Annotated in this window: 44 protein-coding genes (2 of these 44 only partly in view); 23 read left to right on the top strand and 21 right to left on the bottom strand. The window is 50.2% G+C overall.

The window, feature by feature from the left end:
- Together HGH92_RS00865 and HGH92_RS00860 are read right to left on the bottom strand one after the other, a co-directional pair.
- A protein-coding gene (locus HGH92_RS00865) for an SGNH/GDSL hydrolase family protein (protein ID WP_168868886.1) crosses the window boundary here: on the bottom strand, nt 1-384 show its start. Its footprint begins 702 nt before the window's first position; only the first 384 of its 1,086 coding nucleotides appear in the window; it begins with the start codon at nt 382-384; the stop codon falls past the left edge of the window.
- Between the two features lie 259 nt (nt 385-643).
- Complete coding sequence (locus HGH92_RS00860; protein ID WP_168868885.1) at nt 644-1,669, bottom strand: LacI family DNA-binding transcriptional regulator; 1,026 nt, start codon at nt 1,667-1,669, stop codon at nt 644-646.
- Nucleotides 1,670-1,954: 285 nt separating this feature from the next.
- Between HGH92_RS00860 and HGH92_RS00855 the strand changes: the two genes are divergently transcribed.
- The gene (locus HGH92_RS00855) at nt 1,955-2,818 is read left to right on the top strand and encodes a flagellar motor protein MotB (protein WP_168868884.1); all 864 of its coding nucleotides are present in this window, start codon (nt 1,955-1,957) and stop codon (nt 2,816-2,818) included.
- Between the two features lie 94 nt (nt 2,819-2,912).
- The gene (locus HGH92_RS00850) at nt 2,913-3,815 is read left to right on the top strand and encodes a DsbA family protein (RefSeq protein WP_168868883.1); all 903 of its coding nucleotides are present in this window, start codon (nt 2,913-2,915) and stop codon (nt 3,813-3,815) included.
- 4 nt (nt 3,816-3,819) lie between these two features.
- Here the strand turns inward: HGH92_RS00850 and HGH92_RS00845 are convergent, their stop codons facing one another.
- Complete coding sequence (locus HGH92_RS00845; RefSeq protein ID WP_168868882.1) at nt 3,820-6,477, bottom strand: carboxypeptidase-like regulatory domain-containing protein; 2,658 nt, start codon at nt 6,475-6,477, stop codon at nt 3,820-3,822.
- 315 nt (nt 6,478-6,792) lie between these two features.
- Here HGH92_RS00845 and HGH92_RS00840 point away from each other — a divergent pair, with 315 nt between their 5' ends.
- The gene (locus tag HGH92_RS00840; RefSeq protein ID WP_168868881.1) at nt 6,793-7,224 is read left to right on the top strand and encodes a DUF2867 domain-containing protein; all 432 of its coding nucleotides are present in this window, start codon (nt 6,793-6,795) and stop codon (nt 7,222-7,224) included.
- Nucleotides 7,225-7,235: 11 nt separating this feature from the next.
- Nucleotides 7,236-7,712, top strand: coding sequence for a DinB family protein (locus HGH92_RS00835; protein WP_168868880.1), 477 nt, complete (start codon nt 7,236-7,238; stop codon nt 7,710-7,712).
- A 6-nt stretch (nt 7,713-7,718) separates the two neighbouring features.
- Here HGH92_RS00835 and HGH92_RS00830 read toward each other — a convergent pair whose 3' ends face one another.
- The 5 genes from HGH92_RS00830 to HGH92_RS00810 are packed head-to-tail and all read right to left on the bottom strand — an operon-like array spanning nt 7,719 to nt 13,839.
- Nucleotides 7,719-8,714 (bottom strand): L-histidine N(alpha)-methyltransferase, encoded by a 996-nt coding sequence (locus tag HGH92_RS00830; RefSeq protein WP_168868879.1) that lies wholly within the window; start codon nt 8,712-8,714, stop codon nt 7,719-7,721.
- 23 nt (nt 8,715-8,737) lie between these two features.
- On the bottom strand, nt 8,738-9,886 hold the full coding sequence (gene egtB, locus HGH92_RS00825) for an ergothioneine biosynthesis protein EgtB (RefSeq protein WP_168868878.1): 1,149 nt from the start codon (nt 9,884-9,886) through the stop codon (nt 8,738-8,740).
- 12 nt (nt 9,887-9,898) lie between these two features.
- Nucleotides 9,899-11,467, bottom strand: a complete 1,569-nt coding sequence (locus HGH92_RS00820; protein WP_168868877.1) for an ABC transporter permease/substrate-binding protein — start codon at nt 11,465-11,467, stop codon at nt 9,899-9,901.
- Entirely contained in the window at nt 11,454-12,416 is a 963-nt protein-coding gene (locus tag HGH92_RS00815; protein WP_168868876.1) for an ABC transporter ATP-binding protein, read from the bottom strand. The genes HGH92_RS00820 and HGH92_RS00815 overlap by 14 nt, the downstream gene beginning before the upstream one ends.
- A gap of 43 nt (nt 12,417-12,459) precedes the next feature.
- Nucleotides 12,460-13,839 (bottom strand): mercuric reductase, encoded by a 1,380-nt coding sequence (locus HGH92_RS00810; RefSeq protein ID WP_168868875.1) that lies wholly within the window; start codon nt 13,837-13,839, stop codon nt 12,460-12,462.
- 411 nt (nt 13,840-14,250) lie between these two features.
- Between HGH92_RS00810 and dusB the strand changes: the two genes are divergently transcribed.
- Nucleotides 14,251-15,288, top strand: a complete 1,038-nt coding sequence (dusB, locus tag HGH92_RS00805; protein WP_168868874.1) for a tRNA dihydrouridine synthase DusB — start codon at nt 14,251-14,253, stop codon at nt 15,286-15,288.
- Nucleotides 15,289-15,354: 66 nt separating this feature from the next.
- Here dusB and fusA read toward each other — a convergent pair whose 3' ends face one another.
- Nucleotides 15,355-17,406, bottom strand: a complete 2,052-nt coding sequence (fusA, locus tag HGH92_RS00800) for an elongation factor G (RefSeq protein ID WP_168868873.1) — start codon at nt 17,404-17,406, stop codon at nt 15,355-15,357.
- Nucleotides 17,407-17,961: 555 nt separating this feature from the next.
- Here fusA and HGH92_RS00795 point away from each other — a divergent pair.
- From HGH92_RS00795 to HGH92_RS00780, 4 genes are all read left to right on the top strand, one after another.
- Complete coding sequence (locus tag HGH92_RS00795; RefSeq protein ID WP_168868872.1) at nt 17,962-18,795, top strand: aldo/keto reductase; 834 nt, start codon at nt 17,962-17,964, stop codon at nt 18,793-18,795.
- Between the two features lie 131 nt (nt 18,796-18,926).
- Nucleotides 18,927-19,580: a FadR/GntR family transcriptional regulator gene (locus tag HGH92_RS00790; protein ID WP_168868871.1), complete on the top strand. Its 654-nt coding sequence runs from the start codon at nt 18,927-18,929 to the stop codon at nt 19,578-19,580.
- 12 nt (nt 19,581-19,592) lie between these two features.
- The gene (locus HGH92_RS00785; RefSeq protein WP_168868870.1) at nt 19,593-20,426 is read left to right on the top strand and encodes a sulfite exporter TauE/SafE family protein; all 834 of its coding nucleotides are present in this window, start codon (nt 19,593-19,595) and stop codon (nt 20,424-20,426) included.
- Between the two features lie 9 nt (nt 20,427-20,435).
- Nucleotides 20,436-20,831 (top strand): DUF1634 domain-containing protein, encoded by a 396-nt coding sequence (locus HGH92_RS00780; RefSeq protein ID WP_168868869.1) that lies wholly within the window; start codon nt 20,436-20,438, stop codon nt 20,829-20,831.
- A 1-nt stretch (nt 20,832) separates the two neighbouring features.
- Here the strand turns inward: HGH92_RS00780 and HGH92_RS00775 are convergent, their stop codons facing one another.
- On the bottom strand, nt 20,833-21,960 hold the full coding sequence (locus HGH92_RS00775) for an aminotransferase class V-fold PLP-dependent enzyme (RefSeq protein WP_168868868.1): 1,128 nt from the start codon (nt 21,958-21,960) through the stop codon (nt 20,833-20,835).
- 132 nt (nt 21,961-22,092) lie between these two features.
- Between HGH92_RS00775 and HGH92_RS00770 the strand changes: the two genes are divergently transcribed.
- Both HGH92_RS00770 and HGH92_RS00765 read left to right on the top strand, forming a co-directional pair.
- Nucleotides 22,093-24,249 carry a glycoside hydrolase family 3 N-terminal domain-containing protein gene (locus HGH92_RS00770; RefSeq protein WP_247654801.1) on the top strand — a complete coding sequence of 719 codons (2,157 nt, stop codon included), beginning with the start codon at nt 22,093-22,095 and terminating at the stop codon, nt 24,247-24,249.
- Between the two features lie 184 nt (nt 24,250-24,433).
- Entirely contained in the window at nt 24,434-25,510 is a 1,077-nt protein-coding gene (locus HGH92_RS00765) for a hypothetical protein (protein WP_168868867.1), read from the top strand.
- An 89-nt stretch (nt 25,511-25,599) separates the two neighbouring features.
- On the opposite strand, the gene HGH92_RS00760 is transcribed toward HGH92_RS00765, so the two are convergent.
- The 5 genes from HGH92_RS00760 to HGH92_RS00740 all read right to left on the bottom strand — a co-directional run bounded on the left by HGH92_RS00760 (nt 25,600) and on the right by HGH92_RS00740 (nt 31,144).
- On the bottom strand, nt 25,600-26,835 hold the full coding sequence (locus HGH92_RS00760) for a cation:proton antiporter (protein WP_168868866.1): 1,236 nt from the start codon (nt 26,833-26,835) through the stop codon (nt 25,600-25,602).
- A 117-nt stretch (nt 26,836-26,952) separates the two neighbouring features.
- Complete coding sequence (locus HGH92_RS00755) at nt 26,953-27,339, bottom strand: TfoX/Sxy family protein (protein ID WP_211092503.1); 387 nt, start codon at nt 27,337-27,339, stop codon at nt 26,953-26,955.
- 32 nt (nt 27,340-27,371) lie between these two features.
- The gene (locus tag HGH92_RS00750; protein WP_168868865.1) at nt 27,372-28,439 is read right to left on the bottom strand and encodes a serine hydrolase domain-containing protein; all 1,068 of its coding nucleotides are present in this window, start codon (nt 28,437-28,439) and stop codon (nt 27,372-27,374) included.
- Nucleotides 28,440-28,535: 96 nt separating this feature from the next.
- Nucleotides 28,536-29,543 (bottom strand): helix-turn-helix transcriptional regulator, encoded by a 1,008-nt coding sequence (locus HGH92_RS00745; protein WP_168868864.1) that lies wholly within the window; start codon nt 29,541-29,543, stop codon nt 28,536-28,538.
- A gap of 362 nt (nt 29,544-29,905) precedes the next feature.
- Nucleotides 29,906-31,144 (bottom strand): multidrug effflux MFS transporter, encoded by a 1,239-nt coding sequence (locus tag HGH92_RS00740; protein WP_317166358.1) that lies wholly within the window; start codon nt 31,142-31,144, stop codon nt 29,906-29,908.
- Between the two features lie 156 nt (nt 31,145-31,300).
- On the opposite strand from HGH92_RS00740, the gene HGH92_RS00735 reads away from it, so the two are divergent.
- Nucleotides 31,301-34,918: a gliding motility-associated C-terminal domain-containing protein gene (locus HGH92_RS00735; protein WP_168868862.1), complete on the top strand. Its 3,618-nt coding sequence runs from the start codon at nt 31,301-31,303 to the stop codon at nt 34,916-34,918.
- 72 nt (nt 34,919-34,990) lie between these two features.
- Here HGH92_RS00735 and HGH92_RS00730 read toward each other — a convergent pair whose 3' ends face one another.
- On the bottom strand, nt 34,991-36,493 hold the full coding sequence (locus tag HGH92_RS00730) for a succinate CoA transferase (RefSeq protein WP_168868861.1): 1,503 nt from the start codon (nt 36,491-36,493) through the stop codon (nt 34,991-34,993).
- Nucleotides 36,494-36,686: 193 nt separating this feature from the next.
- Between HGH92_RS00730 and HGH92_RS00725 the strand changes: the two genes are divergently transcribed.
- The 3 genes from HGH92_RS00725 (at nt 36,687) to HGH92_RS00715 (ending at nt 40,087) form a co-directional block, all read left to right on the top strand.
- The gene (locus tag HGH92_RS00725) at nt 36,687-37,103 is read left to right on the top strand and encodes a hypothetical protein (RefSeq protein WP_168868860.1); all 417 of its coding nucleotides are present in this window, start codon (nt 36,687-36,689) and stop codon (nt 37,101-37,103) included.
- 253 nt (nt 37,104-37,356) lie between these two features.
- Complete coding sequence (locus HGH92_RS00720; protein ID WP_168868859.1) at nt 37,357-38,790, top strand: DNA/RNA non-specific endonuclease; 1,434 nt, start codon at nt 37,357-37,359, stop codon at nt 38,788-38,790.
- Nucleotides 38,791-39,292: 502 nt separating this feature from the next.
- Complete coding sequence (locus HGH92_RS00715; protein ID WP_211092502.1) at nt 39,293-40,087, top strand: glycosyltransferase family 2 protein; 795 nt, start codon at nt 39,293-39,295, stop codon at nt 40,085-40,087.
- A 183-nt stretch (nt 40,088-40,270) separates the two neighbouring features.
- Here the strand turns inward: HGH92_RS00715 and HGH92_RS00710 are convergent, their stop codons facing one another.
- Nucleotides 40,271-42,112 carry an ABC transporter ATP-binding protein gene (locus HGH92_RS00710; RefSeq protein WP_168868858.1) on the bottom strand — a complete coding sequence of 614 codons (1,842 nt, stop codon included), beginning with the start codon at nt 42,110-42,112 and terminating at the stop codon, nt 40,271-40,273.
- A gap of 161 nt (nt 42,113-42,273) precedes the next feature.
- On the opposite strand from HGH92_RS00710, the gene HGH92_RS00705 reads away from it, so the two are divergent.
- Nucleotides 42,274-42,678 carry an Hpt domain-containing protein gene (locus HGH92_RS00705; protein WP_168868857.1) on the top strand — a complete coding sequence of 135 codons (405 nt, stop codon included), beginning with the start codon at nt 42,274-42,276 and terminating at the stop codon, nt 42,676-42,678.
- Here the strand turns inward: HGH92_RS00705 and HGH92_RS00700 are convergent.
- The 3 genes from HGH92_RS00700 to HGH92_RS00690 form a co-directional block, all read right to left on the bottom strand.
- On the bottom strand, nt 42,675-43,958 hold the full coding sequence (locus HGH92_RS00700; RefSeq protein ID WP_168868856.1) for a hypothetical protein: 1,284 nt from the start codon (nt 43,956-43,958) through the stop codon (nt 42,675-42,677). The two genes, HGH92_RS00705 and HGH92_RS00700, sit on opposite strands and share 4 nt — an antisense overlap.
- Nucleotides 43,959-44,033: 75 nt before the next feature.
- A complete protein-coding gene (locus tag HGH92_RS00695) occupies nt 44,034-45,566 on the bottom strand; it encodes a sulfatase (RefSeq protein ID WP_168868855.1) in 1,533 nt (510 codons plus the stop codon).
- A gap of 78 nt (nt 45,567-45,644) precedes the next feature.
- Nucleotides 45,645-46,121 carry a group II truncated hemoglobin gene (locus HGH92_RS00690; protein WP_168868854.1) on the bottom strand — a complete coding sequence of 159 codons (477 nt, stop codon included), beginning with the start codon at nt 46,119-46,121 and terminating at the stop codon, nt 45,645-45,647.
- Between the two features lie 81 nt (nt 46,122-46,202).
- Here HGH92_RS00690 and HGH92_RS00685 point away from each other — a divergent pair, with 81 nt between their 5' ends.
- Complete coding sequence (locus HGH92_RS00685; protein WP_168868853.1) at nt 46,203-46,568, top strand: winged helix-turn-helix transcriptional regulator; 366 nt, start codon at nt 46,203-46,205, stop codon at nt 46,566-46,568.
- Between the two features lie 5 nt (nt 46,569-46,573).
- On the opposite strand, the gene HGH92_RS00680 is transcribed toward HGH92_RS00685, so the two are convergent.
- Nucleotides 46,574-47,179: a hypothetical protein gene (locus HGH92_RS00680; RefSeq protein ID WP_168868852.1), complete on the bottom strand. Its 606-nt coding sequence runs from the start codon at nt 47,177-47,179 to the stop codon at nt 46,574-46,576.
- A 322-nt stretch (nt 47,180-47,501) separates the two neighbouring features.
- Here HGH92_RS00680 and HGH92_RS00675 point away from each other — a divergent pair, with 322 nt between their 5' ends.
- The 6 genes from HGH92_RS00675 to HGH92_RS00650 form a co-directional block, all read left to right on the top strand.
- Nucleotides 47,502-50,630: a SusC/RagA family TonB-linked outer membrane protein gene (locus HGH92_RS00675; protein WP_168868851.1), complete on the top strand. Its 3,129-nt coding sequence runs from the start codon at nt 47,502-47,504 to the stop codon at nt 50,628-50,630.
- An 18-nt stretch (nt 50,631-50,648) separates the two neighbouring features.
- Nucleotides 50,649-52,154: a RagB/SusD family nutrient uptake outer membrane protein gene (locus HGH92_RS00670; RefSeq protein WP_168868850.1), complete on the top strand. Its 1,506-nt coding sequence runs from the start codon at nt 50,649-50,651 to the stop codon at nt 52,152-52,154.
- Nucleotides 52,155-52,172: 18 nt separating this feature from the next.
- Nucleotides 52,173-54,932 (top strand): alpha-L-rhamnosidase, encoded by a 2,760-nt coding sequence (locus HGH92_RS00665; RefSeq protein ID WP_211092501.1) that lies wholly within the window; start codon nt 52,173-52,175, stop codon nt 54,930-54,932.
- Nucleotides 54,933-56,023: 1,091 nt separating this feature from the next.
- Nucleotides 56,024-56,353 (top strand): ArsR/SmtB family transcription factor, encoded by a 330-nt coding sequence (locus HGH92_RS00660; protein WP_168868849.1) that lies wholly within the window; start codon nt 56,024-56,026, stop codon nt 56,351-56,353.
- A 24-nt stretch (nt 56,354-56,377) separates the two neighbouring features.
- Nucleotides 56,378-56,839: an SRPBCC domain-containing protein gene (locus HGH92_RS00655; protein WP_168868848.1), complete on the top strand. Its 462-nt coding sequence runs from the start codon at nt 56,378-56,380 to the stop codon at nt 56,837-56,839.
- Nucleotides 56,840-57,201: 362 nt separating this feature from the next.
- Nucleotides 57,202-57,671, top strand: the 5' portion of a protein-coding gene (locus tag HGH92_RS00650) for a TlpA family protein disulfide reductase (RefSeq protein ID WP_168868847.1). 109 nt of this gene lie beyond the right edge of the window; the window shows 470 of its 579 coding nt (coding positions 1-470); the start codon lies at nt 57,202-57,204; the stop codon falls past the right edge of the window.

Below are 57,671 nucleotides of genomic sequence, written 5' to 3'. Positions count from 1 at the left end.
ATTAAAGCCGTTTTCCGGGATGGCGCTGTTAACGAACTGCCATTTATTGTTCACCAGCGCGTAGAGGTCGAGCCCTCTGATACCGGTAGCGGTCATATGGTTCATGGAATTATTGTTGAGCACTTTCCAGCGGGCACCGATGGTAGTTGCATTGGTGCGGAAGCGGACAGCGATGCCGGCGGAATTGCGGCTCAACGACCATACGGCCGGTCTGACCGTTTTCTCATATTTGGCTGGCAGCCGGTTGTAGTTGTGTTCCTGGTGGTATTTACCGATGACGGGAAAGTCCATTGCGTCCTGGTAAACAAGGGCGGGTGATTGTGCAAAGAGGCTGCTGCAGCAGACAAGCAGTAGCATCAGGGATAGCATTGTTTTGTTCTCCATACGTGATTATTGGTTAGCACCGGACAAGATACAGGAAAAGAGAGAGAAAAGCACGTTTCAGGGGCTTTACGCAAACGCTTGCGCGGATAACGCAAGCGTTTGCGTACACGGAATGTCGAAAGAATTCTCTAAAATAGTGGAGCAATTACAGAAAATAGATTTCAGCTCTAAGCAGCAATTACAGAACAGCGAACAATGAGGTCGATGCCTGTGCCACGGTATTTTACTGTGGCAAGGTTATCGCCAGCCCCCCTTAATTTTACCGGTCATGTATCACCAGCCGCGACTCCATAATGGTGTTGGTATAGTCGTTGAGCGGATGTTCTCCATTTAGCAGCGATAGTAACATATTGGTGGCCGCCTGTCCCTGTTCGTAGGGAAACTGTTCTACCGAGGCAGCCGGCGGAAAGGCCGTATATCCGCTGACCGGCGTGTTGGCGTAAGATACAAAAGTAATGTCTTTGTTTATTTCCAGTTTTCTTTTGAGCGCATATTGCACAGCGTCCATGGCTACATAGTCATTGAAGGTGACCACAGCGGTCACTTTTCTTTTCAGTGCCAGCAGGTATTCCATGGCGGCGTCTGTGCCGGCGGCGGTAAGGTCGGCGTTAACGATCAGTTCCGGGTCGTATTTGAGACGGTGCTTGCGCAGCGCCTTGATGTAGCCGGTGGCCCTTTCCTTGCTGGCCACCAGTTGTTCCGGGCCGTTGATCATGCCAATTACGCGGTGTCCTTTTTTCAGCAGGAAATCCACCGCCTGAATGGTGCCGGATTCGAGGTTACAGGAAACGGCGTGTATATCATGGAGGTCAGGCACACGGTCGAAGAATACTACCGGAATACGCGCCTGGCGCAGCATTTCAAAGTGATCGTAGTTACGGGTGTTTTTACCGATAGATACAATACAGCCATCTACCCGGTGTTGTTTCATGCTTTGGATGATCTGTTTTTCCCGGGCCTCGTCATCGTGTGATTGCCCCAGCAGTACAGTGTAATTGTTACTATAGGCGGTATCTTCTATGCCGCTGATGGCACTGGAAAAAAAAGCTTCAGACAGTTCGGGCAACAGGATACCGATAGTAAAGGTTTTACCCTGTTGAAAATAAACCGCCGTTTGGTTACGCTCGTAATTGAGCTCTTCTGCCAGTGCTTTTACCCGGGCTTTGGTCCTCAGTCCTATACTGTGATGGTCATGTAATGCCCTTGATACAGTAGATACAGAGATATTCAGCCTTTTTGCAATTTCCTTTATTGTTGGTTGACCCGAAGAAACCACCTTTCTCATACATTTTACAGCAATTAATGGAAAATAGATTCAGCAATATGCCCAGGTTGCCAAGTTACTTAGTTATTGAATAATATTAACTTTTTTTTATGGGTTCGTTTAACGAATTGAATTTAGAGGGATTAACTGAAGATATAAAAAACTAGTTTAATGTAAATGGATTAGAATTCCTTAATGTTTGTACTCTTCGGCTTGTTATTTGTTACTTTCGTGCATCCTCCATTGTACCTCTGCCATTTTTTATATATTTTATTTGTTAGATTAGTTTTATTTAAAATCTATTTTATGAGGATAGGATACTTAGCCTTACCTGTGGCACTTGTTACCATTATGGCCTCCTGCTCTGCACCCAGGAAACTGAGAGAGTCTGAAGCAAGGTATGCACGACTGGACAGTCTCTACAGGGCTACCGAGAACCAGCGGAAAAAATGTGAAGAAGACGCCGCAAGGGCAGCAGCTGCCTACAAAGACAAGATGGACAACCTGCAGGAACAACAGACCCAGTTGAAAAGCAACAACTCCCAGATGCTGGAACACCTGAAAGAGCTGTCTGTCATATCCAATTCCCAGGCGGAAAGCATTAAGAAGTCACTTGACAACATTGGTGCGAAAGACGCCTACATCAAAGACCTGCAGTCTGCCATTGCGCGTAAAGACTCTCTGAACATGCAGCTGGTGATGAACCTGAAAGGAGCGATCGGCAATATGGATGACAAAGACATCAACATTAAGGTAGAAAAAGGAGTAGTGTATATCGATATTTCCGATAAACTGCTGTTTAAGAGCGGTAGCTATGATGTGACTGAACGCGCGAAGGAAGTATTGGGCAAAGTGGCCAAAGTGCTCATCAACCAGCCTGATATCGAGTTCATGGTAGAAGGTCATACCGACAACGTGCCTTACCGTCCGAACGTACTGCTTGACAACTGGGACCTGAGCGTGAAGAGAGCTACTTCTGTGGTACGTATTCTGCAGAACCAGTACCAGATACCGGCAGCCCGTATGACAGCAGCCGGCCGCAGCGAATACCAACCGGTAGCTTCCAACGATACACCGGAAGGACGCGGCGCTAACCGCAGAACAAGGATCGTTATCCTGCCGCAACTGGACCAGTTCTTCAAATTACTGGAAAAACCGGCTGGCAACTAATCATTTCCCGTTTACAATAAAACCGGAAGGTCTGCATATAACGAATGCAGGCCTTCTTTTTTTATTGTACCTTCCGCTTTTTACGTTTTATATCATGCGAGAACCTTTATTCTGTGATCCGGCGACCGGCGTTTGTGAGATTCCCGGCGCCACGGCAGCAGCCGGCGGAGCGCATACTACTTTGCCAACAGACAAGCCGCTGCAGCTCATTTATTTTACCGATCCGATCTGCTCTACCTGTTGGGGCATTGAACCACAATGGCGCCGCTTAAAGCTCGAATACGGCCATGTACTGGATATCCGTTATCATATGGGAGGGCTGCTGCCTTCCTGGGACGTGTACAATTCCGGCGGCATCAGCGGCCCTTCCGACGTGGCCCATCACTGGGAAGAAGTAAGCGGCCATTACCAGATGCCGATAGACGGCAACGTGTGGCTGGAAGATCCTTTGCCATCCTCTTATCCGCCTTCCATCTGGTTTAAGGCGGCGCAACTGCAGGATGAACATAAAAGCGTGATTTTCCTGCGCCGCCTGCGTGAAATGCTTTTCCTGCAAAAAAAGAATATCTGCCGCCCTGAGCCTGTGTTGGCTGCCGCTACCTACGCACAGCTTGACATTACACAACTGCAACGTGATTTTGAAACTACCGCTCCGACGCTTTTTGAGCAGGACCTGCAACTGCGCGCACAAATGGGCGTACGAGGGTTCCCTTCGGTATTTATGATCAATGCGGCAGGAAATAAAGAGCTGGTGTACGGAGCCAAACCCTATTCAGTGTTTACTACTACGCTGCATAAACTTTTCCCCGAGGCACAGGCGCGCACTTATCTTCGCGGACTGGACACTTTTTCCTATTTCCCGACGCTGACGACCAAAGAATATGCGGTGCTGAACGACCTCGCGATAGAAGCAGCCTATGCTCAGCTGGACGCTTTTCACCGGGAAGGCCACTTACGGGTGACCATCGCCGGCGGCGGAGCGTTATGGGAGCGTTGATATGTCAGGGGACTTTGGATGCCGGTGCTTTTAGCCCTTTGCGGCCATAGGCATATGTAAGACTGAACATAAAATACTGGGAGAGGTTGGTGGTTTCCAGCCTTTCCCGGTAAGTAGAGGCATAATAGGCCACGACAGTTTTGTTTTGCCGCAGCAGGTCGAAAGCGTAGAATTTGGCAGACAGTGATTTGTTGTGCAGGAACGTTTTACCGATCCACCCGTTGAGCAGTGTAAAATGTGTGGCGGCATCGGTATTATTGGTGTACTGCACATTGGAGCCTGCGTTGAAATCCAGCGGTAGCCAGGCATTGGCCGTGAAGGCAAGCGTATACTGGATAAAGTCGGTGTAATGGTCGTCTTGCAACGAAAGCATATTACCCCTGTAGTCTACGCCCACTTTGGCCGTGAATTCCATTCTTTTTTTCCAGTTGATGGACGCTGCCAGCAGCTGAAGAAACGAGTATCTTTTTACAATGTTGTCAAGATGGTTGATTTGTGAAATAGTTCTGTTGTATTCAAATGCATTGCTGTAATTGACGGTTATGCCGGGATGTTTGATCCGGAAGCCCAGCATGGTATTGTCGGTAATGCCCCAGTTGCCGGACACGTTGATCGGCATGCTCACCTGCCTGCCCAGCGTATCGGTGAATACAGCCGTGGAAAACGCATGTTGCGTATATCTTCCTTCCATCGTATGTGCAAACGCCACTCCTTTAATACTGTTGGAAAAATAACTGAATGCCAGGTTATTGGCAAATGCATTGATCAGGCCTGGATTACCCAGTTGTATATATAGCGGATTGCTGTTGTTGTTGACGGGCCATAACAGCTGCGCGTCCAAAGGAAGCGTAATGCCATTGAGCGTGATATTAATAGTTTTAAACGGGTCCAGTTTGATGATGGCATTGAGTGCGCGGTCCACATAGGTGGTGTGCCGCACGTCTTTATTGTGTGTAGTATAATTGTTGCTGGTCAGCGTGCTGAGTGAAAGCCCGGCAGCGCCGATGAGCATGAGTTTACCCCGGTTGTAGGTAAGCGACGGTTTCACCGTATGATTGATGATCCTGCTGTCGAACCGGTATGTCAGCGAGTCGTTTGGTATATAATCGTGTTTGAAAATATTAAAATCGGCGGTGTTTTGCCGGTTTTTGGTGAGGGCGTTCTGAAACGAGTAGTAAAGCGCCACTGACCAGTATTTTCCGATTGGTTCGTTATAGGTTGCAGAGGTGGAGGTACTGGATACTTCATTTTTCGGTGATACGAACTGATTGATGGTATCAGCACTGTAAAACGGGAGGAAAACATCGTTCTGACTGATGTTGAACTGATAGCTGTATTGCCAGGATTTTCTCAGGGATGTTTGCAGTGATAGTATTCTTCCTGTTTTACCGAATTTATGGGAGTAACTGACCGTGGCGTCCAGTGTTTTATTGACCGCGCTGTCATTGTTGTTGAGCATACCGTTGTTGAGCGTGTCCATGCGGCTGTCTGTGGTATTGTACAGGCGGTTGTTGTGTACTTCTTTATGTTCTCTTTCCATCATCGCCGCCACAATAATTTTGTTGTTGATATCGGGTTGTATGTCCATAAAGAGGATGCCCCCGTTTTTTTTGCTGATCAGGTGTTTTTGGGTATTGCTGTGATAGAAGGTGCTGCTGTCTGCGAAGATGTTTTCCCGCTCCTGTCCCTCGCTGCTGGTCATGTCCTGCTCCTGGTGCCTCAGGTTTACATTGAGTTTGATCTTTTTGTTGATTTCCATGGTGTAGTAGGTGCCAATATTGAACAGCTTATTGGTCCCCTGTGGATTGTTGCCCATGAAGCTGCCCTGATAGTTGGTGCTGGCATCGCTTTGCGTATTGTTATTGTTGGCGAGTATATCGCCCAGCGCCGTCAGTTTTTTGCGGAACATATTGAGCGTGGTACCGGCGTTGTAGCGGTCATGCGTGCCGTATCCGCCGGTGACGGTGCCACGGATGCCTTTTTTCATTTCATCTTTTACGATGATGTTAAGTACTTTTTCATTTTTACCGGGCTCGGTGATACCGGAGATATTTTTTTTGTCTGATATCTGAATTTTGTCAGCGAGATCGGCTTTCAGTATTTCCATGACCCTTTTAACGTTGCTCATGTTCTGCAACAGCGAGCGACCGTCAATGAACAGTTCTTTGATGGGCGCGCCCAGGTAATAAAGGTTACCGTTGTCGTCCATTGTGAGCCCCGGGATTTTTTCAATGAGTTCATGCATATTGGCATTGGGCAGGGTGGGCAGTTCACCGGCGTTGAACTCGATGGTATCCTTTCGGATAGACATCAGTGGCCTGTCTGCTTTTACTTCCACTCTGCTCAGGCTGATGGCGGGTGATAGCTGGATATAATTGAATGTGACGGTCTTTAGCCTGGCGTTGACTTCCACGGGGATCATTTCGGTGCGGTTGCCCATAAAGCTGACCAGTAGCCGGTAGAAGCCTACCTGTACGTTTTCGATGGTAAAGTTGCCATGTTCATCTGACTGTGTCTGGGCTTTTATGCGTGCTTTTTCATCGTAGAGCAATACTGCTGCGCCGGGAAGCGTTTTTCTGGTGTCTTTCTGATAGACGGTCCCTTTAATGGTATGTTGTGCGTATATCTTTGACAGCGCACAACAACCCAGCAAAAGGAGCATCAGTTGCCGTTTAATTTGGTTGAATCCGGTTGTAGTGGCCTGCATTAGTTTTTCCAGTGCATGAGTAGGTGAATAGATTAATGGGTTGTAATTGTTTTTTCGGTTATTTACCGCATCAGACGGCGGTTCCATAATGGTCAATGTGGCTAAGTTCGTATTTGCAGGGGGGATTGCAGAAATTCAATTTCGTAAACAGTTGTTAAGCGATTGTTATCGAACATCGGTTAACAAAGCGGAATTTGGGTTTTACAAGTCGTTTTGTGCTGTACATTCGCGTGGCCGAAGTCTGGCAAAGGTGATAAAATATTTTATAAAATGATAGAGTATTTTGACAGAAGAACTGGAAAAATAACAGACAGGAAGACTACGTTGGAGCGGATATGGGCCATAGGCGGGCAACGTGGGTGGTATTACGGCAACTGGATGTGGAAGTTACGCGGTTATATGGACGAGATAGCGGGAGGGCCCGGGTTAAGGCGGGGCCGCAGGCATCCGTCAGATTTACGGGCGGGGGATTACCTGGACGTGTGGCGGGTGCAGGTAGCAGACCGCGAAGCGGGCAGGCTGCTCTTATACGCAGAAATGAAATTGCCGGGTGAAGCCTGGCTGGAGTTTAGGATTGTGGATGGCCATCTGGTGCAGACAGCCTCTTTCAGGGCGAAAGGTTTAGCAGGAAAATTGTATTGGTATACTATGTTGCCCTTTCACGGGTTTATATTTCCGGGAATGATCCGTAAACTAATTTAAACTGTGTTGCTATGAACATCAAAAAGGAGATCATTAAGACACTGAAAGACCTGTTGTTGAAAGCCCACGCGCATGTAAGTTTTGCTGAAGCTGTCAAAGGTCTGCCGGCCGAACTGCGGGGCGTGGTGCCCGACGGGCTGCCTTACAGTATCTGGCAGCTGGTGGAGCACATCAGGATAACACAGGCAGATATTCTCGAATTCAGCCGCGATGCCGATTACAAGTCACCCCGCTGGCCGGAAGGCTACTGGCCTAAAACGGCGGTGCCGGCCAATGATCATGTATGGCAGAAGAGCCTCGACCAGATCAAGGCCGACACGCATGCTTTTATAGAACTGCTGGAGGCGCCTGAGGCAGACCTCTTCCAGCCCTTTCCTTATGGCGACGGGCAGCACCTGTTCCGGGAAGCGGTGCTGATAGCAGACCACACCAGTTATCATACCGGCGAAATTATAGCCATACGCCGGTTATTGAACGCCTGGAAATAAACTTATCTACACTCTTTTCCAGAGGGTGTCCACAAACCATTTTTTATTGTCGAAGAAGCGGGCAACCGGCTGAAACCCTGTTTCCAGCGCCAGTTGTTCTGTTTCTTCGAGCGCGTATTTCTGTGATATCTCCATGTACAGCGGTTCGTTGGCTTCAAAATCAATGCGGACGTCATGGCCTATTTGAACCTGTTGTTTTTCCAGGCTGATCAGATAACTTTTGCAGGCGCCGGTGCCCGGATCGTAAGTGGGGTAGTGCTCAAACTTCGTAATGTCAAAGTTAGCCCCCAGTTCACGATTGATACGGGTGAGCAGGTTGAAGTTGAACGCCCGGGTGATACCGGCTTTATCATTGTACGCCTGTAGTATCACGTGTGGATTTTTTTTGAGATCGAAGCCTGTCAGCAACAGGTCACCGGGCAACAGATAATCGCTGAGCTCCATGCAGAAATCATGTGCCGCAGTGCTGTTGAAATTACCGATGTTGCCGCCCATAAACAGGACGACTTTCTTTTTATGGCTGTAGGTGTTTGCCTGTTCCAGCATATCGAAATATTCACCGTTCAGTCCTTTCATCCGCAGGTCGGGGAGCATGGCGGGCAGCTGTTGTTCCAGCTGGCCGATCACGTTGGCCGAAATGTCGATGGGGAAATAGGTGAAATCAGTTCCGTTGGAGAGCAGCTGCCGCAGCAGATGAATGGACTTGGTGGCGTCGCCGGCGCCCAGTTCCACCACATCGAAAGTGCTGGCATGTTGTGCCAGGGCACTCGCTATTTCAGCTGAGCGGGAGGCCAGGATTTCCATTTCGCAGCCGGTCAGGTAATACTCTTCGCATTGCATGATCTCCTGAAACAGCCGGTCACCTTCTGCATCATAAAAATATTTGGAGTCCAGATATTTCTGCGGTGCGCTGAGTCCTTTAACTACTTCCTGATAAAAAGTGCCTGTCACCGGTTTTCTTTTACAAAGGACCGTGCGGCCTGGAATTACAGTGGTTTGCATACGCAGTCTTTTTAGATGAAAGCCTATTTTGCCAGCCTGATACCGGTAAACTGCCATCGCAGCGAGGGATGGAAGAAGTTGCGGTAAGTGATGCGGCTATGATGTGGGGGCGTGACTTCTGAGGCGCCCCTGAGTACCATTTGGTTTATCATGAATTTCCCGTTGTATTCGCCGATGGCGCCGGGTGCTTTGGTGAAGCCAGGATAGGGGAGATAGGCGCTTTCCGTCCATTCCCAGCGCGTGCCCCACGACAGTTGTGGGGCAGCAGCTTCCCATTCAAATTCCGTGGGCAGGCGCATACCTTTCCAGGCTGCGAAGGCGGCGGCCTCGTAGTAGCTGATATGGCAGAGCGGAGCATCCGGCAGCAGGGGTTGCAGTCCCTGCCAGTTGTAATGCATCCATTGCCCGTTGATATTGTACCAGTACATCGGCATTTCCACCTGGTTTTTCTTTACCCAGTCCCATCCTTCCGCGTGCCAGTAGCGGAAATCATGGTAGCCGCCGGCCTGTATGAAATCAAGGTACTCAGCATTGGTGACCAGCGCCTCACTGAGACTGTAGTCGCCCAGGTATACCTTATGACGGCCCAGTTCATTATCAAAGCAGAACCCGCCACCGGAAAACCCGATCTCATATATGCCTGCCTTCATCTCTAACCAGGAACCGGTTGTTTTTGTTGCGACAGGAGATGTTTTAGCCGGGTTATAGGCGGGGAAAAGCGGATTGTGACCAAGGATGTATTTGATATCGGTGTACAGCAGTTCCTGGTGTTGTTCTTCATGGTTAAGCCCCAGTGTAATGAGTGCCTGTAGTTCCGGTGCGTGTTCCTTGTCCAGGAAGGCTTCCATGGCCTCGTCCACATGGCGGCGGTACCGCATGATGTCCTCTACCGCAGGCCGGCTCAGATTGCCGCGGTCCGTACGGATCACGCGGGCCCCAACCGATTCGTAGTAACTGTTAAAGACAAAGTTATATTGCGGGTCAAACTCCGTATAGTCTTTCGCGTTAGGTATCAAAATAAAAGTCTCAAAAAACCAGGTGGTGTGTCCGAGGTGCCATTTGGGCGGACTGACATCCACCACCGGTTGCACTACATAGTCTTCTGTTTTGAGCGGTGCGCAAATATCTTCTGTCCGGTTACGTACGGTGAAATAATCTTTTTTCAATTGCATGACTACTGGTGGTTAGTGATGATGCACGTATGTCGCTAAGTCGGATATACTGCTGATATGCAGCCTGGAAGCCTGTTCCCGGCGCATCATCAGCGCGTAGGTATTGTTAAAGCCGATGGGTTGCAGCCATCTGAGCTGGTATTGTTCTGCAAATCCTTTCTTTACATAGTCGTATACTTTTTTGCTGTCTGCGATAATACTGTCTACTGTTTGCTGCGGCGCCTGCAGGATGACCAGCAGGCCGGTGCCGGTATATTCCGGGTACATGTCTATCTGGTCATTGACCAATGCATCGAAGACGATTTTTGTGCCGCCGAGCCCTGTTTTGGTAGTGGCGTTCAGATCGGTATAGCCTTCGATCAGCATTTTGTACATATTGGCCAGAATGTAACCGTCGCCGAAAATTTTGGCACCAATGCGGATGGTGCCTTTGGTGCCGTTCCTGGCCGGTTTCCAGAGCCGGGCCGACACGAGGAAATCTTTGGCCACCTGTTGTGGGTTCTGTTTGAGATAATCCACCCGGTAGTTAAGCTCCGTCATGATGCTATCATTAATTGTACCAGAGAGCTGGTCAAGTGCCGGGGCCAGTTCAGGATATTTTTCCAGCACTGCCTGACGAACAACGGGGGCGGCATAATAAGGCGGAAAAATATGTTTATCATCTTTCAAAACCACCAGGTCAAAAGCTTTTACGCGACCATCGGTACTGCTGCCGCTGATGACGTCCAGCTTTTTCTCGTAGGCAGCTTTATACATGATCATGTCACTGATCACCAGGGTGCGCAGATGAAGGCCGTAGACGTTGCCCAATCCTATAGCGCCGTCTTTGCGGCCCATGAACTCAGGCGTGAAGCCTGCTTTGATGCGGGTGCTGTAGGTTTCGGGCAACAGGTAAAAGGATGACAGCAGGAGCAGTACCGCGGGCAGTACCAGCACTGTTTTCCGAGCCTTGCGCATATTGAGGCGCTGCAGGCGTGACAGTCCCCAGTCGAACAGAATGGCCAGCAACGCCGCGGGAATAGCACCGGCGAGCATCATACGCGTATTGTTGAGTGCGATACCGCCGAAAATAAATTCACCCAGGCCTCCCGCGGCGATATATGCCGCCAGCGTGGCCACGCCCACATTGATGACCGTAGCGGTACGGATGCCGGCCAGGATAACGGGCATCGCCAGTGGCAGTTGTACTTTGAGCAACAGCTGCCGGGGGCTCATACCCATGCCGGTGGCTGCTTCGGTAATGTTGGGGTCTACGCCCAGGATGCCGGTATAGGTATTGCGTACCACCGGTAACAAGGCATACAGAAACAGCGCTACTATCGCCGGTTTGGGACCGATGCCCAGCAATGGTATCATAAATCCCAGCAAAGCGATGCTGGGGATGGTTTGCAGCACGCCGGTAACGCCCAGCACAGGGCCGGCCAGTTTCTTACGGCGGGAGATCAGGATACCGGCGGGCACGCCAATGCAGACGGCTATCAGCACAGAGATAAACGTAAGGCCGGTATGGGTAAGTGTTTGCTCCAGCAGCTTACCGGACTGCTGCCGGACAAAATCAAAAAACGTTTCAGGCGTCTCCATGCTGACTGACAGTTTTTTTATAAGCGGTGATAGCGTTCATCAGCGTGTTTCCGTCGAGGTGTTTCTCTTCACCTCTGAAAGTACTGCTGGCTTTGTCCTGCGTGAGGTTTTCGAGGGTGTCCCAGCAGTTGGTGTCGGCAGACAGCAGGATGCCGTTCATGCTGCCGGCGCCATCGAGGTAGGGCCATATGTCACGAAGCCGGAGGGATTTTAATTCCAGCTCCAGCCGTTGTTTGTCCAGGAAATGCCGCACGAAATCATTGGCCGGTTTAAACAGCAGTTCGGCAGCGGTGCCCATTTGCTGAATACGCCCTTCATTCATGATGCAGATACGGCTGCCCAGTTCAAATGCTTCCTCCACATCATGCGTAACAAGAATAATGGTCTTGCTGTTCAGTTCATCGAGCAGTTTAAATTCTTTTCTTACGCTGATGCGGGTAAGCGGATCGAGTGCGCCGAATGGTTCGTCCATCAGCAGAATGGGCGGATCGGCGGCCAGGGCGCGTGCCAGCCCTACCCGTTGCTGCTGGCCGCCACTGAGTTGCTGCGGATATACGTGGGCGTAGGAGAAGGGCGACAGGCGTAGCTTTTCCATCAGCGCCAGCGCCCGCGAACGGATACGTGCTTTGTCCCATTGCAGCAGCTGTGGCACCACGCTGATATTTTCAAGAACGGTATAATGTGGAAACAGGCCGGTGTTCTGTAATACATAGCCGATATTGCGGCGCAGTGTTTCCGGTGTTTCGTTATTGACAGATTTGCCCTGGATAAAAATTTCTCCCTGATCTGGTACCAGCAACCGGTTGATCATGCGAAGCGTGGTGGTTTTGCCGCAGCCGCTGGTGCCCAGCAGCACCAGTGTTTCACCGGGTTGTACTTCAAAAGACAGATCGTTCACTGCATTTTTACCGTGACTGAAACTTTTTGAAACATGTGATACTTTGATCATAACAGATAGACGGTGTTGGGGAAAATAATACTCAGATTGACCTTTATTTTTCCAGTGTCATAAACAGGTTATTAAGTGATTCCGCGTAGAGGGGATGGGCGAAGATCATTTCCCGTAGCTGCGTTGCCGTTATACCGCCAAGTATGGCCATTTGCAGGACTGACATGATTTCGCCGCCTTCCGTACCGATGACGGCCGCGCCCAGCAGTTGCCCGGTATGCTCGTGTACAATGGCTTTCATAAAGCCGGCTGTTTCGCCGGTTTCGATAGCTCTGGCCACCTTGTCCATACTAAGGTGCGCCACTTTTATCGGGTAGCCTTCCTGTCGGGCGCGTGTTTCAGAGAGGCCGATACGTCCGAGTTGCGGATCGGTGAACATACAGTAGGGCAGCTGCCTTGTTTTGGTGCTGAGTTCTGCTTCTTCAAACAGGTTTTTATAGAGCAGGAGGTGGTCGTTATAGGAGATATGCGTAAAGGCCGGGCCGGGTTTCACGTCCCCTAATGCGTAGATGCCGGGGCAGCTGGTTTCCAGCTGGTCATTGACCTGAACGTACCCTTTTTCATCGAGGGTGACGTTGGTGTTGCTCAGCTGTAATGAAGCCGTTTGTGGCTGTCGCCCTGTGGCCACCAGCAGGTGTGTGCCGGTGATGGTTTGGGATTTACCGCCCGTCTGCAGCTCCACCTGGATGTTACCCTGGCTGCCACTGATTTTTTCCGTGGTAGCGGAAGTGAACACCTGTATGTCTTCCGCTTCGAGGATTTTTTTCATCACCGCCGCCACATCGGGATCTTCTTTGGACATCAGTTGCGGGCTTTTCTCCACGATAGTAACGGCACTGCCCAAACGCCGGTACAACTGTCCCATTTCCAGCGCAATGTAGCTGCCTCCGAGAATGATCAGTTCAGGTGGCACTACTACCTCATCTTGTAAAGTAGTGGAGGTGAAATAAGGCACATCGCGAAGGCCGGAGACCTCCGGGATATGTGGCGCTGCCCCTGTATTGAGGAAAATATGTTCTGCTGCAAGTTCCTGGCTGCCGCCATCATTGATGGCCACGGAGATGGTTTTCACCCCCGTGAATGACGCGGTGCCGTAAAAGACAGTAACGCCCGCTTTTTCGAGGCTTTGGGCGGTGCCATCCCGAAACTGCTCCACGACTTTGTTTTTCCTGGCCACAATGGCCGGCAGGTCAATTGTGTAGCCCATATTATTTATCCCCCAGGTCTCGCTTCGGGACAACAGATGGGCCACCCGTGCGCTGGCAATCATGGTTTTGGTAGGCGTGCAGCCGTCGTTGATACAGGTGCCGCCGAGCTGCCGTTGTTCTATCAGGGCTGTTTTCCAGCCTTTCTCCGCCATTTTCTTCGCCAGGGGATTGCCCCCCTGTCCTGAACCGATTACGATTGCGTCGAATTTCTGCATGACATTTATTTTTTCGTTCACGTCCCAGGGCTGAAGCCCTGGGCTACGATTAGTTTTTCAGGCTATTTAGTGGAAAGGTGTGATATGTGTGGTTTACCTGTTTTCATGGATAATGGTATTTGAAGATGAATTAGATGACTAATCCTAATTTGATTGTTGATTCTTTTGAAATTGCTGTTAGCTACCTGATGATAAATGCTGTAGCTGCCTGGTTTTACTGAGGTCTGATAAACTATTTTCATTTACAGGACCTGAATAACAAATCGTAGCCCAGGGCTTCAGCCCTGGGAACCGGATCAATATTCGTTCCCAAATGGGGTGATAAGGCGTGTTTTTTGACAAACATTTGAATCCGCTGCTTTCTGTGCCCGGTGCAAATGCTGTATCTTTGCGCTCCTGAAAATACAGATTTTGGTTAAGATTGACAACATAACACTGCCCGATTTTCCCTTGTTGCTCGCTCCCATGGAGGATGTAAGCGACCCGCCTTTCCGTGCTGTCTGTAAAGATACCGGGGCTGACCTGATGTATACTGAATTTATATCAAGTGAAGGCCTGATCCGTGATGCGATCCAATGCCGGCGTAAACTGGATATTTTTGAATACGAAAGGCCGGTGGGCATTCAGATTTTCGGAGGTGACGAGGACAGTCTGGCTTTGGCCGCTAAAATCGTGGATGTCACCAATCCTGACCTGCTGGACATCAACTTTGGCTGTCCGGTGAAAAAGGTGGCTGGCCGTGGCGCCGGGGCAGGGGTGTTAAAAGACCTGGACCTGATGGTGCGTCTCACGGACGCAGTCGTAAAGGCCACTAAGCTGCCTGTAACGGTCAAAACACGCCTGGGCTGGGACGATGATACCAAAAATATCGAAGAGGTGGCGGAAAGGCTGCAGGACGTAGGCATCAAGGCATTGGCCATTCATGGCCGCACCCGCTGTCAGATGTACAAGGGAGAAGCCGACTGGACCCTTATTGGAAAAGTGAAGAACAATCCCCGCATCCATATTCCCATTTTCGGTAATGGAGATATCAATTCACCTCAGAAAGCAGTTGAATATAAAAACCGCTACGGGGTGGACGGCATCATGATCGGAAGGGCCGTTATCGGCTACCCGTGGCTGTTCCGCGAAATCAAGCATTATGTGAAGACCGGGGAGTTACTTCCCGGCCCTACGCTGGAAGAACGTATTGCGGTGAGTAAAAAACATTTGCGCCTGTCTGTGGAGTGGAAAGGCCCGGTCGTAGGCATCAATGAAATGCGCGGCTGTTATGCCAACTATCTCAAGGGACTGCCTAATATCAAGGAATTTCGCAGCCGTTTGGTAACGCTTAAGACTGTGGAAGAGGTGGAGACGGTGCTGGATGAAATAGAAGCCTATTACAAAGGCATCGAGATTGAGAAGGCGCCTATTGAAATGATCGATTATCATCAGAAGTGCCCGCTGTAGGCATCAAACTAAATACAGAAAGCCCCGGCGACAGCAATGTCCGTCGGGGCTTTCGTTTTTAGGGGATCAGCGGCTGACCGGCTGATATGCTTCAAAAGTAACCGAGGCGTTGGCCCTTCCGGAGGAAAGCGTACGTAACGTGGTCACGTACCCGAAGAGGTCGGCCAGCGGCACACTGGCGGTGATGTCCTGCACATTGTTTTTGATTTCCATGTGCCTGATCACGCCACGGCGTCTGTTGAGATCGCCGGTGAGCGCGCCGGTATATTCTTCCGGCGTAGTTACTTCCACCGACATCACCGGTTCCAGCATCAGCGGACCGGCTTGTGCCGCGATATTGCGGAAAGCGATCATCGCTACCTGTTCAAAGTCCTGCGCATGGGAGTCGTTGGAGTGGATTTTACCATCGAGCAGCCGGACGCGCATGGCGTGAACGGGGTATCCTTTGAGCGGACCGGTCCTCATTGCTGCTTCAAAGCCTTTGCTGATGGAAGGAATGAATTCCTTCGGTATGGCGCCGCCTTTGATATCGTTGATGAATTCCAGTCCCGGCTTACCGTCTTCCCGCGGCGACAGTTCAAATGTGATGTCTGCAAAGTTGCCGGAGCCGCCGGTTTGTTTTTTTAACACTTCATGATGGGTGACCGGTTGCGTGAATATTTCCTTATACGCAATTTGCGGCGCGCCTTTGTTGACCTGCAGCTGGTATTCTGTTGCCAGTTTCTCCAGCACTACTTCCAGGTGCAGTTCGCCCATGCCTTTGAGAATGGTTTGGCCGGAGGCTTTATCCACTTCAACAGACAGGGTGGGGTCTTCGTCCATCAGTCCTGCCAGCGCTTCGCCGAGGCGGTCAGCGTCTTTGGAGGCTTTCGCTTCCACGGCGTAGCCGATCATCGGTTCGGGGAAACTGATGCGTTCCAGCAATACGGCATGGTCGGGATGGGCGAGCGTATCGCCGGTTTTAACGTCTTTCATGCCTACTACCGCGCCGATGTCGCCGGCGCCTATTTCTGTGACGGGCTCGAACTTGTCGGACATGATGCGCAGCAGGCGGCTGATGCGTACCGTGCGGCCGGTGCGGCTGTTCCATAGCATGTCGCCGGTGCGTAATACGCCGGCGTACACGCGCACTAACGTCAACCTGCCTACGTAGTCGTCCACCATGATCTTAAAGGCCAGCGCTGCCACGTGGGCTTCGGTATTGGCCGGTATGGTGATGGCTTCTCCGGAATCCGGATCGGCGGCATGTACCACGGGAATGTCTTCCGGGGAAGGCAGGTAGGCAGCTACGGCGTTCAGTAGGGGCTGTATGCCTTTGTTTTTATAGGCGGCGCCCGCGAAGGCCGGCACGGCCAGCATGTTGAGCGTAGCGTAACGCATGGCTTCCACGATCAGGTTTTCGCTGATGTTGTCTGGCGAACTGGTGTATTGTTCCAGTAAAGGTTCATACAGGAGCGACAGTTCTTCTATCATGCTGCGACGGGCTTGTATAGCAGATGCCAGCAGTTGTTCCGGTATGTCTTTTTCTTCAAACAGTTTACCGTCGTCATCGTGCCAGAGCAGTGCTTTCATGCGAACGAGGTCTATCACGCCGGTGAAGCTGTCTTCCTGGCCGATTGGCAGTTGCAACGGGATTACATTTGCGTGCAGGCGTTCCCGTATTTCATTAACTACCCGTTGGAAGTCCGCGCCCTGACGGTCCATTTTATTGATCATCACAATGCGTGGCACGCCGTAGTGATCGGCCTGGCGCCATACTGTTTCCGATTGCGGCTGTACGCCGGAGCGGGCACAGAAGACCGCCACCGCGCCGTCGAGCACGCGCAGGGAACGTTCCACTTCGGCTGTAAAGTCCACGTGGCCGGGCGTATCAATAATATTGATCTGGTATTTATCGTCTGCATAATTCCAATAGGTGGTGATAGCAGCAGAGGAGATGGTGATGCCGCGTTTTTCTTCCTGCGGATCGGTGTCCATCATGGTATTGCCGTCATCTACGTTGCCCATTCTGTGTGTAATGCCGGTGTAATACAGCATTCTTTCCGTGAGTGTTGTTTTACCGGCGTCGATATGCGCCATGATACCTATATTTCTGAATCGGGACAATTGTTGTCTCATATAATCATCTTCTTTAAAAATGGAATAAAAAAGCCTCTCATGCGGTAATGAGAGGCATTGCGTTCAGGCAACAGCAAGCCAGACATTACCGGCGTGGCCGGATGTATACCGTCATTGTTGTGATCAATACTTTCATAAGGCAATGATCATTTACAGCATGTAAAACCGTAATTGGAAAAGTGGGGGAGACAAAATAAAAAGGCCTCTTCGGATGAAGAGGCCTCCAGTATGATAATGGGAGTTATTTCATTTGATGATACCTCTTATATCCGGGTTGGATCTGCCTCCCCGTCTTGAATAAAGACAATACGGGTACTTGCAATTACCGCTCTGATAACGGAATCGTTTTTCCTGTTTGTCTGATATGTGAAGGTGTGTTTCATCTTTGTTACGCAAGTAAATTTTTGCGATGCAAATATAGTGATTTTATTTATGCCAACAAAAAAGCCCTTTCAGTTGTCTTCTATTTTTACAGAAAATTCACAGGATTATACCGATAGCATCTGACAGAGAGGATGTACTTTTGCGTAATCATTTCAAGATAAAATATAAACGATGAACATTACAGATCTTACAGGCACCGTGCAGCTGGCCAATGGCGTAAAGATGCCTTATTTTGGATTGGGCGTGTGGCAGACCAATGACGGACAGGAAGTGATAGACGCCGTAACGTATGCACTGGACGCAGGTTACCGGCATATTGACACCGCAGCGATTTACGAGAACGAAGAGGGTGTAGGCACTGCGGTGGCCAACAATAAAGCAGACAGAAAAGATATCTTTATTACCAGTAAAGTATGGAATGCCGACCAGGGATATGATAAGACCCTGAGAGCTTTTGATGAATCACTGGAGAAACTGAAAACCGATTACCTTGACCTCTACCTGATACACTGGCCGGTTAAAGGACAATACAAAGAAACATGGCGGGCACTGGAAAAGCTGTATGCGGACGGCCGCGTGAAAGCCATTGGTGTCAGCAATTTCCTGCAACATCATCTGGAAGACCTGTTCCAGGGCGCCAATGTGCTGCCTATGGTTGACCAGCTGGAGTTTCACCCGTTCCTGGTGCAGCCCGCGTTGCTCGATTTCTGTCGCCAGCATCATATTCAATATCAGGCCTGGAGCCCGCTGATGCAGGGAAAAGTGTTTAAAGTGCCTGAGTTGCAGCAGCTCGCAGAGAAATACGGCGTGTCTGTAGCGCAACTGGTGCTGCGCTGGGATTTGCAGAAAGGCGTAGTGACCATCCCCAAGAGCGTACAGCAGCAACGTATCATCTCCAATGCAGAGATCTTCAATTTTGAGATCACCGCGGAAGATGTGGCAGCTATCGATGCGCTGGACCGTGGAGAGAGAGTAGGCCCTGACCCGGACAATTTTAATTTCTAGGATAAAAGCATTCGGATCATGCTTGTTACTTAGCCGTCTCTTCACAGCAGAGGCGGCTTTTTATTTTTTTTCTGTTAAATCATCTGATGTTTTAAATAAACATCATACCTTTGTGACGTAATGAGTTTTATATGGACCAGACATCGAAACTTTCCAACCGCGTTATCAACGCTATCCAGAAAGACATCTCTCAGGGTATTTATAAGCCGGGGCAGAAGATACCGACAGAACCCGAACTGATGGTGCAATATGCGGTGGGGCGCTCTACTATCCGCGAGGCGGTAAAAACACTGGCCATGTCGGGGATATTGCGGGTACAACAAGGCTCCGGCACCTATGTCAGTGAATCGGTACAGACAGAATCGCTGGACCAGCGGCTGCGGCGGGCGGACTTTGAAGAAATCAACCAGGTGCGGCGCATGCTGGACTATGAAATAGTGAAGCTGGCAGCGCAGCATCATACCAAAGCGTCGCTGACGGAGATGAAGAAATATCTTGACCTGCGTAAAAAAGCGATCCTTGGACAGCAGTACCACGACTGTATGGAAGCGGACATTGCTTTTCACACCGCCATTGCCAAAGCCAGCGGCAATCATGTGCTGGCCGACCTTTATCGCAGTTTCACTGCGGTGATACGGGACTTCTTTGCCAAACGGGACACGGAGAGCATCAGTCACTTTGCAATCAGCCACCATTTGCATGAACAGCTGTATGAAGCCATCAGGAGCGGTAACGTCAAGTTATCGCGGCAGGCCATGGAAGATATACTGGACAACAACTACTAAACATTCCGAAAGATGAACATACTTATTTTCAGTCTGATACTGCTTGCCGGCGCATATGTGGCGGGCCTCTTAGGTTCATTGACAGGACTGGGCGGTGGCGTGGTCGTGATCCCGCTGCTGACGCTGGTCTTTCATGTGGATATCCGTTACGCCATTGGCGCGGCCTTGCTGGCGTCTATCGCCAATTCATCAGGGGCGGCGTCGGCTTATATCAAAGAAGGCATCACCAATGTGCGGCTGGGCATGTTCCTCGAGATCGCCACTACGCTGGGAGCGGTAGGAGGGGCGCTGATAGCCGTTTTTACGCCGACCAATACCATTGCGATACTCTTTGGCGTAGTGCTGATTTTTTCGGCGCTGATGACCGTACGCAAAAAACATGAGCATGCCTTGCAGGAAGGAAGCCGTTTATCTTATGTATTAAAACTAAATGGCAGTTACCCTACACCACAGGGAGAGGTGCCCTACAAGTTGCAGAACATCGGCGGCGGGTTCTCTATTATGTTGCTGGCCGGCGTTTTATCCGGGCTGCTGGGCATTGGTTCTGGTGCGTTGAAAGTGCTGGCCATGGACGGCGCGATGAAAATTCCTTTTAAGGTAAGCACCACCACCAGCAATTTTATGATCGGCGTCACCGCCGCGGCCAGTGCTGTAGTGTATCTCCAGCGTGGCTATATAGATCCGGGGATTGCCTTTCCGGTAGTATTGGGCGTACTGGGCGGCGCCTTCACCGGCGCGCGCTTGCTGACGATCATGAACCCGAAAACGTTACGTTACATTTTCTGTGTGGCCATTTCTTTTGTGGCACTGGAAATGATCTACAACGGATTACATCACCAGTTTTAAACACAAGCCATGAAACTCATCAAAACATTAACAGGCGACCGGGACATAGCTTTACTGGTAGGACAGGTGTTGCGTACCGGTGTGATCACCGCCAGTGCCATCGCTTTTGTAGGCGGCGTATTATATTTGGCCAAACACGGTGCTGACAGTCTCCCTGACTACAGCACTTTTACCGGGGAAGGCAAAGAATACACCACTTTCGGCGGTATTTTCCGTGGGCTGGCCACTTTTAAACCGTCGGCCGTTATTCAGTTCGGCGCCCTGATACTGCTGGCAACACCCATCCTTCGCGTGTTCTTTTCCCTGATCGGTTTTGCCGTAGAGAAAGACCGCATGTACGTGGTGATTACCCTGCTGGTGCTGGGCATCATCCTGTTCAGTATGTTCGGAGGCCTGAAAGTATAAGTTATTGCAGGGCCGCAAAAAGCGTGTCTATATCGGCTTTGTTGTTATAGAAATTAATGCCGATCGTGAGCATGTTATTTTTATAGCGCGCCATGATGCCGCTTTCTTCGAGCTGCCGGAACTGTCCGGGCGTGATTTTTAGGCGCTGTATCGCCGAAAGGTGCTGCGGCCCGAAGTTGGAAAGGACTTCCACTTTATGTTTCCGTGCTTCTTCATGCAGGTAGGTGACCAGTGCCTGGATATAAGCGTGAATGTCTGCGATGCCGATGGCATTGATGTAACGCAGCGCTTCACCGAGCAACAGTATATTAAGAAAGGGAGGGGTGCCCTGTTCAAATACGGTGGCGTCCTGTTTGGGCTTAAACTGCGTATAGTCCTGCGTGGTATCAAAATCCGGATTGGGATAGGTCACATTGTACCATCCCATGGTTTTAGGCGGATATTTTTCCTGTAGTTGGCGGGACACGTACATGCCACCGGAGCCGTATCCTGCCGCCGCCCATTTGTAGGTATGGAAAATCAGAATGTCGATGTTGCAGGCTGCCACATCTATTTCATTGACGCCAAAAGACTGTGTGGCGTCCACGATCAGTATGATACCTCTTTTTTTACATAACTCCCCTATAGCCTGCAGATCGTGCCGGTAGCCCGAGCGGAACATCACGTGGCTGAGGATAAGTATACGCGTGTCCGGTGTAATTTGTTGTTCGATAGTACTGAGCGGTATTGCGCCGTTGGCTTCCGGCTGCACGAGGCGTACCGAATGGCCATGATGTATCCAGGGAACGAAGCTGGTGGGGAAATCATCCTTCATGGTAAGTATTTCAAACGTCGTGGGAAACATGCCCACAAGCAATCCCATGGCTTGTGCAGTGTTGGTGATAAAGGCCACTTCAGCAGTGTTCGCGTTGATCATACCTGCCATGGTGGCCCGTATTTCCTCTACTTCGGGGTTCCAGACAGACATTACGCCCCGGCCCTGTTCACTCAGATCGGTCAGCAGCGCGGAGGCCTTGTCCACCAGCGGTTTGCTGACAGGCGCGCCGCCATTGGTAAAGAAGTAAGTGTATGTATTGAAGACCGGGTAATCGGCCCTTATTTTCTCCCATTTAGTGCTGTTGGCGATCATCTTTTTATACTATTTTATTAATTGTTGATTCTTAATAAGCAATCCGCCGGCGCCCGTTCTGATTACAAAATAAACACGATAACTTGCGATGTACGACGGGAATTAATTCATATACAATTTAAGGCTTTTAGCATGTTGAAAAAAAGAAAACAGCTGGCATATGCGATGGCGCTGCTACCAGTGGGAACATTGTTTGCACAGGAGCAGCCGCTGTTCCGTAAGGCAGGTGCGCCGGTTGATCAGCGCGTCAATGACCTGCTGCATACATTAACGTTGCAGGAGAAAATCTCCTTGTTGGGATATAACAGTCCCGCTATTGAGCGGTTGCATATTCCTGCCTATAACTGGTGGAACGAAGCATTGCATGGCATAGCCCGTGGCGGTGAAGCCACTGTGTTTCCGCAGGCCATAGGGCTGTCGGCTTCTTTTAACGCGCCGCTGGCGCAGTCTGTGGCTACTGCTATTTCCACAGAAGCCCGCGCGAAGTATAACCTGGCCGTTGCCGCCGGTCGCCACGTGCAGTATATGGGGCTGAATTTCTGGACGCCGAACGTCAATATTTTCCGCGACCCGCGGTGGGGCCGGGGACAGGAGACCTATGGGGAAGACCCTTATCTGACAGGCACCATGGCCGGCGCGTTTGTACATGGCCTGCAGGGCGATGAGCCGGGAGCGCTGAAAACAGCCGCATGCGCCAAACATTTTGCCGTACATAGCGGACCGGAAGCGGACCGCCATAGTTTCAATGCGGTGGTCGATGAAAAAGACCTGCGCGAGACTTATCTCTATGCCTTCAAAAAGATGGTGGACGGCCATGTGGAATCTATCATGTGCGCCTATAACAGGGTAAACAGCCAGCCATGTTGCACCGGTAACACCTTGCTGCAGGATATTCTGCGGAAGGAGTGGAAATTCAGCGGACAGGTGGTGACCGACTGCTGGGCGCTGGACGATATCTGGTTGCGCCATAAAGCTATTCCTACCCGCGAGGAAGTGGCTGCTGCCGCTATCAAAGCAGGCGTTAACCTGGATTGCGCGAATATTTTACAGGATGATGTATTAAAAGCGATCGATAAAGGCTGGCTGAAACCTGCGGACGTAGACAGTGCGCTGAGCGCCAGTCTGCGTACCCAAATGAAGCTCGGGCTGTATGATGTGCCGGGACACAGCCGCTACAGCGGTTACGGGGCCGACAGCGTGAACAATGCCTGGCATACTTCACTGGCGCTCCAGGCTGCAAGAGAAAGTATGGTATTGCTGAAGAATAACGGCGTGCTGCCGTTGCAACAAGACAAATACGCCTCTATGCTGGTCACCGGTTCCAATTCCGCCTCGCTGGAAGCGCTGATGGGCAACTATCACGGCGTGTCCGGCAATATGGTGACCTTCACCGCCGGCCTCAGCAAAGCAGCCGGACCGGGCATGGCCACTCAATATGACCAGGGATGTGATTTTACGGATACGCTGCATTTCGGAGGTATCTGGGCCTCTCAGAACTGTGATGTGACAGTTGCCGTGATAGGACTTACGCCTTTGCTGGAAGGGGAGGAAGGAGATGCTTTCCTGTCTGCCTCCGGTGGGGATAAAAATTCGTTGAGCCTTCCCCGTTCGCAGGTGGTTTTTATGCAGAAGTTGAGGGCTGCGCATAAAAAGCCGATCATAGCAGTCGTTACCGCCGGCAGCGCGGTAGATGTTACTGCCATTGAGCCTTACGCAGATGCGATCATCCTGGCATGGTACCCTGGCGAGCAAGGCGGTACTGCGCTCGCGGACATCATCTTCGGAAAATATTCGCCCGCAGGGCGCCTCCCGGTCACCTTTTATCAATCGGTGAAAGACCTCCCGGACTACAAGGACTATAGCATGAAAAACCGCACCTATCGTTATTTTAAAGGCAAGGCAGCTTATCCTTTCGGTTTCGGTCTCAGCTATACCACGTTTACGTATGACTGGCAACAGGCGCCGGCCAACGGTTATAAACTGAATGATACCATTCGTATGACCGTTAACGTGCGCAATACCGGTAATATGGACGGAGATGAAGTATTACAGGCATACATCACCTATCCGGACCAGGAAAGGATGCCGTTGAAAGAGCTGAAAGCCTTTAAGCGGGTGTCGGTAAAACAGGGCAATGCCACTGCTGTGACGCTGGAAATACCCATGGCAGAGTTGCAGAAATGGGACCTGTCACAGCAACGCTGGAAGCTGTATAAGGGAACATATGGCGTACATGTTGGATCGTCTTCCACAGATTTTAAGCTGACGCGCAACATTGTTGTAAAATAAGAAGAAGCGGGTGTCTTCATAGCTGTAGCCGCAAGGCACCCGCTGTTTAATTTCTGTACCAGGCGGCAATAAATACCTTTCCGGTTTGTTTCAGATGCAAAGTTTGTTATATTGCGAACCATATTGTAACTGTAGTCATAAAATTGTTATACCCATCCCGCATTTTTTAAAACCTTAGATATCTATGAAATATTTTTCCCTGGCTTTATTATGGTCTTTTTTGTTGATGGTTGCTGCCACGGCATCGGGGCAGACAACAGGTACCTTTTTTGTAGGCGGCGACATTGACAAGTTTTATCCGGTTGTATGGAAAGACAACGGCTGGTTTGCCAACACTGCTTCAGAATTGGAAATAGGGAGGGCGGATGTCCATCGCGATGGGGGCAATGAATGGAGAGGTTCTTTACTGGCAAAATTCCGCTACCACGTTACCAATTGGGGAAACGGGTCTGATTTTATTGAAGCGGATATCCATCAGGCTGGATCTGCCTATGACTTCATTGCAGGCTGGAGGGATGTTACAGGCTTCAATAACGCGAATGAGATCATTATCTGGCTGAGGGGAAATACGTCTTATTCCTATACATCCCGTTATGCGATAGAGGCGCCGGCTGTATTCGATGGTGTAGCGAATCCCCTGCCATTGACGATGCTGAATGAACCTCCCCATACGTTTAAAACGTCTGTGGATGGTTATGTAAACAGGCAGGGCAGGACAATAGGATCGTTGTATTTGAATGGCATCGTTAACTGGACCGCCTACAACTGGAGAAAGCCGCTCCGGCTACCAACAGGACAGGCAATAGCTTTCGATGCAGGCACCACAAAGATTGGCCTGGGGGGTGTGGGCAATAAACTCTATCTCTTTACGACCGATGTGGAGGACGCCAGCAAAGTCCCCAATTACCGGTTAATTATGAACGAAAACGGAGAAATGGGTATCGGGACTGAACCTGTGACAGGTTTCAGGATGGTCGTGGAAGGCTCGCTGGGTGCCCGTAGAATAAAGGTGGCACAAGGCACCTGGGCCGATTTTGTTTTTCATGATGATTATAAACTCCCTTCATTACAGGAAACAGAAGCCTTCATCAAAGTCAACAAACATCTGCCTGATATCCCTTCCGAAAAAGAAGTTGCTGAAAAGGGGGTGGACGTAGGTGAAATGAATAAACTGCTGCTGCAGAAAATAGAAGAGATGACCTTACACATGATCAAAATGGAAAAAAGAATTCAGGAGCTGGAAAGCAGGCAGGAGAAATAATTGTCCGTGCAGGTTATACACTGTGCATAAAAAGAAGAGGACGTCTCAGTTTTAATTTGAGACGTCCTCTTCTTTTTGCATATAGCCGTTTAAGCGATCATTCTGTTGACCACCCGTTTCAGGGTAAGCCCTTGTATAATGATAGAGAACAGCACCACGAAATAACTTCCCGAGAGGATAATTTCCTTGTAGGGCGATTCAGGGAGTGACATGGCGAGTGCCACGGAGATGCCCCCACGAAGTCCGGCCCATACCAGTATCGTAATGCCTTTATAGGTTGTTTTCAATGAACGTTTCAATAGTAATGACGGGATATAGATACTCATCGCCCTGGCCACCAGTACGAAGAGTACTGCGAAGAGGCCTGTCAGCCAGTAATTTTTAAGGAAAGGCATCAGCACAATTTGTAGCCCGATCATCACAAAGAGAATGGTATTGAGCAGTTCATCTATCAAATGCCATACGTTATGGAAGTAACGTTGCATGTCTTCTGATTGTTTGGTGCCCAGGGAGGTATTGCCAAGGATAAGGCCGGCAGAGACTGCGGCCAGCGGAATGGACACGTGCAAGATGGCGCCCAGTACGGATATCACCATTACCATGGATAATGACACCATGACGATGATCTGGAAGTCGTCTACCCGTTTCATGGTGCGATAAGCTACCAGGCCGGAGATAACGCCTAACAGGATACCGCCGAACACTTCCTGTGAAAACAGGGCGACCGTATGTGAAAAAGAAACATGTGCGTCGGAGCTGGCAGCCAGTTCTTTCAGGATAACGAAGAGCAGGATACCAGTACCGTCATTCAGCAGGGATTCTCCACCGATAATGGTTTCCAGCGAAGATGGCACTTTAGATTTTTTCAGTACAGACATCACGGCCACCGGATCGGTAGGTGAAATGAGCGCGCCAAACAGCAGGCAGTAAAGCAGCGGCAGTTCAATGTGCAGCAGTCCTGTGGCCCAATACAGCAGATAACCGAAGATAAAGGTAGAGCCAATTACCCCGATGGTACTGAGTATCAGCACCGGGTAACGTTGTTCTTTCAGTTTCTGAAAGTCGAATTGCAGGGCGCTCGCAAACAGGAGGAAGCCTAACATAATATCCAGCAGTGTTTGTGTAAAGTCAATACTGCTGGTGAGATCTTTGATGAACGCGTAAGCGTCGGGGAAAATTTTACCGGTAAACAAAATCAGCAGGGACAACAACAGCGAAACCACGATCACGCCTATGGTGCCGGGGAGTTTGATAAACCGGTTGTTGATGTACGAAATCAGCGCACTGATAGTGATTAAAGCCGTAATAATTGTAAAAGTGTTCATAGCTTCCAGATAATGCCAGTTAAAGAATACAGATTTAAAAATGATAATGCTATCACTATAGGGGGCGCTAAAGATAGAAAAACATTTGTAAACCGGCCTACCGGCGGCCATGAACAATTACTTTTTTTTAGTGGCAGCAGCTTTCTTTTTCGGTGTGGCAGCGGTTTTCTTTTTGGACGGAGTAGCTACTTTGTTATATGCCAAAGCCCTATTTACCCAGTGTTCCAGCTGCTTTTTCGTGCGTAGGGCAGAGTTGTCCACGTATACAAACCCCGGCATTATTTTGCCACCATGCACCATGGGCATGCAACTTTCTTCCTCCAGCGCGGCGTCTGTCAGCGCCGGATCAATGCGCAGCATGATGTTGTCGGCTTTTACGCCTACGCACATTTTATCATCGACCATAAAACAGAGACCGCCAAACATTTTCTTTTCTTCAATGTTGGCCGACGCAGGTGCGATCAGTTCTCTGACGCGATCGGCCATTTTTTCATCAAAAGCCATGGGAGAGGTTTTGTGTGTATTAAAGGTACAGGTTAATATCCATACTTCGTTTCGAGCGCGTGCAGGAGCATGTTGGCAATTTCTACAGTGTTTTCCTGTTGTATGTTGGTGAAAACAATATAGGCGCGGTCAACAGCGGGTATCACTTTCACCGTGGTGACGAAAGTGCCTGGCGTACCGCTGTTGTACGATATGGAGTGCGCGTTAGCGTTGATGTCAGTGAACCAGCCATAGGCAAAGCCTGGGAGGCCAAAATGTAATTGCCGGAAAATACTGGCTGAAAGCAGTGGAGATTTCCCGGCGAGGCCGCGCAGTTGTTCCTGTATAAACCGGCTATAGTCCCGCAGGCTGACATGGATGTTGCCGGCCACCTGCAGCCAGTTAAGCCTGGGATTATACGCCGGTGCTTCAGGACGGCCTTGTGCATCGTGGCCCCATGGTTGCGTAGTGTCGCTAACGTTAGGACTGCCAAGGCCAAACCGGATATGTAATTGTAGACCTAGTGCCTCCAGCAACTGAGGATAGCTTTTGCCGCTGGCTTTTTCCAGCATGAGGCCGGCGAGGGCGTAGCCACTGTTGGTGAGGTTAAGACCTGTGTCAGCTACGGGTGGCTGTTGGAGCAGCCAGCGCGCAAATTGCTGGCGCTGGCTGGCTTCACTGCCGGTAATTTCCTCCGGGCGGGGATGAGGATGGGTATACGTATAGTGAGCAAGGTTATTTCGGAAGGTTAACAGCTGTTGGAGGGTGAGGTGATGATATGCCTTATTGCTGCCGGCTTTCCAGTCAGGGAAGCGTGTAAAGAAGGGGGTGTCCCAGGAGAGCAGGTGTTGTTGCACCAGCATGGCCGCGATCATGCAGGTGATGGCTTTGGTGTTGGAGCCAATACGGAACTGATGATCTATGGTGGCCGGAATGTCAGAATTGATTTTACAGAAGCCTGTCATGTCAATATCGAAAATGGTATCTGATGATATGACAGCATAACCGAGTGCCGGGATACGATGGGCTTGCCGAAGACTATCAGCGAAGGAATGAAGGGACTGGGCGGCGGAAGTAACAAAGAGCAGCATCAGAAAAGATGCTGACAGGAATGCACGCATGAAAAAAGATTTGTGCAAAGGACGGGAAAACGGGGGGAAATACCGCTCGTCGCCTGAAAAAAATCAGGCGACTGCGGATATATGAATAGGACATGGTCATTGGGCGTTCCGTATGTACAGCGGATCGCAATGGAAATAGTTGATAAATGCTATCGTGAATACCTGCTCGTCTGGCAGGCCAATGCTGTGAGCGATTTCAGCGAGGGTAATATTTTTATATACCAGAAGATGATAGGCCCTCAGCATTTTCTGCTGGAATGCAAAATCTTCCAATGGAATGTAGAACATGTTTTCAAATGCGCCAGCCAGTACTGCGCTGGGCAGGTTAAACAGAAAGGCGGTGTGCATCAGGGGCGATTCCAGTTCTACATTATCTTTCAGGTATTGAAAGACACGTACCAGTGTGGCATCATCTACCGGGCGCTGGATATTTTCCGGGGTGGCGTCCTGGCAGAGGTAGTTGCTGAAGATAGCCACGCAGCAGCGGCGCAGGAGGCATTCAGCCTGGTCTTCAATCAGTCGGCATTCCTTGATAATGTCCAGCAACTGCTGGATAGCGATATTAGTGGTACAGTCACGCTGATTGAGTGGTTCGCTCTGATCGCTGATTCTTTTGCGCAGCAGGCCTCTGAGTTCCGGGAATTCCCGTACAAGTGCCCCCATGCAACCAGGTATAATGTTGATATGAAAGCTGCTGATCTGTATCCCTGGAATAACGGGAACGGTGTGCATTTGCTCCGGCAGGTTAAACAGGCAGATCTGACGCCCTATCATGTTAAAGTCGCCTCTCCCGTGAATATTGGCCACCACGGCATCGGCCTGGTTGAAATGAAGGGCCAGGATATGCCGCGGCGAATACGGCGTGAGCAGAATGTTTCTTTTGGCCAGCACTTCGTGGTGCCAGATGGAAAAATCCCTTACTTTGATATTCTGGCAGAACATGTCGCAATCCGCGTCCTGCTTGAAATACTGACGGGCAAAGGGAATCACGGTATCGTTGAAATCGTCCGGGATCAGCTCCAAAGGGGTAAAATACTGGTCGTCGCGTTCTATCAGAAGTATTTTTCGTTCGGGCGTGGGTTTGATGGTATTTTGGTCATCCATAAAACTTATACGATTAAAACTGAATGTCAATACATAATCCTTATTTGACAGGAATAGGTCAGTTAAAAAGTCATGGTTATTTTGTGCCTGAGATACTCTATTTATGTCATTATTTAAAACAGGGTATCACGCAGAAAAGTACTATGTCAAATTCGGGTTTTTTTCAAACAAAATAGAAGACTATTTATCCAGTCTTTAAATATGTTGATAAATTAATATCTTTCTTTGGTCCGGAGAAATTTTTTTCCCCGTGGGCAGATTCAACGACGACTACAGTTTTTTCTTAGAGCAAAGATCGGGGAAAGCAAGCGTATGTCCATCTCCCTGCACGCAGGGAGACGGACTTTTTTTATTGATTTTTTCTAGTGGGACAAAACGGCGCTGCCTTTTTCGGCGACAACGGTGGTTTTGATCTGCCGGCGGCCTATAAACAGCACGACTGCCGCGAGAAGGGACGTACCACACATGGTGAGGGCGAGGGGAACGGCATTATGGGTGTTATACAGGCTCACTACGGTGGCGGCCAACGCGCCAACGCCCATTTGCAGCGCACCCATCAGGGCGGAAGCGGTACCGGCGTTTTTCGTGAACGGCGCCAGGCAGAGCGCTGCTGTATTGGGATTGATGAAGCCCATACAACAAAGGAATAAAAACAACAACAACAGCAGGCTGGTGAGACCGAGCCAGTCGTTCCAGGCGCTGACAGCCATCACCACCGCGATGATACCCTGCAAGGTAAGTGCTACGGGCACTATCTGCCGGCTTTCATATCTTTTCAGCAGGAAGCTGTTGACCTGGCTGCAACCAATGAAACCGACCGACAGGCCGGCGAAAATCCAGCCGTAGGTCTTGCCGTCGAGGTGGTAGGCGTCCATAAAGACCTGCGGAGAACCGGACACATAGGCAAACAGTCCGGAGAAAGCGATGGCGCCGGTAAAGGCATAGGTATAAAACTGTGGCGTAGTGGCCACCGTCCAGAAGCTCTGAATGATGGGCCCCGGTTTGAGCGACAGCGTGGTGTCTGGCCGGTAGCTCTCCGGTAACCACCAGATGGTGGCCAGCAGCAACAGCAGGCCTATACCGCCTAATACAATAAATACGGCATGCCAGTGGAAAGCGGCGGCCGCGTAACCACCAATTGTGGGCGCCAGCATAGGGGAGGCGCCGACTACCAGCATCAGCAGGGCAAACACTTTCGCGTTTTCCTTTACCGGGAACAGGTCGCGGACCATGGCTACGGAAGCCACAGTGGCGGCACAGCTGCCCAGCGCCTGGATAAAACGAAGTATGACCAGGCTGTTTAACGTGGCCGCATATACGCAACCCAGCGAGGCTGCGATGTATACCAGTAATCCAAGTATGAGCGGTACTTTACGCCCAAAACGGTCCAGCAACGGCCCGTACAGCAGTTGCCCGGCTGAAATGCCGATGAAAAAACTGGAGAGGGACAGCCCCACACGGGCCTGCTCTACGCCAAAATCTTTAGCGATCGCAGGAAAGCTCGGCAGGTACATGTCTATGGAAAACGGCGCTAAAGCCGTCAAAGAGCCAAGTATCAATATCAGGAAAAAATAGCCGGATCGGGTATGTTCTTGTGTCACAGTCTGTTGGTTTAGTATCAAGCCGTAAAAGTAGAACAACCATTTTATTCCTGTAGCCCTTGAGCAGAATGATAATATTGATAACCCCATAGAGGGAAATGATAACTATTGATTATAATAAATTAATATATATTTGCGCGTCCTATTATTGTCGAGATGAGCACTACCACATTGAAAAACCTGGTAGCAGTGTTATGGCTGCTGCTGGTCCCCATTATGATCTATGCCCAGGAAGGAATGCCTGCCACGGTACGTCCCTGTGGCACAGACGTTTTACTACAGCAATGGCGCCGGGACCCTTCGTTCCTGGCACGGGAACAGGCCATCAACCAGGCCCTGCTGCAACGTCACTATGTGACGGTGCCCGGAGCGCCTGCGGCCGATCCCGCCATCATCACCCTGCCGGTGGTGGTGCATATACTCAACGAAAACCTCAACGCCTATACGGACCTGGACGTGGCCAACGCCCTCCAGCAGCTGAATGACGCTTACAGCGCCACCGGCGCTTTTACCGGCGGCCGCACCGATACCAAAATACGGTTCTGCCTCGCTAAAACGGCACCCGATGGCGGTCGCACCAGCGGCATCGTTCGTACCTATACCTACCTGAACGATTTCGATGTGGACATGGAAGGAGGGGAAGTAACGGACATGGGAGCGTGGGACCGTACCCGTTATATCAATATATGGGTGGTGTCCACTATCCGTTCCGACTATATGCAGGACTTCAGCTGCGGCAACTGGAGCCGCCTCACCATGGGCGGATATGCCAGCGCCGGCGGCGATATTGTGGTGGCCGGACTGGGCGTAGGTGTACTGGCCCACGAAATGGGGCACTACCTCAGCCTGCTGCATACCTTTGCCGCCCGCGATTGTAAAAACGATGACTGTCTCACCGACGGCGATATGGTTTGCGACACCCCGCCGGAAAGGACCATCACCGGTGGTTATGCCTGCAGCGCCCCCCAAAACTCCTGTAGCACCGATACGCTGTCCGGTTTCACGGTTGATGTGCCTGACCTGCCGGACAATTTCATGGACTATGGCCAAGGCACCGGCTGCGTGCTCGGCTTCACCGCCGGCCAGACCACCCGCATGCGTAATTTCATCGCCGCTGCCCTGCCGCTGATGCAGGCCAGCACCGTTTGCAACGACCCCTGTGCGGGCGCCGTCACCGCGGCTTTCAGCCGTGACATTGCTTATCCGGTGGTCGGGGATGTGGTCACTTTTACCACCGCCATTACAGCGGGGCAGTCAGTACAATGGCTGGTAGACGGCGCGCCGGCCGGGACAGGCGTTACCCTGGCACTGCCCGTGACTGTAAAGAAAACCTATCAGCTGGAATTGCATGTAACCGACAACGTAACCGGCTGTCATGCTTCCACCACCGATGCCATGGCGGTAAGCTGCGGCGTGGTGGCCCGCTTCTATCCGGATAAACGCAAGATCGCCTCCAAACTCGGCATACAGACAGATCATGTGGTATTTACCAACCGCTCCCGCAACGCCACCTCCTGGAAATGGCTGATCAGCAACGATAAAGGAATGGCCGAAACAGTAGTGAGCACTAATGAACAGCTGGATTATATATTTAACACGCCCGCTAATTATAAGGTACGGCTATACGCTACTGACGGGCATTGCGAAGACACTACCAATCCCGTTACCATTGTGGTGGACGATCCTACCGCCGATGGCGTGGTGTACGTGTCCGGGGTGGAGTGTTACCAGCAGAACAAGCTGCGGGTAAAGCTTTATTTTGAAAACAAAGGATATCAGACCATCCCTAAAAATACCCCTGTCTCTTTTTATGACGATGATCCACGGCTGGGAAAGGGCAAGCGGTTAGGAACACCCTTCCCGCTGCCCGCAGACCTGCCCGGCAAATGTGTGTCGGTACTTTACACCACCATTGTGGACGCCGGCCGCGAAGGCATCGATACGCTGGTGACCGTGATGAATGACAACGGGACTGTTTTTCCATTGGTATTTCCCAATACGGGCGTAACAGAAAGCGATTACACCAATAATGTCAGCTTTAAGAAAGGCTTCCGGTTTCGTGTGTCGCTTGCACCGGGCGACTATACCCTGACGCCACAGCAACAACTGGTGCTGAAGCCCACGGCCAAAGGAGGTACCCTGACCAGCGCCACCTGGGACCCGTTGCCTTACCTGGACTGTACCACCTGCATCAACGCTACGTTTACCGCGCCTTACCGCAAAGATACCGTCACTATCGTGAAAGTGCGGGGCTATACACAATACGCCTGCTTTGCGGATACGATAGCCACCATACACATCCCTCCGGTAGACGACTATACGATAAAACTGGACAAAGTGGATTGTTCCGCTGGTGACAGCCTGCATGTGGCGTTCTCCTTGTGTAATGCCTATGCTAAAGGCGATATACCTATCGGCCTCCAGGTAGATTTTTATGACCGTCTTCCTGCTGATCCTGCTGCCATAAGGCTGGGCAATACTTTTCTGACGCCGCTGTCTTCTGTTGGCGTTTGCGGCACTTATGGGCAATACCTTCGAAATACCACCACCGGACAGGTAGTGGCCGTGGTAAACAAAGACCGTCAGCCATTCCCGCCGGCCACGGGGCTGAATGAAGCAGATTATACTAATAATAATTATACAGCCAATTATGTAGCACCTGTGCTGACGGTATTGCCGAAAGACACCACGGTATTCCGTAAAGCGCCGTTTCATTTTTATTATGAGGTGAAAGGCTTTGATCCGGTCACGATCCGGTGGGACAACAGTGATGCCTATACGATGGACTGTGGTATTTGTCCGGCGCCATCTGTTCAGATGCTGGACAGCAGCCGGATAGGATTGAAGTTGACGAACCGCTACGGCTGTGTATTGACAGGAGAGGAATATGTACACCTGGTGCCGCCGGACCTTACCGTCAACTTGTTATCGGCGCATTGTTACGACAACCAGCATATTCTCGTGAAGTTTAAAGTATGTGTAGCCAACGGCTACGATACCATCTTCCAAAAAATACCGGTATCATTTTATAACGGCGATCCCGGTAACGAACGCACCACGTTGCTGCAACCGTTGTTTTATACACCGGTGGCCAAAGAAGGCGACTGCCGGGAGTTTACCCATGTGCTCAGTGCGCCCGGTACTGCGGAGGTGGTGGCCGTGGTAAATGACAAAGGCGGATTTGTATGGGCAGAAACAGACTATACCAACAACCGGAGCGCGGTAGATTATGAGACCTTCTCCGTTAGTGCTGCGCCGGCATTGATATCACTGCCGAGGCCTGCCAACGTACCGTTGCGTACGACCGTTACCGGTGGGCCGGCATCGTCCTATGCCTGGGAGCCGCAATCGGGGCTGTCCTGCGTAACCTGTCCTTATCCGGTGGCGGCGGCCACTTCCTCCATGCGTTATGTGGTAACGGCCACCAACGACTACTGGTGCACCGATACGGCCAGTGTGCAGATACAGACTTTCGTCAATGCAGGCATCAGCATGCCAAATGCTTTTTCTCCCAATGGCGACGGACAGAATGATTATTTCTATGTAATTGGCAGCTGGGATATTCGCCAGGTGCGTAACCTGTCGGTGTTTAACCGCTCGGGCAACAAGGTATTTGAAGCAGTGAATACGCCGGCCAACGACCGGAGCTATGGCTGGAACGGGCTGGTAAACGGAAAGAAAGCAGATATGGGCACCTATGTGTATTTCGCGACAGTGGAATATATAGACGGTACTGTCAAACTGATAAAAGGAACGGTGACGCTTATACGGTAACAGTTGAACAGCTTATAAAAAGAAAAACCGGCTCCCAGTGAAGAGCCGGTTTTTTTCATCCTTTCACACACACTATACATGAACAGTTCTAAGCATGGTCCCGTTTTCGTTAAAGCGGCTATGCCAGCTAAGTGCCTCCTGCAGCAGGTGAGGGGTGTGGCCTCCATGGCTGCAGGCATTGGTAAAATAGTTATTCAGTTCGTCCTTGTAGCTGGCATGCGCGCATTTGGATATGATCAGTCCTGCCCTTTCCCGGGGGGCTAGTCCCCGTAAATCGGCCAGACCGTTCTCTGTCACTATAATATCTACATCATGTTCAGTATTGTCTATATGGGAAGCCATTGGAACAATGTGCGAAATGCCGCCGGCTTTGGAAGATGACTGTGTTACAAATATGCTCAGGTATGCGTTGCGCGCGAAATCATTGGAGCCGCCGATCCCGTTCATCATGGCGGTGCCGCCGATGTGAGTGGAATTGACATTACCGTAGATGTCGCATTCAATGGCCGTATTGATGCTGATGACGCCCAGCCGGCGGATGACCTCCGCGGCATTGCTGATGTCCTGTGGCCGCAGGACAATATGCGGTTTGTATTTATCGAAGTTGTTGAAAACCCTGTTGTAGCAAGCCTGGGACACCGTAATGGAAGAGGCGGACGCTACTTCCAGTTTACCTGCGTCAATCAGGTTAAAAGCGCTGTCCTGTATCACTTCTGAGTACATGGTGAGATGATGGAAATTGCCATCCATAAAGCCTTCCATGACCGCATTGGCTACTTTGCCGATACCCGACTGTAATGGCCGGAGTGACTGTGGCAGCCTGCCTTTGCTGATTTCATGTGAAAAGAACTCCAGCAGATGGCCGGCGATGGCGGTGGTTTTTTCATCTCTTTCATTGATAGATGCCGGGCTGTCGGTGGTAGTGGTCAGAACTACCGCCACAATTTTCTCCGGGTCAACCGGGATGGACTGCCGCCCTACGCGGGCGCCGGCATGGGTGATAGGAATGATTTGTTTGTCAGGCCATATGCCGGCAGAGAAAATGTCATGTACCCCGTACAGGGAAAGGGGCACCGAAAGGTTTATTTCAATGATGATCTTGTCTGCCGCAGCTGCAAATGCCGCGGAGTTGCCGACAGAAGTTGTTGGTACGATGCTGCCGTCTTCCTCTATCAGCAATGCTTCGATGACGGCGATGTCTACGCGGGGAATGATTTTCTCTTCCACAAAGGAGGCGCTTTCGCCGAGATGCTGGTCAATAAAGAGAACTTCACCGTTGTTGATTTTTTTGCGTAACGCAGGATCTACCTGGAAGGGCATGCGTTTGTGCAGTATGCCTGCTTCAGCCAGGGCCCCGTCTGTGTCGTGACCCAGTGAGGCGCCTGTGAGCAGCGTTATTCTGAGAGGTTTAGCAGGAGCTGTTGATGCCAGTGCCTTTAATACCGCTTTGCTGTCCCCCGCTTTGGTAAAACCGCTGGAGGCCACGACCATCCGGTCTTTAAACAACGTGGCAGCTTGTTCGGCACTGGTGATCTTCTGTAGTAAGTCTCTTCTCTTGATGCGTTCTTCGTACATGGTGCAGGAATGTGGCAAAGGCAAATGTAGCTTGCTGATTGCGGGTACAATATTAGGACGGTTTCAGGTGGCTGGTTGGTGCATCCGGGACAAACTTTTATTTGTTCCGGCCAATCCGGAGCACTGTTTTTATCGTTATATTTATAGTGTGTAGACTGTCACTTCATTTCCATTACATAAACCATCCTGCAACATGAAAAAAGTGTTCCTCTCTTTGTTATGTGTTTGCTTTTTTACTGCTGCCTCCGTGCAGGCGCAGAGTATACTGGACCAGGCAAAAAAGACGGCCGGGAGTGTACAGAATCCTTTGGCCAATTACAGCGGAGTAGCCGGTAGTATTCTGTCGAAGCTCACGCCGGCCCTGGGGCTGACGGAAGTACAGAAACCGAAAGTGACTGACCTGGTGACCGGTTTCCTGAAGCAGAAAGCGGGTATTCTTCCCTTGCAGCAGAGCAATCCTGCGTCTTATGCCTCCAAGTTTGCCGGCCTGCAAGGCGGTCTTTTCTCCAAACTCAAATTGTTGCTGACAGCGGCCCAGTACACCAAATTCCTGGGGCTGAAGCCGAAAACCAATGATGCGACCAACGTGTTGTCGCAGTTGTTTTTCTAGTTTCTTTCCGTAAAGGGGCCTCGCAAAGGCACCAGGGAGCAACGCACACAAAGAATGATGTCAGTGAGCAAAAAAAGCAAAGGAGCGAATGTCAAATCCGATATTCGCTCCTTTGTTTTTTTATTTAAAACATACACACAGCGCTCTTTGCTGTCTGGTACGTTTGCGAGCTATTTATCTTGAAAAAATCTTTACCTTCTTTGCCGGCTGGCACCTTTGCGAGAAACATCTTCTTTATTATCTTCGCGGCCCTATGCCAAAGCCAAAGAAGAAGACACCGAAGAAGAAAAAAACGAATAATAGTTTAGCCGTAGCCGTTATACTGATGCTTGTCACTTTTGCTGTGACTACCTGCTCCCGGAAGATAGCCGGAAGAAAGGAAACAGAACCTCCACGGAAGACTGCCTCGAAATCGCATGCTAAAAAGAAGACCAACAAATACCTGTTACAGGAAGATTTCGAAAAAGGCAGCAAGACCAATTACAATTCAGAAAACGTGGAACTGTCCAGCGGCAGCTGGGAGTTCAAAGATGCCGTGACCGGCAGTCTGGACGAAGACCATAAAACGGGCGCGCAGGCGTTGCGTATCCGTGATAACGGGATGGCCACTATGGATTTTGATATCGTGGTGAATGGCACCGTAACGGTTAGCATGAAGTATGCGTTGTATGGCAAGGACAAAGAAGGCGCCTGGGAATTATGGGCATCCGTGAACCGTGGACAGCGTTTTACCAAAGTAGGCAATACCGTGGAGGTGAGCTCCAACAGTTTGCAGACAGTTAGTTTCACCGCTACCACCTCGTCCACTATCCGTTTCCGGATACGGAAAACGGACAAAAGCGGGAGCCGTCTTAATATAGACGCCATCCGGGTAAGCGCAGGCGGCAAAGAAGCGCCGGTGGTGAAGCCGGAGAAAGGGGAAGGGGCCGTAGGTGGAGATGATGACAACCTTTTGCTGGGCAATCCCAGCAATGCCACGCCTGCCATGGTGATGCCCAACAACTACCTGATGGATAAAGGTTACTATACCTTGTCCTACAACCGCGATAATGGTACACCTAACTGGGTAAGCTGGCATGTCTCTGCCAGTGATCTGGGGCGTATGGCCAGAGGCAATGATTTCAGGCCTGATGCGGATATTCCGCAGGGCTGGTTCCAGGTGACGCAGTTCAGCTATAGTGGCAGTGGGTTTGACCGGGGGCATAACTGTCCTTCGGGTGACCGGACCGCTTCGCGGGATGCCAATGAGGCTACTTTCCTGATGACGAATATGATTCCTCAGGCGCCTAATCACAACCAGCATCTATGGTCCAATTTGGAGGGGTATACCCGTTCGCTGGTGAAAGACGGCAACGAGGTATATGTGATCATGGGCAGTTATGGCAGTGGTGGTGCCGGTAGCAAGGGCATGTCGAGAAGAATTGCCGGCAGCCGTGTGAATGTGCCTGCACGGATTTGGAAGGTGATCGTGGTGTTGCCGGAGGGTAACAATGACCTGAAGCGGGTGTCCCGGCAGACGCGTGTGATTGCCGTTAATACGCCTAATGACAATGAAGTGAACACGAAGTGGTCTGCATACCTAACTTCTGTGGAAGAGATTGAAAAAGCTACTGGTTACAGGCTATTGTCCAATGTGCCGGCGGCGGTGCGGCAGGAGTTGGTGAAGAAGATAGATACCGGTGAATAATGAGGTTAGCATGAATGTTGCAGGGTTAAAATCCCGCTAACGGAAAACCGGTAAAAGGAACGGCATAAAAAAATATTGGACGTTGTAATAATTAATTATAAATTGCATAAAATTGACATATTTTTAGCGGGATAATGTTTTTATCGCTTTAACAGAGTAAAATATAAAGGTAAAAAATACGCTAATTGTCACCTGGCCATACAGTATTTTACTTTATTGAAGAATTTTAACCTTTTGTATTTATGTATGTGTAACATTTGAAGACCTTAATTCGTTAGCTAACAATAGAGAATGATTGGTGAGATAACGAGCATAGTTTGAAACTGACAAAGACCTACACTTTTCACTGATTGCAGCACCCATTGCTTCTAATGCCTTAGGCAGGGGGAGAGTGCAGCTGTAATAAACGTAAGAAGACAGGCGTTATACCAGACAGGTATCAGCTGGTGCTCGGCGAAAAACAGCGTTAAAAAATAATAAAAATTATATAAGTTCAGATTATATGGGTGATAGGATGTCCGTGGCCTTATTAATTACGACCTACAATTGGCCAGAAGCGTTAAAGCTCGTTCTTGAAAGTGTGCTGAGGCAAACTGTTTTGCCGAATGAGGTAATCATCGCAGATGACGGATCAGGCGACACTACCAGGTATGTCATTGAAACGTTCAAGCGGAGCACTACTATTCCGGTAAAACATTTTTGGCATCCGGACGACGGGTTCCGAAAAACCATCATCATCAACCAGGCTATCTCCGGTACAGAATCTGACTATATTATACAGATAGACGGTGATATTGTACTGAATGAGAACTTTATCAGGGACCATATCAATGAAGCGGAAGAAGGGTATTATATCCGTGGCAGCCGTGTATTGCTGCCGGAAGACAAGACCCGTTATTTCCTGCGCTCCGGTGAATTCGGCAATGTGACGATATTTGGCCGTGGTATAAAGAACCGGTTTAACGGTGTTCGTATTCCGCTCCTCGCGCCGTTACTGATTAAGAAAAGCAAACGTTCCAATAATTTTATCGGTGCTAACTGCGCTTATTGGAAGAAGGACTTTCTGCGTGTGAATGGCTATAATAATGAACTAAAAGGGTGGGGCCATGAGGATATCGAACTGGCCGCACGGTTTATTAACTCCGGCCTGAGCCAGAAAAAGGTAAAGATGAAAGCGGTTTGTTATCATCTGCACCATCCTCTCAATGACCGGGTGCATGAGAACGTTAACTACAGGGTTTACCTGGACACGTTAAAAAAGGGGATCACCTATTGTACTAACGGTTATCATCACTAACATTATCATTCGGGGACATCTACGATTGTCCACAGGTTAATATACTTAAGGGGCTTGCTTTTCTTTAGCAAGCCCCTGTTTTATTTCCCCCAAATGAAAAAGGCGCTATCATATTGATAGCGCCTTTTTGGTAATAACCATAATATATATGGCCATATTAATATGTAAATGTTTTTAATCTATTTATGCTTCTGTTACTGCATCTTCCTTACCGGAGGCGAAAGTCTGCATATCGATGAGTTTTTTATAGAGGCCATTGCTGGCGATCAGGTCGAGGTGTGAGCCCTGCTCCACGATCTGTCCGTCTTCCAGCACAACGATGAGGTCGGCATTCTGAATGGTACTGAGGCGGTGGGCGATAACAAGGGAAGTACGGTGCTTCATGAGGTTATTGAGCGCATCCTGCACCATTTTTTCAGACTCTGTATCAAGGGCGGAAGTGGCTTCGTCCAGCAGCATGACCGGCGGATTGTTCAGTACAGCACGGGCGATACAGATACGTTGCCTTTGGCCACCGGAAAGTTTGGAGCCTTTATCGCCGATATTGGTCTGATAACCTTCGGCCGTGCCCATAATAAAGTCGTGGGCATTGGCGATACGGGCAGCTGCCTCTACTGCTTCGGGTGAAGCATCAGGCTTGCCGAAAGCGATATTATTGAAGATGCTGTCGTTGAAAAGGATCGACTCCTGGTTGACCAGGCCCAATTGCGCGCGTAAAGACTCCATGGTCACGCTTTGCAGCGGACGGCCATCGATAAGGATACTGCCGGACTGTGGCTCTATAAAACGGGGGATAAGGTCCATCATGGTGGACTTACCGCCGCCGGAAGGGCCTACCAGCGCGACTGTCTTGCCTTTTGGTACGATCAGGTTAATATTTTTGAGAATGGTTTTTTCGCCGTAGGCAAAAGACACATTTCTGAATTCAATATCTTTTTCAAAGCCGGTGATGACAGTAGCATCGGGGGCATCCACGATGGCTGGTTTCTCATCGATCAGTTCCAGTACCCTTTCACCAGCGGCCACGCCGGAGTGAATGTTGCTAAAGGAAGTGGAGATGGCCTTGGCGGGTCTCATCACCTGGGAGAACAGGGCAATATAGGCGATAAAGGCCGCCGCGCTGAGATCACCCTGGTTGGACAGTACGAGGGTGCCACCATACAATACGATACCGGCCACCATCATTACGCCCAGTGTTTCAGACACCGGCGAGGCCAGTTGCTGCCTGCTGGCCATGGCGCGGCCAATTTTAGAGTAGCGGACATTTTCGTTATTGAAACGGTCGGTGGTGAATTTCACCGCGTTGAAGGCTTTAATGATGCGGATGCCGTGGAGGGCTTCGTCCAGGTAGCTGATCATCAGGCCGTAGGTACGATGGGCTTCCTCCGCATGCTGTTTCAGCTTCTTAACAATCCTGGAAATGAGAAAGCCCGCTACAGGTATGATCAGCATGGAGGCCAGCGTCAATTTGTAGGAGATGATAAACAACATTACCAGGTAAAACAGCAGGGCCACCGGTTCTTTGAAGATCACCTGCAGAGTGCCGGTCACAGTATATTGTACGGTCTGAACGTCGCTGGCGATTTTAGAGATGATGTCCCCTTTGCGTTCATTGCTGAAATATCCCAGGTGGAGGTCCATGACGTTGTTGAAAACAGCCTTTCTCAGGTTCAGGAGGGTATGGATACGCAGGCTTTCCATGATTTTGTCTGCAAAGTACCGGAACAGGTTGCCCAGCAATACAGACGCCACAATACAGCCACATACGAAACGGAGTGTTTGTATCGCGCCATACTTGTTAAAAACAAAGGCCGTATAGTAGTTAAAAACCGCGAAGATATCGAACCAGTTTTGAGGTTTTGCCGGGACCTCTTTTACGTTACTGAAAATGGTAGCCAGCAGTGGAGCCAGCAGCGCCAGGTTCAGGGTGCTGAAGATAATCGACAGCAGCGTACAGAGTATATAGGGAATAGCGAATTTGTTAATAGGTTTGGCAAAAGCTAAGAGTCGGAAGTATGTCTTCATATCACTGTATAATAACTATCTATAAAGAAAGCCGCATCAAAGCAAAGCTGATGCGGCTTCTCTCACAGCGGGCAAAATTAAGTGTTTTGCCCGGAATTGACAAAGAATTTAAGGGCAAATAGGTATCTTTATAATAGTCATCTTCCCCCAAAATACCCCTTATGAAAAAAGTACCCGCCATTTCTTTTGAATTCCGCCATCAGGCGTTGGATGTCGCGTATCTGCAAAGACTTTACCAGCATCAGCCTTCGTACGCTTTTGATATGTTTGAGGGGTTCCTTTCAGAGATCGGTGCCCGGATAGCGCAACTGGGCAATGCAATTGCAGAAAACAACCGGGAGCAGGTCAAATATTATGCGCACCAGCTGAGGGCTTTTACCGGTATTGTAGGGCTTACGGGCGTCCAGTCCACCTCGGAGCGACTGGAATGTTGCAGTATGGCTGGCAGTCCCGATACGATAGCACAGCTTTTCGGGGAAATCAGCACCGATATCCGGCAGGCGATGCAGCCGGTGCGGCTGGAGTTTGAAAGGCTCCAGGCTTTCCTGCAATCGCGGGAGCCTTAAATCCGGCGGATAACAAACGTACTGGTGTCTACATGGTTGCGGTGCAACAGCTTGTTCAACGTAATGACCGCCTCCCTGAAAGCCGGCTCGTTCATGCCTTGGTTCACTTTGCCCGTCATATACAGGTAAAAGGTGGGGCGCAGCCTTACCTGGGCAAGCATGAGGTCCATGCCGGGAATACTCCGGTCCATGGCATACAGCATATTGGTGGTGTCCTGTAGCGGTACCCGCCAGCTTATATCCAGCACAGGATAGCTTTCCTGGCGTGTTGTATCATTGGGCAGCACATTGGCCGGGCGTATCCGTTGTTTGGGATCATAGGCACGGAAAAAAAACTGCCGGGCGGAAGTACCGGGCCTCATCCTGCGGACTGCGGAATCCCCGCTGATAACATAGATGTCCAGTTGCACCGAGTCGGGGTTAGCGAGGATGGCATCAATATCTTTGTTGGCCCCGGTATACTGAAACAGCTCAATATTCAGCGGATTGTCTGTATTGATATAAGGGAACAATTTGATCGTTGCTGCGTGATCGTTAGTATAAAGGAAAGCGCCTCCTTCTTTCTCCATTCGTTGGGCCACCAGCTCTTCCACTTTTTGTTTACCCCTGTAGAAACGCTCTTCTGAAGCGGCTTTCATGCGTTTAAAATCCGGGTTCCGTGAACGGGTGACACAGGTGCCTACGCCCATTAGTATTACTATGACAATGGTAGCGCCTATGATGAGGCCGGCGTTGTTATTGCGGGAACGGTTGATTTGACTTAACTGTTCGGCCGGTGTTACATGGGTATTGGTATCATCGGCTTTGAACTGAGGCCTGACGTGTTGGGGCCCCTGTTTGTTCATTGCTGTTTCCAGTTGCTGCAGGAAGTCTTCAAAGAGCATCACCTCTTCCGGCGTGTTTTGTATCAGCGCGCGATTGCTGCGGACCATGCTCCAGGAAACACGCCTGTCTTTCAGCCGGAGCCTGATGGCGGGGCTCATGGCTCCCCAGGGCCGGGATATTTTACGGATATCGGTGAAATAGATGGTGCCATACAGGGCAGACTCAATACGGTCGGGAAACAACGTGAGGGCTTCTTTTCTCCATGTCCATCTCAGGGTAAGAAAGAGAACAGTAAACACGACGGCCAGCATGGCGGTGATGATAATGCCAATATTCAGGTCAAGCAGGAGGCCGGGTACTACAGTGCCGAAGAAGGCCAGCATGGTTGCTGCAAAACTCCAGATGCCTCGTTTTTGGTCAGCGATGTTAAACTGCCAGGCAGGGGGATTCTTCATGGGCCGAAGATACGGTTTTTTCCATGGAAGGACCTGTCACGCAAAGGCATATACTTTGCGTGACAGGTGGGAGGATCAGTGGGACTCCAGTATTTTCAATGCTTCCTGGTCGTTGTATTGAAGGATTAGTTTTTTCAGTGTGGCTTTGAGGCCGGCGGTAATTTTTTCCGTGCCTTTGTTGCCATAGATGTTATTCACCTGTTGCGGGTCTTTCTTCAGGTCATACAGTTCCCAGCTGTCGCCGGCCCCGTAGAAGCGTACCAGTGTATATTGTTCGGTGCGCACACCAAAGTGAGGATATACATGGTGCGGTTCGGGGAACTCGTAATAGTGATAATAAGCTGCTTTTCTCCATGCCGCTTTGTTGGGGTTTTGTTCCAGCAATGGCAGGAAGGAAGTTCCCTGTATGTCTGCCGGTACCGGTACGCCGGCCATCTGCAGGATGGTCGGTGCCCAGTCGATGTTCAGCATCAGCTGATTCACTGTGGTGCCTGGTTTTGTAACACCAGGATATTTGATGATAAATGGTGTGCGGAGGGATTCTTCATACATAAAACGTTTGTCGAACCAACCGTGTTCGCCCATGTAGAAGCCCTGATCAGATGCGTAGATAACGACGGTATTTTCTGCGAGGCCGTTTTTATCGAGGTAATCGAGCAGCTCGCCGATGTTGCGGTCGAGCGAGCGGGCGGTAGAGAGGTAGTCTTTCAGGTAACGCTGGTATTTCCATTCCACGAGTGCATCGCCGCTCAGTTTTTTCTCGTCGAATTCTTTGCTGACTTTTCCTTCATAGTATGCTTTGAACGCTTCTTTTTGTGCTGGCGTAAACCGGCCATAGATACCTTTTTCGTAGTTGACGTGTACTTTCAGGTCTTCTTTCAGGCGCATGGTCTTGTCGATGGTCATGTCCTGGTTCTGCGCGGCTATGCGATTTTTGTAGGTGTCGCGGAAAGTGGCCGGCAGCGGAAATGTTTTGTCATCATATGCGCCGAGGTCCTGGATATCGGGCAGCCATTCGCGGTGTGTGGCTTTTTCGCCTACTACCAGGAAGAAGGGTTTGGACGTGTCGCGATGATTGAGCCAGTCAACGGAGAATTGGGTAATCAGATTGGTCACATAACCTTCCACGCGGGCAGTATCCCGGGGCCCGATGAAATCCGGATTATAATATTGCCCCTGATTATTGAGGATACGCCAGAAGTCAAATCCTTCCGGCAGGTTGCCGAGGTGCCATTTGCCAATCCACGCTGTCTGGTAGCCGTTTTGTTGCAGCAGTTTCGGGAACAGTTGCTGACCGACGTTAAATTTCTTTTCATTCAGCGTATAGCCGTTGATGTGGCTGTACTTGCCTGTCAATAGGGTGGCCCTGCTGGGGCCGCAGATGGAGTTGGTCACCAGCGCGTTGCGGAACAGCACTCCCTGGCGGGCAATGCGGTCAATGTTGGGCGTCTGTGCCAGTTTGCTGCCATAAGCGCTGATAGCCTGGTAGGCGTGGTCATCTGAGAAGATAAAGATGATGTTTGGCTGCTTCTGTGGTTGCTGCTGGCTGAAGCCCGTCTGGCTAACAAGTGCCAGCAACAGCCAGGAGAGGCGTTTCATTGTTTTCATATCTGTTCTGCTTAAAAAGGAATGGTGGCAGATAAAGATATCTATTATTTGGGCTACCAGGTAATTAATTTGATATTATCAGGGTATATACGGTCCGCCTGTCTCTCCCCATCCCCATTTTGGCATGGGCTGTTCCTTGTCCATTTCCAGTTTGTCTTCCTGTGAATTGATCACTGCGATGCGGGTTCCCCATTCGAGGTAGCCTACAAAGGCGGAGCGGAATTCCGGATCTGCCGGCAGGCCCAGTTCATCAGCTGTTTCCAGCAGCAGCTCTACCCATCTTTTACGGTGTTGTTCGGTGAGATGTTTGCCCAGATGTTTGTGCACCATGTGATAATGGGAACCCTCGCTGTCACTGTATGTTTTGGGGCCGCCCAATACTTCCGCCATAAAATGGGCCACATGCTGCTGGTGCTCCGGGCTCATGTGTTTGAAAACGGGTTCCAGCAGCGGGTCTTTCAGCACTTTTTTGTAGAAAATGTCTGTCAGTTTTTCAAACACAGGCATACCACCGGCCCATTCATATAAGGTGGGAATTTTTTTATCGTTTGTCATCTTGTTAATTTAGTGAAAATTGCTTTCAAATGTATGCAAGCGGCGTATCAGGAGCAATAGCTTACCAAAAAGTAGGGAGACATGATCACACTCAACGATAAAACATATACCTGTCCGGTGGACGTTACCCTCGGCTTCATTGGCGGCAAATGGAAACTGCTGATATTGTCACACCTGCATTGGCAGGAGCAGAGCAGCTATGCTAAATTGCGGGAGAACCTGCCGGGGATATCAGAAAAAATGCTTAGCCAGCAACTGAAGGAACTGGAAAGGGATTTACTGGTGACGAAAAACATTGTATCGCACAAACCTTACCGTGTTCATTATACCTTGTCGGAAGAAGGCAGATCACTCGCACCACTATACGAATTTATGAGTGGGTGGGGGGTAGAGTACCTGAAGAAACAAGGGGTGGATTATATCCAGGACCAGCATTTGTATAAATAGGACATTTAACCTTCGATGATGCCTCTCACCAGGCCGCCCCACTGGGCTTTCGACAGGCCCAGGATGGCGCCTATGCTGATGAATAAATTCCTGATTTTGTCCAGCAATCCCCGGACTCCTGTATTGGGAATTTCATTTCTGCCATATACACTGGCTTTTACTGTCAGTCCGTTTTTCTCTACAATAAAGGAACTGGTAGCGTAGCGTTTAAAGAAATGCGCTGTTTCCCTGTCTGCACCGTGGGGCAACGGTAACGGACGTACGCGCATGCCGGTATAGGCATCGCCCTGGCTGCTGATCTGCTCTACCTGTACCCAGTCGAAACCCTGTCCGGTACGGTTGCCCGGTCCGGGGAGGTTAATACGGATATAATCTCCCTGATGGGCAAAACGGTCCACTGCTTCCCCGTTTGTATTCACGAGCTGGAAGCTGGCACCGAGGGGACCGGTGAGCAGCTGCCACTGGTTTACATCGAGCAATCTGCGCCGTGCCGCTTCATATAATGCAACGGACGCCCCATGGTTGGCCGTATGCCGGCTGTAGCTGGTGTTGGACTGCCCTCCCTGACGCTGCTCCGGAATGAGGCCGCTTGCTGCTAATGACGGATGCATAATTCTACAGATTGTTACACGGGAAATGCTTCAACAATTATGCCTCCGTATGTTGCTTTTAACCGTCTCAGCATGGGACAGGATAGTTGCCCGGGATATTTGCCCTAATTTACCTTTCGTATTACTGCATGATAAAATTCCACGTTATGCCAGAGATGCCATTAACCGTATCAACCAGTGGGCTGCGATAGCCATCATCCGAAATAATATACTGTGTCGTATAACCGTTGCTGTTACACGGGGCTGTAGCCCGTGCCGGAGCCGTTGTGCCTGAAATTATCCAATAGTCAAACACTTATTGTTCAACAAAAGATTTCACGTTATGTCTAAACGTTACGCACGTCTACGGCTATGGCATTGCCGTGGCTGGTTATGCGGCCTATTGCCGCTACTGTGCTGCCAGCTCCTGCTGGCCCAGCAGAAACAGATTACCGGCATCGTTTCAGATTCTGCTTCTGGCGCCCTCACCGGCGTAACAGTGCAGGTAGTGGGGAAATCCATCGGCACACAAACCGATGCCAAAGGCGCCTTTCATATCGCAGCATCACCTGGTGAAACACTGGCTTTCCGCTTTATCGGCTATGAAGAAAAGAGGGTAGTGGTGGGAGCACAGGCAGTGATCAACGTACTGCTGACGTCCAATACGGCCGGCCTGAGCGAGGTAGTGGTGATCGGCTATGGCGCCCGCCAGAAGAAAGACCTCACCGGCGCCGTGGCAACGCTGAGCAGTAAACAAATGCAGGACCTGCCCGTAGCTGGCGTAGACCAGAAACTGACCGGCCAGATACCCGGCGTACAGGTCAGCACTGTTTCCGGTACGCCCGGCGGCGGCGCTGCCATTAAAATCCGTGGCTCCGGCTCCTTCGGCGCCAGCAGCGATCCCCTCTTTGTCATAGACGGCTTCCCGATAGCTGCCAGCTTCGGCCAACAGGCAAGCCCGCTGGGCTTCATCAATCCGGATGATATTGACAACATCACGGTACTGAAAGATGCATCCTCTACGGCGATCTATGGCAGCCGCGGTTCCAATGGCGTAGCGATCGTCACCACCAAAAGAGGCCAAAAGGGTAAGCCGCTGGTGCAGGTAAACAGTTATTACGGCATACAGGAAGTGCCGCAGAAAGGGAGGCCGCAAATGCTGAATGCGCGCGAGTTTGCGCAGTTCAGAAAAGATATTATCGTTGATGATTTTGCTTCCCGCGGCCAGACAGCCACTGATGCGGACATTCCCGAGGAGTACCGGAACCCTGAACAATATGGCGAAGGCACCAGCTGGTACAATACAGTATTGCGCCAGGCGCCCCAGCATAATACAACTGTCAGCGTTAGTGGGGGTTCGGAAAATACCCGGTATTATTTTTCCTTTGGATATTTTAAACAGGACGGAGTGTTGCGTTATACAGGCTACGACCGGTATACGGTCAGGGCTAACATCGAAAGTAATATCGGACGTAAGGTAAAGATAGGGCTGAACCTCGCGCCAACTTACCATACGCAGGCCGTCAACGATTTTGAGAACGGATTTACTGATGTGCTCACCCGCAGCCTTTGGTTAAGCCCGCTGATACCGGTGACAGATAAAAACGGCGCACGCACGCCTTATATCAGTTCTCCGGGAATGTTCAGCGCGGCTAATCCGCTCAACTCCCTCGAATATGGCGCTACTAAAATAAAATCACTTACCGGCCTGGCCACCGCCTATGCGGAATATGAGATCATCCCCGGGCTGAAGGCAAAAGGCAGTTTTAATGTGAGTTACGGCAACGGCTCTACGTTCGTCTTTAATCCATCGTTCCTGGGAGGCGTGAACAATCCGCCACCCAGCATCCCCAACTCTTCCCAATCGAAGGCCAATGGCCTGAACTGGCTGGGTGAGATGTTGCTGACCTATGACCGTACTTTTCATAAGGACCACTCGCTGAACGTGGTATTGGGTTATACCGCCCAGAAATCCCGCGAAGATGTGCTCGTGATCAATGCCAGCAATTATCCGGACGACCTGATAAAGCCCATCGGGGCTGCGGCCACTATTCCGTCCTACTCTCAGGACGTGCAGGAGTGGGCTATCCTCTCATACCTGGGGCGGGTGAACTACGCTTACAAAGACAAATACCTGTTCACCGCTACGGTCCGTTCCGACGGCTCCTCCCGTTTCGGGTATAACACCCGCTACGGCACCTTTCCTTCCGCCGCCATCGCCTGGAGGGCCTCGGAAGAACCATTCCTGAGGCAGGTTTCCTGGCTCAGCGATCTGAAAGCGAGGCTGAGCTACGGCCTTTCCGGCAACTATAACATCGGCAACTATACGTACATGTCCAACGTAGTGACCAACAACTACGTGCTGGGCAATCAGATTGCCAGCGGCCGCGCCACTTCCTCGCTCAGTAACCCGGACCTTACCTGGGAGGAGTCTTCCCAGCTGGACGCAGGGGTAGACATAGGGCTCTTCCGTAATCGTATAAGCGTGACCGTGGATTATTACAAACGTCTCACCAAAGGCATGCTATATAATTCAGAGATACCCTTGTCTTCCGGTTACACCAATGTGATCATCAATGCCGGGAAGGTGGAGAATCACGGTCTGGAAGTGGGCGTGAGCAGTGAGAATATGAGCGGTGCTTTCACCTGGACCACCAACGCGAACATTGCCTTCAACCGGAACAAGGTGCTGGCGCTGAATGACCGTAATGACCCTATCTACAGCGGCAGGAGCGGTGAAGGTTCTTTTACCCATATCACCGAAGTGGGCAAGCCGGTAGGGCTGTTTTATGGTTATGTGGTAGAAGGGATTTATAAAGATCAGGACGATCTGAATAAATCGCCCAAACATGTTACTTCCGTCGTGGGTTCGATCAAATACAGGGACGTGGATGGCAACGGAGTGATAGAGCCGGTCAATGATTTTGCCATCATCGGTGATCCCAATCCCAAATTTGTATGGGGACTGACGAATAATTTTTCTTTTAAGGGCATTGATCTCGGGATTGTGCTGACAGGCGCACAAGGCGGACAGGTGCTGAAAACGGCCAATCAATACCTGCAGAACATTGACGGGATCTTTAATACAGACAGAAGTGTGTTGAACCGCTGGCGTTCTCCACAAAATCCGGGCGATGGTAAGACACCTACCACCAACGGCGCCCGCGTGATTTACCGCGATGTCAACTCCTCCTGGGTAGAAGACGGGTCGTTTATGCGCATACAGAATATCACGCTGGGATATAACCTGAACAAAGCCTGGCTGCAACGGACGCGGTTTATTTCACGGGCACGTATATACGCCAGCGTGCAGAACCTGCACACATTTACCCGTCATTCCGGCGCCAACCCGGAAGTGAGCCGTAAAACAGTGTCTGGCAACGCCACCAGCACTGCGCTGACGCCTGGAGAGGATTTTACCAATTATCCACTGGCAAGGACTTACACACTGGGCATTAACCTGTCTTTTTAAAAGAAAAAAATGTGTCTCATGAAAAGGGTTCGATATTTTTTAGTTATCAGCATATGTTTATGCAGCTGTGGTAAAAGCTTCCTGGACCTTAACCCGGAAACGTCCATCAACGGTGCTGCTTTCTATAAGTCAGAAGGAGAGATAGAACAGGCGGTCAACGGGGCTTATAATATTCTGCAGCCGTTAGGTACCGAGAGCTATTGGATTTTCGGAGAGATGCGTTCCGACAATACCGCGTTCCAGTACAATACCGCCGACAGGGGACATGAGCAGTGGGAGTTCGTGGATGAATTCCTGGTGGGCGCTACAGCCGAATGCATTACCAATTTCTGGAAAAACAGTTATGTCGGTATCTCCAGGGCCAACGACGTATTGGATAATATCCCCAACATCAAATCATTTTCATCCGGTAAGCAGGACCAATATACGGGGGAAGCAGAATTTCTGCGGGCTTTTCATTATTTTAACCTGGTGCGCCAGTTTGGTGGGGTCCCGCTGCGGGAACATTCCGTGGTAGCTCCCGGTGGTGCGCTGTCGAAAGGGCGGGCGTCGGTGGATGAGGTGTATGCACGTATTATCGCTGATCTGACCGATGCCGCTGCCAAACTGCCGGCTGCCTATACCGGTGCCGCCATTGGTCGGGCCACTTCCGGCGCCGCCTATACGTTGCTTGGCAAGGTGTACCTTACCCGCCACCAATACAGTGAGGCGCTGGCCGCCCTCAAAAAAGCGACCACGCTGGGTTATAGCCTGGTACCTAATTATGCGGATATTTTTGAACCGGGAAAAAAGAACGGGCCGGAATCGATTTTCGAAATACAATACCTGGGTGCGCAGACAGGCCTGTTCAGCACGTTTATGTACATCTTTGCGCCGTACACTTCCGGCAGTGCGGTCACCGGTGACAGTAAGACCAGCATCAACGGCAGTGGTTCCGGATGGAATATCCCTACAGCCGATATGATCAGCGCCTATGAGCCGGGCGACAAGCGAAAGGACGTGTCTATGGCGGAGGGCTACAAGGCGGCCAATGGGGCATTTGTGGCGATTCCCTACGTGAAAAAATACAACCACGGCTATACGGAGGTTGGACGTACCAACGATAACTTCCCGGTGCTCCGCTATGCCGATGTGCTGCTGATGATAGCAGAGTGTTTGAATGAACAGGCTTTTGTGCCCAATGGAGAAGCTTTTGACTTGTTGAACCAGGTGAGGCAGCGGGCCGGTTTACCAGGGAAGACGGCCGGAAACCCCGACCCGGCGCTGAATATCGCCAGCCAGGAAGACTTCCGGAAAGCGGTGTATCATGAAAGACAAGTGGAGCTGGCCTTTGAGAACCACCGTTGGTACGATCTGGTGCGTACCGGTAAAGCGGTGGAAACTATGAACGCTCACGGCCTGCGTGAGAAGCAACAGAAAAACTATATTCCAGGCAACGCCTATCAGGTGACCACGAACCGATTGCTGTTGCCCATTCCACAGACTGATATCAACTTAGATAACCTGACTCAAAACCCGCAATAGTATTCAAAATCCTTTATCATGATCAGACAGATTGTTCTTTTGTTATTGTTTATTACGGTGTCCTGTACCGCACAAACAGGCCAGCCAACGTTGAGCCGTTTGCGTTGTGAATACCGTGAAAACCCGCTCGGCATCGATGCCACCACGCCCCGGCTGAGCTGGGAGATCACCAGCAATAAACGCAACCTGATGCAACAGGCCTATCAGGTGATGGTGGCTTCTTCCCTGGCAAACCTGAAAGCTGATAAAGCAGACCTGTGGAATTCCGGTAAAATCAACTCAGACCAGTCGCTCGGCGTTGTCTACGCCGGTAAACCGCTGGGCAGCGGTGATGCCTGTTTCTGGAAAGTGAAAGTATGGACCAGCGACGGCAAAGAATCCGACTGGAGCATGCCGGCATCGTGGTCTATGGGCCTGCTGCGGCCATCTGACTGGCAGGCAGTGTGGATAGGCCTGGACAGCGCTTTCGCGGGCGACCGGCCCACGGATACCTTTACCCGTTTGTCGGCCAGGTACCTGCGAAAAGATTTCCGTCTCCCTAAAAAAATAAAAAAGGCAACGGCCTATATCAGCGGGGTGGGATTGTACGAACTGTACATCAATGGCAGCAAAACCGGTAAAGACGTATTGGCTCCCGGCCCTACAGAATATAACAAACGCACGTTTTACAATACCTATGATGTGACGTCGCAACTGCGGCAGGGAGACAATGCCATTGGCGCCATCCTCGGAAATGGACGTTATTTCTCCATGAGAGGCAATGGTTCAGGGTTGCCGCCGATTACCAACTTCGGTTACCCTAAAATGATCTGTCAGGTGAATGTGATTTATGAAGATGGCTCTACAGAAAAAATTGTTACCGACAACAGCTGGAAGGTGACCGCGGCCGGCCCGGTTGGCGCCAACAATGAATATGACGGCGAAGAATATGATGCCACCAGAGAAATGCCGGGATGGAGCAAGCCCGGCTTCCATGCCGCTTCCTGGTTGCCGGTACAACTGGTGTCCAAACCCGGTGAGCTGCTGGTAGCGCAGATGAACAATAATATTCGTGTAATGGACACCGTGAAGGCGCGGCAGGTGAAAGAGGTAAAGCCAGGCGTGTTTATCTATGATATGGGCCAGAATTTCGTGGGGTGGGTGCGGTTGAAAGTGAAAGGCCAGAGGGGTACACAGGTAACCCTGCGCTTTGCAGAAAGGCTGAAAGACGATGGCACTTTGTATATGGCCAACCTGCGCTCCGCAAAGGTAACGGACAAGTATACACTGAGTGGAAAAGGTATGGAAGACTGGGAACCACGTTTTACGTACCACGGTTTCCGTTATGTAGAGGTGACCGGTTATCCCGGAAAGCCCGACCTTGGGGCAGTTGAAGGAAGGGTTGTATATGACGATATGGCCACTACCGGTCATTTTGAAACGTCCAATGAAGTGATCAATCAGATTTATAAAAACGCTTACTGGGGAATACGGGGCAACTATCGTGGCATGCCTACCGATTGTCCGCAGCGCGATGAGCGCATGGGCTGGCTGGGAGACCGCGCCGTGGGCGCCAGGGGAGAAAGCTTTGTTTTCGACAACCACCTGTTGTACGCGAAATGGTTGCAGGACATTGAAGACGCTCAAACACCCGAAGGCAGTGTGCCTAACGTAGCACCGTCTTACTGGCGCCTGTATTCTGATAACATGACCTGGCCCGCTGCCTACCTGATCATTGCCAACCTGATGTATGAACAATATGGCGACGATCAGCCTATCCGCCGTCACTACGCTTCCATGAAAAAATGGATGGCTTACATGAAAGACAAGTATATGAAGGATGATATTATGACCAAAGACACTTACGGCGACTGGTGTATGCCGCCGGAGTCCCCTGAACTGATCCATTCCAAAGACCCTGCACGCAAGACAGCCGGTGATTTCCTGGGAACGTCTTTCTACTATCATCTGTTGACCCTGATGGAACGTTTTGCTACCATTACCGGCAATACCGGAGATGTGGCCACATTCAAAAGCCTGGAAGAAAAGGTGAAGACAGCTTTTAATAAGAAATTTTTGAACGAGGAAGGCGGTTATTATGCCAATAACACACCAACGGCCAACATCTTCTCGCTGGCATATCAACTGGCCCCGGAAAACCGGCAGAAGAAGGTGTTCCAGCACATTGTGGATAAAACGCTTAATGATTACAAAGGTCATATCAGCACCGGCCTGGTAGGTGCGGAGTGGTTGATGCGCACACTCACGAACTACGGCAGGGGAGATATCGCCTACCAACTGGCAACGAATACCACTTATCCCAGTTGGGGATACATGGCCAAAGAAGGCGCCACTACTATATGGGAACTATGGAACGGCAATACGGCCGATCCTGCCATGAACTCCGGTAATCATGTGATGCTGCTGGGCGACCTGGTGGTATGGTATTATCAGAATCTCGGCGCTATACAGCCCGACCCTGCGGTACCAGGATTTAAGCATATCATCATGAAACCATTGGTGACAGGGGATTTAAAAAAGGTAGATGCTTCCTATTATTCAGGATATGGTATGATACGCAGCCACTGGGAGAAAACAGGCCAGTCTTTTAAATGGCGTATAAGCGTTCCGGTTAATACGCAGGCCACCGTATATGTACCGTCCAAAGACGCCAAAAATGTGAAGGAAGGAGGAAAGCCGATGTCTGATAGCAAAGACGTGAAATTCTTAAGAATGGAAGATGGTTATGCGGTGTATGAAATTCCTTCGGGGAACTATGATATACAGGATGATTTGTAATACTCCTGATGCGAGGAGATAGGAGCGGTGAATATTGCCCCCATTGGCTTTTGCCAGTGGGGGCATTTTCTGTTATGGTCGATGTTATTGATTTGCTTGTTTTTGGGTTGTATCTCAGCGTCTGAACAATTACCCTGGCCGCAGGTGTCCAGTGGCCATTGCTCTGCGCTATGATCTCGTGGTCATGTGCGGAGATGTCCAGAAATTGTAGTGCGCCATGTTTATCCCTGAGCATTTCCAGTCGGGCCACAAGGGCTTCATATTCACTGGTCAGCACATTGCATTCTGCGTTGCCCTTCTATATTTTACATAGTTCAGGCTGCGCAGAAATTTTTTCTTATCAGGCCGTCGTGTAGCGGGAATGTCATTGATGGCGTAAGTTTCGCCGGTAAGCAACTGTTGCCCGATGACGGAAGAAAGAGGGCCGAAGGCGGAGAGGGATGCGGTAGGATGTAAGTCCGATATATAATGAATATAAGTATATAGGGGGTGAAATGAAATGTCCAAATTACAACATTATAAAAAGCACGTAAATTATATAACCATGGCGAATTAGGGGCTGTTCTATAATAGGGCTGCTAAATAAACGAAACGTCCCAAAAAGTTAATTTATGGTGTATTTGTGGCTAATTAGAGGCCTGACTGTTTGTAGTCTGGCAACCATCGTCTACGAACGCTGGAAAACCGTAACTGTCATTGTTTTACTTGATCTGTAACCAGAATTCAAAGGGGTTTTAAACCGTGTTTTAAGCATCCCATTTTTTAAATTACAATAAAGTAAAATTAAAGTTGGACTGTCGGTTGGACGGTCAGTTGGACGGTCAAAAACGCATTATTTTTATCGCTTTTTGGGATAGATAATTACCGACATGATGAAGTTGAAGCAGGTGTGCAATCACATGTCGGTATAACCTATGAACGCCCTGAAGATATGCTAAAGGCGAGGCCATGACTTAGGGACATTTCGTTTATTAAACTGGGACGTTTCGATTCACCGATTATAAAGTAAAACCGGTCATCTCATTTTTTTATTTTTTTGTAACCAATTGGTTACTTATATTTGTGACTGAACGGTTACAAATTAAAATTTTATGCGCAGAGATGTTTTTCAGGCGATAGCAGACCCTACGAGAAGGGAGATTATTCATCTGTTGGCCGACAGGTCATTGAGCCTGAATATGGTGGCTGACCATTTTGATATCAGCCGTCCCGCTATATCCAAGCATGTAAAGATACTGACGGAGTGCGGGCTTATTGTTATCCAGCAGCAGGGGAGGGAGCGTCATTGCAAAGCCAACCTGCATCAGCTGAAAGAGGTATCGGAATGGGTGGAAAATTACCGCCGGTTCTGGAACAAAAAACTGGACGCGCTGGAAGCTTTCCTGGAAGAGGACAGTAAGAAGAAAAAGAAAAAAAAATAAACCATCACTTATAAATCATGTGTTATGAAAAATCAACCGCTGGTCGTTGAACGGCTACTGAATGCGCCTGTCCGCAAAGTTTGGGAAGCATTGACCGTAAAAGAAAAAATGAAAGCATGGTACTTTGAGGTATCTGATTTTAAACCGGAAGTAGGGTTTGCGTTTAGTTTTGTGGGCGCAGACCAGGGTGTTGAATATGTCCACAATTGTGTAGTAACAGCTGTGGTACCTGACAGGAAGCTGTCCTACACCTGGACGTATCGGGATTATGAAGGAGAGTCCTTACTGACTTTTGAATTGCAGCCGGAAGGAGATAAGACAAGACTAACGTTGACGCATGAGGGACTGGAAACATTCCCGCAGCATCTGAAGTCCTTTACCCGGGAGAGCTTCACCGGTGGCTGGAATTACTTTATCAACAATGCTTTGCCGAAGTATCTTGATCCTGAATTTGTGCCAACACCGGAGAGTGAAACAAGGTGTTAAGAACGAAATTCCCTGCTTCGATCGGTTTTCGCACTGAAGGATTTACATTTGAAGGATGAAGCAAACAATTTTAGATAAGATAACAAAGCTGGGTGGCAACATTCAACGGGCGAATGGTGCCACCCTTCAGGATATAGCAGGGAATTACTTTTAGTCACCCGCTTTGGACTAAAGACTGGGAAGGTTTTGGACTTCCTGGAAAAATATATGACTAAAGATGAGTTTTTACAGGTGGCAAAAAAGCATATTGAGTCCGGCTTAACCTCCTCATAAACCGGTGCTGTCCGATATTCCGGCCCGGTAGCCCGGGACTTTAGTTCCGGGGCCTTCGCGATGCCCGGGATTTTATTATCTTGCCCCTTATGCGCCGATTTTCCTTTTCCAATATTATTTACACACTGCTGTTAGCAGGGCTGCTGGCGATACTGTTTATTCCCGGAGGGAAGGTATGGTTTATGCAGCAGCTGATGAAGGTGGGCTTGTTGCAGCCCTCAGTGCCTAAAACAAATGAAGACGCCTGGCCGGCGCCGGAGATGCTTTTCCGCGACGCTGCGGGCGCGCCGGTGGCGCTGTCTTCGCTGAAGGGGAAGGTGGTGTTTATTAATTTCTGGGCTACGTGGTGCCCGCCATGCAGGGCGGAGATGCCTTCTGTGGACCGGCTGTACCGCCAATGGAAAAATAACCCCGGTATCGTGTTCCTGATCGTGGACGCTGATAGTGAGCCTGACAAGGCCGCTGCGTTTATGAGGGACCATGGGTACCAATTACCCGTTGCTTTGTTGACCGCCAATGTGCCTCAAAATGTATACAACGGCACGCTGCCCACTACGCT

Origin of the sequence: Chitinophaga varians (genome assembly GCF_012641275.1) — a bacterium.
In the GTDB taxonomy this organism is placed as follows: domain Bacteria; phylum Bacteroidota; class Bacteroidia; order Chitinophagales; family Chitinophagaceae; genus Chitinophaga; species Chitinophaga varians_A.
This window is presented reverse-complemented; position numbering and strand designations above follow the sequence as displayed.

Bases quoted from the DNA above. Each gene is read 5' to 3' on its own strand.
- HGH92_RS00860 (WP_168868885.1), bottom strand. From the start codon at position 1,669: ATGAGAAAGGTGGTTTCTTCGGGTCAACCAACAATAAAGGAAATTGCA.
- HGH92_RS00855 (WP_168868884.1), top strand. From the start codon at position 1,955: ATGAGGATAGGATACTTAGCCTTACCTGTGGCACTTGTTACCATTATG.
- HGH92_RS00850 (WP_168868883.1), top strand. From the start codon at position 2,913: ATGCGAGAACCTTTATTCTGTGATCCGGCGACCGGCGTTTGTGAGATT.
- HGH92_RS00845 (WP_168868882.1), bottom strand. From the start codon at position 6,477: ATGCTCCTTTTGCTGGGTTGTTGTGCGCTGTCAAAGATATACGCACAA.
- HGH92_RS00840 (WP_168868881.1), top strand. From the start codon at position 6,793: ATGATAGAGTATTTTGACAGAAGAACTGGAAAAATAACAGACAGGAAG.
- HGH92_RS00835 (WP_168868880.1), top strand. From the start codon at position 7,236: ATGAACATCAAAAAGGAGATCATTAAGACACTGAAAGACCTGTTGTTG.
- HGH92_RS00830 (WP_168868879.1), bottom strand. From the start codon at position 8,714: ATGCAAACCACTGTAATTCCAGGCCGCACGGTCCTTTGTAAAAGAAAA.
- egtB (WP_168868878.1), bottom strand. From the start codon at position 9,886: ATGCAATTGAAAAAAGATTATTTCACCGTACGTAACCGGACAGAAGAT.
- HGH92_RS00820 (WP_168868877.1), bottom strand. From the start codon at position 11,467: ATGGAGACGCCTGAAACGTTTTTTGATTTTGTCCGGCAGCAGTCCGGT.
- HGH92_RS00815 (WP_168868876.1), bottom strand. From the start codon at position 12,416: ATGATCAAAGTATCACATGTTTCAAAAAGTTTCAGTCACGGTAAAAAT.
- HGH92_RS00810 (WP_168868875.1), bottom strand. From the start codon at position 13,839: ATGCAGAAATTCGACGCAATCGTAATCGGTTCAGGACAGGGGGGCAAT.
- fusA (WP_168868873.1), bottom strand. From the start codon at position 17,406: ATGAGACAACAATTGTCCCGATTCAGAAATATAGGTATCATGGCGCAT.
- HGH92_RS00795 (WP_168868872.1), top strand. From the start codon at position 17,962: ATGAACATTACAGATCTTACAGGCACCGTGCAGCTGGCCAATGGCGTA.
- HGH92_RS00790 (WP_168868871.1), top strand. From the start codon at position 18,927: ATGGACCAGACATCGAAACTTTCCAACCGCGTTATCAACGCTATCCAG.
- HGH92_RS00785 (WP_168868870.1), top strand. From the start codon at position 19,593: ATGAACATACTTATTTTCAGTCTGATACTGCTTGCCGGCGCATATGTG.
- HGH92_RS00780 (WP_168868869.1), top strand. From the start codon at position 20,436: ATGAAACTCATCAAAACATTAACAGGCGACCGGGACATAGCTTTACTG.
- HGH92_RS00775 (WP_168868868.1), bottom strand. From the start codon at position 21,960: ATGATCGCCAACAGCACTAAATGGGAGAAAATAAGGGCCGATTACCCG.
- HGH92_RS00770 (WP_247654801.1), top strand. From the start codon at position 22,093: ATGTTGAAAAAAAGAAAACAGCTGGCATATGCGATGGCGCTGCTACCA.
- HGH92_RS00765 (WP_168868867.1), top strand. From the start codon at position 24,434: ATGAAATATTTTTCCCTGGCTTTATTATGGTCTTTTTTGTTGATGGTT.
- HGH92_RS00760 (WP_168868866.1), bottom strand. From the start codon at position 26,835: ATGAACACTTTTACAATTATTACGGCTTTAATCACTATCAGTGCGCTG.
- HGH92_RS00755 (WP_211092503.1), bottom strand. From the start codon at position 27,339: ATGGCTTTTGATGAAAAAATGGCCGATCGCGTCAGAGAACTGATCGCA.
- HGH92_RS00750 (WP_168868865.1), bottom strand. From the start codon at position 28,439: ATGCGTGCATTCCTGTCAGCATCTTTTCTGATGCTGCTCTTTGTTACT.
- HGH92_RS00745 (WP_168868864.1), bottom strand. From the start codon at position 29,543: ATGGATGACCAAAATACCATCAAACCCACGCCCGAACGAAAAATACTT.
- HGH92_RS00735 (WP_168868862.1), top strand. From the start codon at position 31,301: ATGAGCACTACCACATTGAAAAACCTGGTAGCAGTGTTATGGCTGCTG.
- HGH92_RS00730 (WP_168868861.1), bottom strand. From the start codon at position 36,493: ATGTACGAAGAACGCATCAAGAGAAGAGACTTACTACAGAAGATCACC.
- HGH92_RS00725 (WP_168868860.1), top strand. From the start codon at position 36,687: ATGAAAAAAGTGTTCCTCTCTTTGTTATGTGTTTGCTTTTTTACTGCT.
- HGH92_RS00720 (WP_168868859.1), top strand. From the start codon at position 37,357: ATGCCAAAGCCAAAGAAGAAGACACCGAAGAAGAAAAAAACGAATAAT.
- HGH92_RS00715 (WP_211092502.1), top strand. From the start codon at position 39,293: ATGGGTGATAGGATGTCCGTGGCCTTATTAATTACGACCTACAATTGG.
- HGH92_RS00710 (WP_168868858.1), bottom strand. From the start codon at position 42,112: ATGAAGACATACTTCCGACTCTTAGCTTTTGCCAAACCTATTAACAAA.
- HGH92_RS00705 (WP_168868857.1), top strand. From the start codon at position 42,274: ATGAAAAAAGTACCCGCCATTTCTTTTGAATTCCGCCATCAGGCGTTG.
- HGH92_RS00700 (WP_168868856.1), bottom strand. From the start codon at position 43,958: ATGAAGAATCCCCCTGCCTGGCAGTTTAACATCGCTGACCAAAAACGA.
- HGH92_RS00695 (WP_168868855.1), bottom strand. From the start codon at position 45,566: ATGAAAACAATGAAACGCCTCTCCTGGCTGTTGCTGGCACTTGTTAGC.
- HGH92_RS00690 (WP_168868854.1), bottom strand. From the start codon at position 46,121: ATGACAAACGATAAAAAAATTCCCACCTTATATGAATGGGCCGGTGGT.
- HGH92_RS00685 (WP_168868853.1), top strand. From the start codon at position 46,203: ATGATCACACTCAACGATAAAACATATACCTGTCCGGTGGACGTTACC.
- HGH92_RS00680 (WP_168868852.1), bottom strand. From the start codon at position 47,179: ATGCATCCGTCATTAGCAGCAAGCGGCCTCATTCCGGAGCAGCGTCAG.
- HGH92_RS00675 (WP_168868851.1), top strand. From the start codon at position 47,502: ATGTCTAAACGTTACGCACGTCTACGGCTATGGCATTGCCGTGGCTGG.
- HGH92_RS00670 (WP_168868850.1), top strand. From the start codon at position 50,649: ATGAAAAGGGTTCGATATTTTTTAGTTATCAGCATATGTTTATGCAGC.
- HGH92_RS00665 (WP_211092501.1), top strand. From the start codon at position 52,173: ATGATCAGACAGATTGTTCTTTTGTTATTGTTTATTACGGTGTCCTGT.
- HGH92_RS00660 (WP_168868849.1), top strand. From the start codon at position 56,024: ATGCGCAGAGATGTTTTTCAGGCGATAGCAGACCCTACGAGAAGGGAG.
- HGH92_RS00655 (WP_168868848.1), top strand. From the start codon at position 56,378: ATGAAAAATCAACCGCTGGTCGTTGAACGGCTACTGAATGCGCCTGTC.